The sequence below is a fragment of the Gilliamella sp. B2824 genome (genome assembly GCF_026536245.1).
GTDB lineage: Bacteria > Pseudomonadota > Gammaproteobacteria > Enterobacterales > Orbaceae > Gilliamella.
This window is the reverse complement of record NZ_JAFNON010000002.1, coordinates 173015-230685: the sequence shown is the minus strand read 5'-3', so window position 1 is coordinate 230685 and position 57671 is coordinate 173015. Positions and strand designations below refer to the sequence as shown.

The window sequence follows — 57671 nt, the reverse complement described above, 5'->3', positions numbered from 1 at the left end:
CAATGTTCACGAAATTGAACAACTCTATCAGGCTATTTATTAATGATAAGTTGCCGATTTGAAATTATGAAATAGGTTAGTCAATATTATATCGACCTATTTCATATGTAATGCTTAATAAGAAGGAATGACTATGTTAAGAAAAGCTTCAATCATGCAGGTTAATCCTGATAAACATGCGGAATATAAAAAACGGCACGATGAAATTTTTCCGGAATTAGTGAAAGAGTTAAAAGCACATGGCGCACATAATTATTCGATTTTTCTCGATGCAAAGCGCAATCTTTTATTTGCTTACGTTGAAATTGAATCAGAAGAGCGTTGGGATGCTATTGCCAATACGGCTGCTTGCAAAAAATGGTGGGCATTTATGCAAGATATCATGCCAAGTAATGCTGATAACAGCCCAATAAGTGAAGCACTTTTACCTGTGTTTTATCTTGAATAAAAATAGACTCTCTTTTATAAAATTAAAAGAGAGTATTTACCTTCATTAACGTTTATTGGTTTTATTTCTAAATTTTGCTCGATATTGTGACGGTGTCTGCTTGGTTTCTTTTTTAAATACGACTGAAAAATAGTTACTATCATCATAACCACATTCAGCCGAAATCATACTAATTGAGTATGGCGTGTTACGCAGTAATGACATCGCTGTACACAAGCGCCGCTTTTGTAGATATTCATAAATTGTCATGCCTGTTTGACTTTTAAATAAACGGCTAAGTGATCTTGCGGCAATATGATTTTGCTTACAAAATATGTCTAAATTAAATGGCGTAGCTATGCTATTGTGCAGTACGGTAAATAATAAATCCAATTGATGAGTTGCGGTTGGTGATTGAGTATTAGGCATTTGCTTAATACGATCTAATAAAATGACTAACTGTAAAAATAGTGCTTCGGCCAGATGCACGGAAGCTAAATTATTTTTTTTTGATTCAATCGCGAGCTGTTCAATTAAAGGGGAGACCATTTTAATTAAAGAAGGTTTAATACGCCAGCCTCGCTCGGTATGCTTGGCATTTTGTTTTGGCAAATATTGTTCAATGATTGATGATAAAAATAAGGCATCTCGTAAATATAAAATATTGTCGAGTTTTAGATTATTTACCGACTCATAACCATGAACATCTTTAGGGTTTATATATAAAATATCACCACTAGTGATTGGGTAAATATAATCATTCCAGTGATGTAATCCATTACCCGAACAGACAATGACAATTTCGTGAAAGTCATGGTCATGCAACGGAAAGGGGTGTTGATGATCTCTTTTTTCGACAGTCACAGTATTGATATCTGCAATAAAATAATCTTGTCTAAATAAATGCAAATAGTGATTCATAAGCTGTTCCTGCCGTATAGATTTACCAATCAATGATAACGTTTCTCTGGATAATTACGTAATATTTGTGGTCCAAAAGTAAACTCCTGTTTAAAACAAGTCGAAAAATAAGCACTATCATTAAATCCACATTCTTGCGCAATGTCTGTGATGGTTTTGTCGGTCTGAATTAATTGTGTATAGGCATCAGCCAAACGTAATTTTATAAGGTATTTTTGCGGAGTTATGCCTAATTGATTTTTCACATGGCGGTGGAAAGAGCGTAATGATAATGAAAATTGCTCGGTTACCTTATGCCAATCAATCGGTTCTTTGAAATGGATTTGTAAATAGCGTAATAGCTGTTTGACTCGGTTATCACTGCTGCCCGTGCCTTGATTTACATATTGATTTTGTTTGAATAATAGTAATAATTGTAAAAAAAGGCTTTCTTGCAAAGCATCGCTTTGCACTGATACTTGATTCAATTGCGCTAAAATGGTTTGTATATTTTTGTCACAATTTTTATCAAAAAAGAAGTGAGATTGGCACAAATCTTGATTCGGAATCAATTCATTAATGCCATTGATGAAATGAAAATTGTCCGGATCTCTAAATAAAATATTCGTTAAATGTAAATTATTTACGTTTTCGTATAAATGGCAATCACTAGCGTGAATATAAAACATCATACCCGGATAAAGATCGAATAATCGACCGTTTAAAATATGCTTGCCATTACCTTTTGTGACAATGACTATTTCATTAAAATTATGTGTATGTTCAGGGTACACAGGTTGGGGCTCTCGAGGCTCTATAGTGATATTTTGCTGACTAGAAGCAAAAAAATCTTTATCGAGTAACTTTTGTATCATGCGCGATCCTCACTTTATTGCAAATCACTCAAGCCTCATTCTAAAAAGGAAAAGTGTATCTGACCTTCAAAATTCGGACATGGTAAATCTTTTTTTGGCTGTAATTTATAGTAACTTAAGACTTTTTATTAAAATTGTGCGAAGACTCACATTTTTACTCGGCGAATGTGACAAATTCAATGGGCAAAGTTTACTAACTGTATAACCGTTTTTTGTTACTGAGTATTAGGTGAAGCTAGCTTGTTATTTTTCATTTTTACGTTCACCTGATGGCTTAATACTAAAACTTTTTTATAAAACTTTTGAAATGTATATTGTTGGCAAATCTACATAACAATAAAATTTCGTTAATAGCCATCTCACTGACTTGTATTTTTAGCTTTGTAGATAATAATTTTAAACGCTTAATATACTGTTTGGATGTTAAGGTTGAGGCCTGTTTGATATGGCGACAACTTATGTGAAGTGGCAGCTCTGTTTAGTCAAAATCAAACTTGATTAAGTAAACATTGATTACAATAGCAATAAAAAGCATTTGGAATAATATTGGCATTGGTTATATTTACGCCAATAACGATATCCCCAAACTTTTTACAGCAAATTATAACGAAGAAAGTAAAAGTTATGCTAAAGGCAAATAAAAATGACATCCCACTAATGCATCTTATTTGATTCCTAATATGGGTGTTATGTACAATTTTACCTTTATTTAGACGGTTATTGCTTGCCGTTAAAACGCGATGAAAAACACGGTAACAGTAACAATAACCGTTATAGATCAAGATGATACTTTGACTAGTTTTCTAAACTTGAGTGATGAATTACACCAGATAATTTTTATTATCTGGTGTTGACTCTGTCAATGACAACCTAATGTTATTACGCTAGTTATTGTTATAACCCAGTATACATAATCTATCATTCCTTCATTTTATAATTTGCTATGTTTAGCAAAATAGCAGCATTAGCGATATTTTGTGTCATGTTAGAGAAAAAATATCAAATTATTGATGATAAACACTGGAATCAATATGCTAATTGACCATTTCATATAACCAAAAAAGCTTGGCATATTAATTTGCTGTTGTGTTGCTATACTTTTGACCATAAAGTTAGGTGCGTTACCTATGTAGCTAAGCGCTCCCATAAACACCGATCCCATTGATATGGCTAATAGTGTTTTTGCCATGGTGGTCATTAACGTCATGGCATCGCCTGATGCTAGATTGAAAAACACCAAATAAGTCGGTGCATTGTCTAAAAAGCCCGAGAGTAATCCCGCAAACCAAAAATACAAACTATTAATTGGCTGTAGATGGTCGTTGTTAACGAGCGTTACAATTGCCGCCAATGCGCCATTACTGCCCGCGCGTAGAATAGTTAACATCGGTACAATCGTAATAAAGATACCAATAAACAATTTACCCACTTCAATAATGGGATCCCAATTAAATTCATTACCCGCACGAACTTGCTTGGGTGTGATCATGACAGAAGTAACTGTAATGATTAACAGTAACAGATCCCGCACCAAATCAGGTAGGGCAATTGAGGTCGCTAAAATAGTAAAAGTGATTGAAGACTGCCAAATCCCCGACATCAATACACAAATAATTATGGCTACCAATAAAAAAATGTTTGTTATACCGTAGAGTTTAAACGGTTGAGTAGGTTTAGTCTTTATGTTTGACGATTGACCATATTGCTGGCGAAAGTAATAACTGTCGATAATATAGAAAATTATCAATAATAAAATCGTCGTCAATAATACCGGACAAAACATATGCTTAACAGTCCAAAAAAAATCAACCCCTTTTAAAAAACCAATAAATAACGGTGGATCACCTAATGGCGTTAATCCTCCGCCAATGTTAGCAACAAGAAAGATGAAAAAGATAATAATATGAACAGATTGATTACGATAACGATTAGCTCTAATTAAAGGACGAATCATTAACATTGCCGCACCTGTAGTGCCCATAATTGAGGCTAATATCGTGCCGATTGCTAACAATACAACATTCAATTTAGGCGTACTAATCATATCACTTTTAATCAACACCCCACCCGATACAGTAAACAGGGCAAGTAGTAAAACGATAAAAGGAATATACTCTTCTAATATTGCATGAGCAGTTAGATTGAGGGTAGTTTGCATACCGAATGAATAAATGGCAGCAACTATAAACAGTGTCGTCCAAAAAATAATAATTTTGCCGTAGTGATAGTGCCATAATCGCGCTAAAAATAGTGGACATAAAGCAATCGAAAGCAAAATACCAACAAAAGGTACAGCCCAAACCAAGCTTAACTGTTCACCGTTAAATTCGGAAGCATAGAGATCAAAAGAGCTAACTAACAATAAGCTAAAAGGTACACAGAATAATTTGAATGGGATTCTCATGGCATGTCCGTTTGGATTAAAAGTTGAAAATTATAACAAATATCAATGCGTTTTCGAATGGAATGTATTATCTATCAATATTTTGATAAGAACTTTAAGTGAATGTATGTGTTTTAGTAAAAAATAACTACATAGATTCAGCTACTAAGTACGAATCCAGTTTAAAAAAGCTTCATAAAGTCTTTTATACTTGTGCTTTTTGGGGACGATGATTAATCCAATTTTAACGGCTTTAATCTCTTCATCGCTGATACTATCAAATGCTAGTTTCTAGTTTCTAGTTTCTAGTTTCTAGTTTCTAGTTTCTTTAAAAAGTATTGCCTGATTAATCCGCTTAAATTTTCTTTACTTCCTCGTTCCCATGAATAATAAGGACGAGAAAAATAGTTTTAGTAATCTAATAATCTTGTTATTATTATTTTTCCGCAAATTTTAAACCATTATGTGAGGTGATTATCTTACCCCAATGTTTATCGGCTTTAATGGCTCAATGATGGCACCCTTTACTGCATCGGCTTTTTTTAATAAAAGCCAGCCCTCTCTTAGGTTCAATAATCGGTATCAATGTTTGTTTTCGGTTGCCATCATTAATCGAATATATCTCAAAATTACAGACCCAGACGCTTTTATTCACGATTTTAGGGGGATTTTCAATACTCACTGTCTCCACTATATGACCTCTTTTTGGTAACGACTTAATCGTTTATTCTTCCTGTGACTCCTTTTTTGATCAAGATTTAGATACAAATCTCCGCTTCGTAGTTTGTTCTGGTGAACATATTGATAGATATGTTCATGACTAACGCAACCAAAATGGCTTATTTGCTCAGGATTTCATAGCTCCAAAAACTTATGTTCAATATAGCCTCAAACCGTTTCACTTATGCAAATTGCTCGCTTACTGCTCTCTTTTCGTCTATCTACCGAAAATCCATGTACCTTAAGGGCGTAGTAATAACCTCGATGGTCTTTGTTGCGTTTAAGTTCTAGCTAAATCGTAGATACATGCCTTTCTAATATTTGGGCAATGACTTTTTTCTTAAGACCCATAAAGAAATCTAGTATCTTTCTTTATGGGTAAGTTGTTTATATTTTATGATGCTATCTCAACGTTGATTGGTGAAAAATAACTTATTGTAAACAAATTATCTTTTTTATTGTCACCTTCATGTTAGTTAATGATTAGCACTTATTAGTATATTTCAAGACTGTGTCATTTTTGCAGTAACGAAATTTTATATAATAAACCATTGCAAACTAAATTTATTATTTTATTATACTATATCACTTTAGCGTTAATCGATGCTAAAGTGGTTTAATAAGCAGGATTTTTGTATAGTATTAAAAGTTATCCGATAGAAATATTTGAAAAAAATCAAGCAAATATCTACATGGAGAGGCGAAAATATGTTAAAATATGGTCTTAATCGGGCATCGGGCATCGGGCATCGGGCATCGGGCATCGGGCATCGGGCATCGGGCATCGGGCATCGGGCATCGGGCATCGGGCAATTAATTTATTGCTTATTTAATTATCAAGCTCACTATTGTTATTTTTCTTTAAGTTCTTCATCCCCACAAAATGGTTTTATCGGTGATGTAGTTGATAAAACTTATCTTAAATTCATACTGTTATTTTTTCTTGTTAATCTATTACTGTTATCAAAAGTAAATGCTTTAAATGTTCAAACTGTAAATATTATTCATGGTAATGCTCCACAAGTAATTAAAGAACAAGTTGCCGCCGATAGATTAGGCTTCACGGTAGCAGATCAGTTTTATAGTGAATCTTCTGGCAATATAAATGGTAATGTTGTGAAGGGGTTTGATGGCAATTTAAAGATTAGTGATTTTAAAGTAGATGTTAATAATCCTTCAGTGGTTGATACCGTTACAAACTACAACGATGAAGATGGCGATCATGCCGATTCACAAGATCCTTTCATTGTTGAAACAACTAATTATTGGTGGTATGACGCTAATAATGTTGAGTTAGCTAGCAATGGTCATTTAACTGCTGGTACACAAGATAAACCTATAGGTTGTGGTAGTGGATATCCAATGCCTTTAACACTGGTTTTTGCAAAAAAAGTTAAGGCACGCTCACAATATGGTATACCAAGGGAAAGTGATTATGTTACGTTTTCTAAAAAATATCTTATAACCGCTACTGGATTATGTTATGCCAGACCTAATTCGACCGAAATCTTTCCAGATAAACAATGGTTAAGCTTTGATGATAGCAATAAATTTATAGGTTGGAATGATAAAAATAATACCACACGAAGAGTTTTAGTTGGTGGAGGTTATACTAGTGATTATGTGCCTGATTGGGGATTTAAAGTCAATCCTACCCAATCAAATAATAAAAAGTTTCCTACAACAGGTTTTCCTGGCGCAAAATTTCAGTTAATTGTTGCTGGTGCACAAAGTGATTACTTATTTAGTGTACCTGTAAATCCTAATGGTCAGGTTTCAGTAGATAGTAAAGGATATGTGACAATACATGATAGGCCATCAGGAGCGGTGACAGTTCGCGCAACATTAAAAAGAGATCAAAAAGTAATGTTTGATTATACGTTTAATCCGACCATTGTTTGGGCAAAACCTGTAAAGGGTTTTTTGGGTTTTTGGTCTGATGCTATAAAAATTTGTCAAGGCGATCATTTATTGTTGCATACTCAACTGTCAAATGCGCCAATAACTAATGGTGTTAATAAATATTTTGAAATTAATAACGGATTCACTCGCGCAATCGATAGTACGTTATTTAGTGAATGGGGACATACGCTTAAACATGCTTATCCAGATTCAGATTGGGAAGATCGAGATGATGAGCGATATTGGAGCCGTCAAAGCAATCATAGTTTTGATGTTGATCCAATGTACAATCATTTAGATGTGAATGCAGGTTCCGGTAACATTGGAACTGATTGCGAGTCAGATTCTATGTGTCCAGACTTTTTAGTTTGTCAGTAGTGATGTAAATTTTTATTGATGCTTACATTGAACATGTTTGTTCTTTGGTGATATTGATTTTATGATTTTTAATTTCATTTGGCCAAATAATTGGCAGTGCAAGTAGCTATACGATGCCGTTGAATTTACAAATTAGATTGTAGGTAAAGCCTTATACACAATATGGAATATAAAGTTAAGGTATGGTATCGAATTTTACTAAGAATTATCAGATAGTAGCTGAGCTGCAATTAGGTTATGTAAGACCAGATGCAACAGTTAATAATCCTCATAATCATTGGAGTACTTACAATCCAGATGTTAGAAAAAAGTTTGGTACAATTATGTAGTATGTAAAGGTTAATTATATTATGGAAAACCTAATATCGATTACTCTTAGATTTAAACAACTTTATCTAAAAAATCATCTTCAAGAAAAATATAGCTTTATTAATTTTAAAAGCATCAAATTTATTATTGAGGATTAATATGAATATTAATGATAAAGTGTTACTACAACAAGAGTTTAAAGGGATCTTGTTATTTAAAGAAGGAATGTTTTTTCGTACATATAATCAAGGCGTTTATATATTAACTGAACATCTTGGGCATAATCTTCAAACACATATTAAACAGATTAAGAAATATCATAATAAGCAAGTCATTATTTGTGGTTTTCCTGTTAACACAATAAACGAACGATTGCCTAACGCAAAGTTGTTTGATTTTGGCGTAAAGTTAGCGTTCAATTACTCAATTGATGAATATAGTCACTGGTATGAACGACGTTGCCCTGAAAAGAGCGAAGCGAGATAAGGGCAAAAGCCGCCCACGAGCGTTGTAAACGTACGAGACGGCGGCGTCGGAGTTCTGGCGAATCGAGCAAAAAATAGCCGTAGTGTAGATCAAAAATCCAACATAAAAACAAATTACTTATGTTCCAATATAAAACGATAGCCTATATTGACTTAAGAATCATTTCTATAAAAGTTGTCAAAGCAATTTTTTTTACCAATAATTCACGGATTAAATTGAAATCGATGAATAGTGATATTGACTTAATAGAAGACGGAGATGATCTGATATCAAAGAAAGATGGATGATTGTTTATTTACTTTTTCACATATTGCATGCAAAACCTTTATAATAGACAGCCTTTTTATTGTTGGATAGAACATGCAAAAACAGTCGAACTTAGCAAACAAAACTGCTTTACATCAACGAAATAAACATCGCCATGGCTATGACTTTTTAGCGCTATGCCAAACGTTACCTGATTTCACACCGTACGTTAAACCCAATCAATACAATAATTTATCGATCGATTTTGCTGATCCAATGGCAGTCAAATTGCTAAATAAAGCACTGTTATTACATTATTATCAACTGAGCAATTGGGATATTCCCAATGATTATCTTTGCCCACCCATTCCAGGGCGAGCAGATTATATTCATTATCTAGCCGACTTACTTGCTCATGATAACGACGATAAAATCCCTTTAGGTAAACAGATCCGTGTTCTTGATATTGGTGTAGGGGCAAATGTAATTTATCCCATTATTGGTCGGGCTGAATATAATTGGTCATTTGTGGGGAGTGATATCAACCCAATGTCAATCAAGGTTGCAAAGCTTATCATTCAATCTAACCCATTATTAAATGGTTTAATTGATTGTCGATTACAACGTGATACCTCAGCAATTTTTAGGCAAATTATAAAGCCGAAAGAATTTTTTATGTTAACTATGTGTAATCCACCTTTTCATGATTCGGCACAAGCCGCACTGGCGAGTAACCAAACTAAGCTCAAAAAGTTAGGTAAATGGCAATATTCAAAATCTAATCCTGCGCTTAATTTTGGTGGTCAGCAGACTGAATTATGGTGCAAAGGAGGTGAAAGTGCTTTTATTACCAATATGATCAAAGAAAGTACACAATATAAACAGCAATGTTTATGGTTTACGTCGTTAGTTTCTAAAAAAGAGTCACTCAAGGTGCTTAATAAGCAATTAATGACAGTTAAACCTGCTGAAGTCAAAATTATTCCAATGGCGCAAGGACAAAAGAGTAGTCGTTTTATTGCATGGAGTTTTTTCCAGCAAGATAAAAGGCAAGCGATTATCCAAAACCATTATGAAAATAGTGAAGGTATAAAATAAAAAGCTTTTTCTTAACTACCTATTTTTAATGATGATTTTTATTATTTATTTGTTGTTATTTGCCATTTTCAATGTTCCCTTTAAAAGGCAACAACTTTTTTCAATAAAATAGAGGTTTTTATTCATTTAGCGTGTAACAAAATGCCAGACACGTTTACTGTAATTTTTATGTAAAAAATTTCATCTAATTGATTAATAATACTATTTTTACGTTTGATTATTCTGTAATCTATTTTTTTTTGATGAATAGTCATTTATACTTGTTACGCTTTTATATTTTGTATCGAAATTGAGTTTTTTGTTGTTTAGATAGTCACTATCACGAATAAATTAAGCGGTTTCAAAGGAGATACAATATGTCTGAAGTAGTCTTCTGTAAAAATTATCTGTCTTTTGCTAACACCAAACATTATTTAATTTTTTTTTTAATTCGCATTAATCAATTTTATTGTTCTTCTATTACTATTAAATCAGTTTCTGCAATTGTTGTTTATTGGTTATTTGTGCATAGTAGTCCTGTCAATGCATTATCGGCTTCGACTGAAAATGCTATTCATGGTCATGCGCCTTATTTAACGTTTGACAATGGAAAAACTAAAGCGGTAAGTGTTGAAGGGTTACTGGGTTTACAGCTATCTGACGGTCGTAGTTTTATTGCTGCTGGTGGGCAAAGTGATTTGTATCCCAATGCTATTATCGATGATTCAAGCCAAGAATCACCCATTGATTTGTTGAGTGATGATGATACATTTTTGAGCATTAAAACCTTGGTACCGTTAGTCAATAATAGTAGTTATCCAAGTATTTCATTGAGTAATCTTATTACATCGTCTGATAATTATTGGGGAGATGAAGATGGTGATGCATCACCAAATGCAACCGGTAATTTGATGGTTAAATGGTTAGATGCCAATAACAACGATATTACTACGCAAGTCAAAAATAACCCCAATGCTCAATTAACCGGATGCGATTCCCCTTATAAGTTAACGATTACGTCTAATGGTGGTCAATTATTTACCCAATATGGTATACCTAATGTGACAGATTTTAGTGGTGCTAAGCATACCTATTATTTTAATCGTAAAATTGATACGCCGTATGTATGTTATGTTCAACCCAATGTTTGGTATGATGGACGTCATTATCCTGATGCAGATGGTCCTGATTGGATCAGAAGCCGAGGATTTAAAGTGCAAGATATCAGTAATCCGGATTTAAATTTTCCCACGACAGGTTTAAATGGTCTAAATTTTTATTTGATATTAGGCGGGGTTACACCTGAACAAGTCATCACTGCAAATACTCAAGATGGTCAAACTGTTTATCCTGTCAACGGTGGGAATAAAGTCACCATTTCATTAAAATCCGAACAAACACCAGGTTGGGATAATTCACCCAAAGTGTTAGCATTAAAAGTGGTTTTAAATGGTCCGAATGAAAATTCCACTGATACTTCATTTAGCCCTGTTCTGTTTAAGATTTATGCAGACAGTGAACGAAAGCAATTATTATACAGTTTTAATATTGATAGATGGTATATCGCCAGTTCAAATGATGCAACATCTAATGATGATGTTCAGCGCTTTTGTGACAATTTGGGTAATGGTTATCGATTTCCGAAAGTCAATGATTTAACTAACGCTAATGGCAAAGGTTGGCATGGCGGAATTAATGGTCGCAATATTAATAATTATCGTCGGCAAATAAGCTTTAAAGATGCAAGTGGTAAATGGATTGGTGGCATTTTTAATGAATGGGGATCTTCTTATCAACTTTATTATCCAACAAGTGATTGGCATACTTCAACGCAATCCTACTATTGGGCATTATCCGATGATGCCAGCATACAATATGCGGTTGGTTCTGATGTGGGTGATATCGATTCAGATTCTACAGCAGGTAAAATGGTTTGTGTTAATCCTTAATTTAAAAAATAATTATAAAAATAATTTTAATATTCATAGCGCTAAACATATAGCTTAAAGGCGCTGATTAAATAGCACATTATGTATCTTTTCTACACGATTTAGTAATTATAAAATAATCGCGATTAATTTAAAGTTAAATTAAATATAGGTAGGGAAGATAAAATGAACGGAAATGAAAAAACAGCATTGATTGAACAACTGCAAACTATTGTTGGCAAAAAATATACGTTAACAAACCCTAATCGGACGTTGCCTTATCGTCAAGGTATTCGTTTTGGTGAAGGTGATGCATTAGCAGTTGTATTACCTGGCACATTAGTTGAGCAATGGCAAATATTAAAAGCATGTGTTGCCGCTGATGTGATTGTTATTACGCAATCGGCCAATACTGGCTTAACAGGGGGGTCAACCCCAGATGGCAATGATTATGATAGACCGGTTGTAATTGTGAGTACTCGCCGTTTAGAAGGTATTCAAGTTATTGAAAATGGTGAGCAGGTTGTTTGTTTACCGGGAAGTACATTATTCCGTTTGGAAAAAGAGTTAAAAAAATATAATCGAGGACCGCATTCAGTTATTGGTTCATCATGTATTGGTGCATCTGTCATGGGTGGGGTATGTAATAACTCTGGTGGTTCCCTGATTCAACGTGGTCCTGCTTATACCCAAATGGCTGTGTTTGCACAATTGGATGCGCAAGGACAATTACATCTTGTTAACCACTTGGGCATTGAACTGGGTGATGAGCCAGAAACCATTTTACGGAATCTAGAAAATCATACCTATACTGAAAAAGATATTAATCGTGATGCGGGCTTAGGTCATGATCATCATTATTGCGATCATGTTCGTGAAGTTGATGCCGATACACCTGCACGTTTTAATGCTGATCCAGCTCGCCATTATGAAGCTTCGGGCAGTGCAGGTCGCTTAATGGTTTTTGCCGTGCGTCTTGATACATTTCCATTAGAGAAGAAATCAGAAGTATTTTATATTGGTACTAATGACATTAATGAGTTAAATGATATCCGTCGTCATATTTTAAGTCAGTTTAAAACATTACCGGTATCAGGCGAATATATGCATCGAGTCGCATTTGATATTGCTGCGGTTTATGGCAAACCGACTTTTTTAGCTATTCAAAAATTAGGTACTGATACCATACCTCGCCTTTTTGCTTTTAAAAACTTTGTTGATCGTGTTACAGGTAAAATTCCATTCTTTCCGAAAAACTTTTCAGATCGTTTTTCAATTTTTGTTGCTAAATTTTTACCTAATCACTTACCGAAAACCATTCGAGACTACCGTGATCGCTATGAACATCATTTGATTTTAAAAATGGCAGATGACGGGATAGCCGAAGCTGAAGCATTTTTGAAATCGTATTTCCAAAATAAAAACGGAAGTTATTTTTTGTGTAATGCTAAAGAGGCTCAAGCAGCAATGTTACATCGTTTTGCAGCGGCAGGTGCAGCGACATCTTATCGAAATGTCCATAGTAAAACAGTGGAAAACATTGTAGCGTTAGATATTGCTTTGCGTCGTAATGATACAGATTGGTTTGAAACTTTGCCAAAAGACATTGATCAAAACTTTATCTATAAAATGTATTATGGGCATTTTTTCTGTTATGTCTTTCATCAAGACTATATTGCTAAAAAAGGCACAGATTGTGATAAAGTGAAGGAACAAATTTTAGCTTTACTTGATCAGCGAGGGGCACAATACCCAGCAGAGCACAATGTTGGTCACCTGTATCATGCTAATGCCGATTTGAAAAAATTCTATCAAGAGCTTGATCCGACTAATAGCCTCAATCCTGGTATTGGTAAAACTTCTAAGAAAAAATATTGGAAGTAACCCAATCTAAGCAATTGCCAGCTGATATAAGCTGGCAAAGCTCAGATGAAGATAATTTAATGCAAAATGATCAACTTTAGTCGCTTTAACTTAATCGGTTGGCAAGGTGAGATTATCAATATTAGGGGTGATCAAACAGATAATAATTATTTTATATTCTGTGATGAGTGAAGCTATATAAACAACTAGATAGATAATAAAAAGGGCAAGTTAGCCCTTTTTAATTTAAGAGCGCCAGTGTTAAAGCATTTTCTTTAATTGATACAACATCTCTAATGCTTGTTTTGGTGATAAGGCATCAGGATCGATGTGTTTCAGCGCTTGTTCAATTTCAGAAGGTTCACTTTCCGTCACAAAGCTAAGCTGCGATTGGTCAACATGGCTCTTTGCCGCTTGCTTCGAAATGACTTCGAGCTCTTTTAGCTTTTGTTTGGCGCGTTTTAATACTTGTTTTGGTACGCCAGCTAATCCGGCCACCGCAATACCAAAACTTTTACTGGCAGCACCTTCAGATACTTCGTGGATAAAGGCAACCGTGTTGTCATGTTCAATGGCATCAAAATGAATGTTATAAACGCCTTGCATATGCTCAGGCAACTGCGTTAACTCAAAGTAATGGGTAGCAAAGAGTGTCATCGCTTTGATTTGGTTTGCTAAGTTTTCAGCACATGCCCAAGCTAAGGACAATCCGTCATAAGTTGAGGTGCCACGTCCAATCTCGTCCATTAGTACAAGGCTTTGTTCAGTGGCATTGTGCATTATGTTAGCGGTTTCAGTCATTTCGACCATAAATGTTGAACGCCCCGACGCTAGATCATCCGATGCACCAATTCGGGTAAAGATGCGATCAACCGGTCCAATAATGGTTTTTGATGCTGGCACAAAACTACCTATGTAGCTCAGTAAAACAATTAATGCAGCTTGGCGCATATACGTGCTTTTACCACCCATATTTGGACCGGTGATAATGAGCAATCTTCTATCAGGGGAAAGCCGTAATGAATTAGCAATAAATGGCGTTTGCAATACTTGTTCTATAACGATATGGCGACCATTGATAATTTCAATACCTGCTTTTTCAGAAAATGTAGGGCATTGATAATTAAGCGTTAAAGCTCGTTCAGCTAAATTCGTTAAGACATCAAGTTCAGCGATAGCATCGGCACTAAGTTGCATTTCGGCAAGCTGTGGCATAAGTAAATCAAACAATTGATCATATAACTGTTTTTCAAGGGCTAGTGCACGACCTTTTGAGGTGAGGACTTTATCCTCATACTCTTTAAGCTCAGGAATAATGTACCGTTCAACATTTTTGAGCGTTTGGCGTCGGGTATAGTGAATTGGTGCTAAATGGCTTTGTCCTCGACTAATTTGAATATAGTAGCCATGTACAGCATTAAATCCGACTTTCAGTGTGTCGATACCTAAAGTTTCACGCTCGCGAATTTCCAGTTGTTCCAGATAATTTGTTGCACCATCTGCAAGATTGCGTAGTTCGTCAAGTTCGGCATTGTAACCGCTGGCAATGACCCCTCCATCACGAATAATGACAGGTGGCGTTTGGACAATTGCTCGCGTTAAAATAGATGCAATGTGATCAAATTGATTGATTTTAGCTCGCAAAGCAATTAAAGCTGGCGTATTCATTTGGCTTAATAACTGTTGCATTTGCGGCAGTAAGTTATAAGCATCACGCAAACGGGCAAAATCACGTGGGCGAGCTGTTCGTAGTGCAAGCCGCGCTAAAATACGCTCAAGGTCGCCAATGAGTTTTAATAATGGCTGAATATCATCAATATGATTTTGTAATTCACTGATTGCTTGTTGACGGTGTTGTAATACGTTTACGTCACGAATTGGGGCATGCAACCAGCGTTTTAACATGCGGCTACCCATTGGGGTTTGGGTTTTATCTAAAATTTCAGCCACTGTATTTTGTGTGCCACCCGATAAATTTTCAGTGATTTCTAGGTTGCGCCGCGTTGCCGCGTCGAGTACCACAAAGTCGAAAGCTGATTGTTTGATGATTGAACGAATATGTGGTAGCGCGGTGCGCTGCGTATCTTTCACATATTGCAGTAAACAGCCAGCTGCGCTAAGTGCATAAAGGCAATCTTCCACGCCAAATCCAACTAAATCATTGGTACCAAATTGCAAGTTAAGCTGCTGTTTAGCGGTTTCAAGATCAAAATCCCACAATGGGCGACGTCTTAACCCATGACGATGTTCAATTAATGACATGGATTGAAACTCTTCCGGATAAAGAAGTTCAACTGGATTGGTGCGTTGTAATTCAGCTTGTATTGATTCGTAACTATCAGTTTCAAAGATAAAAAACCGCCCAGAACTTATATCGAGCGTGGCATAACCATAGTGGTTTTTTGATTGCCATATTGATGCTAATAAATTATCTTTACGATCTTCTAATAATAATTCATCGCTGACCGTACCCGGCGTTATAATACGAACAATTTTGCGCTCGACAGGACCTTTACTCGTTGCAGGATCCCCGATTTGTTCACAAATCGCAACCGATTCACCAAGCGAAATTAACTTTGCTAAATAACTCTCAACTGCATGATAAGGTACTCCGGCCATCGGAATCGGCTCGCCATTAGACGAACCACGTTTAGTTAACGATATATCAAGTAATTGCGAAGCTCGTTTAGCATCATCATAAAACATCTCATAAAAATCACCCATACGATAAAATAGCAAAATATCCGGATTTTCCGCTTTTAGTCTGAGGTACTGCCGCATCATTGGGGTGTGTTCAGTAAAGTTTTCTTGTTCGGTCATTGTATTAATTCTTACTAAATTAGCTCATTATTTATTCAACATTAATTTATTATAGCGAAATATTAGGATTTGTCGGAGTATTTATTTTAAGAGGTTGAAATAAATGTAAGTTTTATTTTTTATCTATCTACTTTGATAATCAAGTTGGGTATGACTGTTTGTTACACGCTTTTGATTTTATTTATGATTAGTTATAGCTATTAATTGCGTAATAAACAATTTAATTAAATCGTGCCTTATTGTGTTTAATGATCTTGAATAACCTATTAAAATTTGATAGTTTACTTGCAGTTATTTTTATCGTTTAACACAAAAGAAGGTAATTGTTATGACAATCAAAGTAGGTATTAATGGTTTTGGCCGTATTGGTCGTATTGTTTTCCGTGCTGCTCAAAAACGTTCTGACATCGAAATCGTTGCAATCAATGATTTATTAGATGTTGAATATATGGCTTATATGCTTAAATATGATTCAACTCATGGACGTTTTGATGGTAAAGTTGAAGTTAAAGACGGAAAACTAATCGTTAATGGTAAAACAATCCGTGTTACTGCTGAAAAAGATCCAGCAAACTTAAAATGGAATGAAGTGGGTGTTGATGTTGTTGCTGAAGCAACTGGTTTATTCTTAACTGACGAAACTGCGCGTAAACATATCCAAGCAGGAGCAAAAAAAGTCGTATTAACTGGTCCATCTAAAGATAGTACGCCTATGTTTGTAATGGGTGTTAATGATAAAGATTATGCAGGTCAAGATATCGTATCTAATGCTTCATGTACAACTAACTGTTTAGCACCTTTAGCGAAAGTTGTTAATGATAACTTCGGTATTGTTGAAGCATTAATGACAACTGTTCACGCAACAACAGCAACTCAAAAAACTGTTGATGGTCCATCTCACAAAGATTGGCGTGGTGGTCGTGGTGCTGCACAAAACATCATCCCATCTTCAACTGGTGCTGCTAAAGCTGTAGGTAAAGTTATTCCTGAATTAAATGGTAAATTAACAGGTATGGCTTTCCGTGTTCCAACTCCAGATGTTTCTGTTGTTGATTTAACTGCGCGTTTAGCAAAACCTGCTAAATACGAAGATATCTGTAAAGCAATCAAAGCTGCTGCTGAAGGCCCAATGAAGGGTGTGCTTGGCTATACAGAAGATGATGTAGTTTCAACTGACTTCTTAGGTGAAGTTTGTACTTCAGTATTCGATGCTAAAGCAGGTATTCAATTAAGTGATACTTTTGTTAAACTTGTTTCTTGGTATGATAATGAAGTTGGTTATTCAAACAAAGTATTAGACTTAATTGCTGTTGTTTCTAAAAAATAAGTCATTTTTGTGTCATATTAGAAAGGCAACCATATGGTTGCCTTTTTTTGTAATTAAAATAGTCAATGATGATTACGCGATAAATAAAAAAGCCCATTTTCGCAAATGGGCTTTTTACTTAGACTAATTAACGAATTAATTAGCTATTAAATAACGACAACATCAGCTGCAGCTGGTCCGCGAGGGCTATCTTGGATTGCAAATTCAACTTGTTGTCCTTCAGCTAAAGTTTTGAATCCGTCACCGGAAATAGCTGAGAAATGGACAAAGACGTCTTTGCTTCCATCGGTAGGGGTAATAAAACCAAAACCTTTACTCTCGTTAAACCATTTGACTTGGCCTGTTTTCTTATTCATTTACTAGACATCCTAACAATAATTAATAATTTGCCTTTACGGCTCGCATAGACTTAAACTTAGTATAGATTATGTAATTCATAACTAAAAAATATAAATAAATTTACATTAAAAAGTTAATCGTTTTCATAATGAATAGCTTTGTTATAAGTCTGTTACTATTACCGCACAAATTATAATCGAAAGCAAGATATTAATGACAATTTTTTCATGTTAGAGTGCAGTTTTTTATAAATTTTTAGTTAAATAAATGTAATTTGATCTAAAACAAATTATTAAATCTTAAAAATTTTATAATTATTTCGAAAGTGAAATTTACAAAAAAAACCAGAGTATCAGAAAAAGATTTCATCACTCTGGTTTAACGGTTACTTTTTTACATCAAATTGTGAAATTAACAGTAATTTTATTTCTTTTTTGCTCTTTCAAAAGATTCTAAAATCTCTTTACGCGCAGAATCGACATTTTCCCAACCGTCAACTTTAACCCATTTACCTTTTTCTAACGCTTTGTATTGTTCAAAAAAGTGTTTAATTTGTGACTTGAGTAGTTCCGGTAAATCGTCAACATCTTTTATATGATCATACTCTTTTGTCAGTTTGGTATGAGGCACCGCAACTAATTTTGCATCAACACCTGACTCATCTGTCATTTTTAGAACGCCAACTGGGCGACAACGAATAACGGCACCGGGTTGTAAAGGGTAAGGCGTTGGGACTAACACATCAACAGGATCACCATCTAAAGATAGTGTATGGTTGATATAACCATAATTACATGGGTAAAACATTGCTGTCGCCATAAAGCGATCGACAAATACAGCACCCGTATCTTTATCAACTTCGTATTTTATTGGTGAAGCATTCGCTGGAATTTCAATTACTACATAAATATCATCTGGTAATTCTTTACCTGCTGGTACATTCAAAAGTCCCATTTTTGTATCCTCTATTATTTATTTGTTAATAATATTGTTTAGTGATAAGTCATAAGCACACATTATAAAAGTTATTCCGTGTCGCTCAATTCTTTTAGATATTGAAAAATCTGTCTGGCTGTTTTCGGAGGCTTGTTCGACGCTAACTCTTTTTTAGCTATACGAGCAAAAGTACGTAGCTGCTGCCTGTCAGCATTTGGATATAAATCCATAATCATTTCAGCATCACCGGTTTCAATCAGTTCATCGCGTAACATTTCAAGTTTATGAAACATCGCGACTTGTTGATTATGGCGGTTTTTGAGTTTATCCAAGGCAAGTGTAATTGGTTCGATATCCCGATTTCTGAGTAATTTACCAATATATTGAATTTGCCTTCTGTAACCCTCTTTTTTGATTTTTTGAGCTAATTCGATGGCATAGAGTAAATCTTCATCAAGGGGGATTTTAGCAAGTTCATTTTTACTTAAATTAACGAGTTCAATACCGAGTTTTTTAAGTTCTTCAGCATCTCTTTTTATTTCACTTTTACTAACGTAGATAATTTCATCTTCGATATCATCGACATTAAAGTTTGCTTCTTCGGTTGTCTTTTGATTTTGATTCATATAATTTCTTTTGTTAACTAAAATGCATTTCTGGCTTATTATAACGTATCACTAGCAGAATTGTAGAAAATAATAAAATGAGTATTGAACAAATTAAAAAAGAGGCAAAAGATCAACAAGCAAACTTGTCGGCTATAGTGGCTGATACTATTGCTAAAGCAAAATCGCGTGTTGATTCAGTTGCAGTGTCAATTAATCAGTCAACCGGTATTAATGTTAGTACCCGTTTAGGTGAACCTGAAACGGTCGAATTTAATAGTGATGGTGCGTTAGCTATTACTGTCTATCAAAATCAGAAAAAGGGGAGCGCTTCTACTAATGATTTATCCCCTAAGGCTATTGCTCAAACTATTGATATGGCGGTTAATATTATGCAATACACTTCACCCGATCCCTACTCAGGATTAGGTGATCGTTCTTTAATGGCATTTAATGCGCCTGATTTGGATCTTTTTTACCCAAGTGATTTGAATGTGGATCGAGCTATTGAGCAAGCAAAGCAAGCGGAACAAGTGGCACTTGCTAATCCAAAAATAAAAAGTAGTGATGGTGGCTATTTTAGTAGTCGTTATGGCATTTACATGTATGGCAATAGTTTAGGAATGTTACAAGGCTATTGTGCGAGTTCGCATTCTCTATCTTGTTCGGTAATTGCAGAACAAAATGGTCAAATGGAGCGTAATTACGCTTATACTTCGTCACGTGATATTAGTGAGCTGAGATCCCCTTCATGGGTAGGCGAACAATCAGCACAACGAACTATTTCACATTTAGGCGCCCAGCAGATAGCCACAATGCAAGCACCTGTCCTATTTTGTCCAGAGGTGGCGGTTGGCTTAATTGGTCATTTAGTTGGTGCAATTAGTGGGGGAGCAATTTATCGTAAGTCCTCATTTTTGTTAGATAGTATTGGCAAATCTGTGTTTCCTTCATGGTTAACTATTTTTGAAGATCCTCACATTCTAAAAGGTGTCGGATCTTCTCCTTTTGACAGTGAGGGAACCCAAACGGTCAAACGTAATATTATTGAGCAAGGCGTATTGCAAACGTATTTACTCGGGAATTATTCAGCCCGAAAATTAGGTTTAAAATCAACGGGGCACGCAGGGGGAATTCATAACTGGTTAATCTCTTCTAGCCAGCCTCGCAGTGATTTCAATGCTATGTTGGCTAAATTAGATAAAGGTGTTGTTGTAACATCATTGATGGGACAAGGTGTCAACAATATTACCGGCGATTATTCTCGAGGCGCAACTGGATTTTGGGTTGAAAATGGTCAAATACAGTATCCAATTAATGAATTTACCATTGCCGGAAATCTTAAAGATATGTATCAAAATATTGTAGCCATTGGTGATGATATTGAAACAAGAACCAATATCCAATGTGGATCGATATTGATTGATAATATGAGTATAGCAGGGAAATAAAAGACATATATGGGAAGAGTCACAAACAGCGCACTAATGCAAAAAATTGCTTTATGGATGCCAGGTTTAAAAAATTTATTACACTATAGGCGTGATTACTTTAGTTTTGATCTTAAAGCGGGTTTGTCAGTTGCAGCTGTTTCTTTACCCGTCTCTATTGCTTATGCTGAACTCACTGGTGTTGGTGCAATTGCTGGATTATATTCAACAATATTACCGTTGATTGTTTATGCACTTTTTGGTTCTTCCAGACAACTTATTGTTGGTCCTGATACTGCAACATGTGCAGTAGTTGCAGCAGTAGTTTTACCACTAGCATCAAATGATCCTATTTTGCGTTGGCAGTTGGTTGTTATATTAACAATTATGATTGGAATATGGTGTATCATTGCCGGCAAATTGCACTTAGGTGCACTGGCTGATTTACTGAGTCAACCGATATTGATTGGTTTACTTAATGGCATTTCAATCACCATAATGGTAGATCAACTCGCCAAGACATTAGGGTTTTCTTATGATTACTCTTACTTAATTGAACGTGTTGTCTATTTACCGTTTAAAATTCCACAAATTCATCTCTTCACAGCATTAATCTCACTGTTTACTTTGGTGATATTGATCGGTTTAAAAAAAATAAAACCGCGTTATCCCGCACCGCTTTTTGCCGTGGTTGTGATGACTTTTTTCTCTTGGTTATTTAATTTTGAATCTCACAATATTCGAATTATTGGCGCAGTGACTGGTGATTTTATCCCCGTTGAATCATGGCTTGATTTTGATAAAGGCTTGATGCGTGATTTAGTTGTGCCATCACTGAATATCGCGATTATTTGTTTTGTCAGTATGATGATAACAGTACGGAGTTTTGCCTCAAAAAATAACTATGAAACTAACGCTGATGTTGAATTTAAAGCCTTAGGTATGGCAAATATTGTGGCAGGATTATCGCAAGGATTTGTGGTTAGTGGTACGTCATCGCGTACGGCGGTTAATGATGCTAATGGTGGCAAAACTCAGTTAGTTTCGATTATTGCAGCTATCATTATTGGTTTTGTTGTCTTGTTTTTATTATCCCCATTAAAATATATTCCAACCTGTGTGTTAGGGGTAATTTTAATTTATTCTTCTATTTCGCTAATTAACTTTCAGACTATTATTCGCTTTTTTAAATTTGATCGTGATGCGTTTTATTTAAGTTTAACCACGCTAGTTTCGGTGTTAGTCATTGGTATTATTCCCGGTATGGCGCTAGCGGTGTTATTAGGTTTATTCTTATTTTTAAGGCGAGTATTTAGGCCTAAAGATCAATTACTTGGGGTTGATGAAAGTGGTCGTATTCATTCTTTAGGAAAAGACGTTAAACCTCTAGATAATACCATTATTTATCGATTTAACTCTCCACTTACTTACTTTAACATCGCTTATTTTAAGCGCAGAATTATCAGTTATATTGACGAAGCACCGCAACCGATAAGTTATGTCATTGTCGATGCTATTCCTTGTTTTACGTATAAAGATGTTAGTGTTTTGTCGGGTATTGAAGAGCTGGTGAAATCGTTGAAAGTCAGAAATGTGATTTTGATACTATCAGGTCGACGAAAAACATTAAAAAACTGGTTTAAACAGATGAATATTAAGTTAGATGAACAGTATATTGAATTTGCTTATGATCTCTATTTTTCAGTTCGGTTAGTACAAAGTAAAGAGCACATGGAAAATAATGAAGATGCTTTAAATCAGTAATAATAAAACCATCTTATAATCATTAATTAGCATGTTAAGGAATATTATGAATCAAATTAGCAAAATGCCTAAAATTGAGATGATTAGCACCGGTGACGAAGTGTTATATGGTCAAATAATTGATACTAATGCTACATGGTTGTCGCAGTTGCTATTTGAAGAAGGTATTACGATCACATCAAGGTATACCGTTGGTGATAATTTAGAACAATTGATTCATACATTCAAGCAGCGTAGCTTAGTTAATGACATTATTATTATTAATGGTGGTTTAGGACCAACAAGCGATGATTTAACCGCCGAAGCTGCTGCTAAAGCTAACAATGAATCACTGACATTAAACCATGATTGGCTACTTAAAATTGAACATTATTTTACTAGTCGTGGCAAAACCATGCCTTCAAGTAATATTAAGCAAGCAATGTTGCCTGAAAGTGCCTCTTTAATTGATAACCCAATCGGCACGGCTTGTGGATTTAAAATGGAAATCAACAACTGTTTGCTATTTTTTACACCCGGTGTACCATCAGAATTTAAAGAAATGGTACAAAACTCAATATTACTCGAGATTACGCAGCGCTTGCCACCCTTTGATAAAAAATTGTGTTATCGATTAACAACAATGGGACGAACTGAAAGTGATCTCGCCACAGAAATTGAAGCTAAAATTGATATTCCAGACGATATTATAATTGGCTATCGTGCCGCAATGCCAATTATTGAATTAAAACTAACAGGACCAGAGTCTCAAAAAGATAAAATAGATGAATTATGGTCTAAAATCAAAGTTATTGTTTCTAGCAATTTTTTATTTGAAGGTGTGTTAAGCCAACAAGATACGTTTGGTTTAGCCCAACTGGTTTCTAGATTATTGCTTGATAAAAATTTGACTATCGCTGTTATTGAACAGCAATCGGCTGGGATTGTTGGCTCACAATTGTTTGAATCAGCTGCACCTTTAGTCAAATCAGAAATTCTACCCTTGTTACTTGAAGATCCAAAATCGTATTGTTTACAGGTCTTAAAACATAATCATGCAAATATTGTGCTTGGACTGGTTAATTTTCGTGAAAAAAATAGCGAATTTACGTTATTAATCGCAACGTCAAAACAGGTTTGGCAATGTAATTTAAAATATACTGGTCGTTTGCAAAATCGACAAACTGAGCGCAAAATTTTTTGTGCGATTGCTTTAGATGCTTTACGGCGTTACTTACTAAACATGCCAATAATTGGGCCAAATGTCTGGTTAGAAGTTATCGCCTAATATTATTAGGCATTGACTATAAGAGTGTTTATTTTACATTGTGAAATAATATAAATATGGACAATTCCCCTTAAAATTAAGTACAATAAGCGATCTTTCACATTAGGTAATTTAGTAAAACAAATTAGAGGTAAAAATGGCTCGTGTAACTGTTCAAGATGCAGTAGAAAAAATTGGTAATCGCTTTGATCTAGTTTTAGTTGCAGCAAGACGTGCTCGCCAATTACAAGTTGAAAATAAGTCGCCATTAGTTCCGGAAGAAAACGACAAGGAAACCGTTGTAGCATTACGTGAAATAGAAGATGGTCTTGTCAATAAACAAATTCTTGATAGTGCTGATTTCCAATCTTTACAAGATGAAGAAGCGGAAGTTCGTTCTGCACTTCATGAATCGATTCTGCTCGAAAATACTCCCTCGTACGAATAAGTTTTTTTGAGAATTGCCTATGCAATATTTTGATAGCTTAAAAGAGATTGTTGCATCTTATCTTCCAGCTAAACAAGTTGAAGTGATTCAAAAAGCTTATTTTTTTGCTCAAAAAGCGCATGAAGGGCAATTCCGATGTAGTGGTGAACCGTACATTACTCACCCAGTTGCTGTCGCAACGATTTTAGCGGATATGCGGCTTGATTATGAAACTATCATTGCCGCACTTTTACATGATACCATCGAAGATACCCCCGTCACTTTTCAAGATATAACAAAAGAATTTGGCAAGCATGTCGCTATTTTAGTTGAAGGTGTTTCCAAACTTGATAAGCTAAAATTTCGTAACAGGCAAGAAGCGCAAGCCGAAAATTTTCGCAAAATGGTGTTAGCCATGACCGAAGATGTGCGAGTTATATTGATTAAACTTGCCGATCGTACTCATAACATGCGCACATTAGGTGCATTAAGACCTGACAAACGCAGACGAATTGCGAAAGAAACATTAGAAATTTATGCACCCTTAGCGCATCGATTGGGAATCCATCATATTAAGACCGAGTTGGAAATCCTAGGCTTTACTGCTATGCACCCCAATAGAGCGAAAGTGTTAGAAAAAGTTGTGAAAGCAGCGCGAGGTACTCGAAAAGAATTAATCCAACAAATCTTATCAGAGATTAGAGGCCGTTTGGCTGAAGCCAATATTGAAGCTGAAGTTGAAGGACTTGAAAAAAATATCTATGTCATTTATCAAAAAATGCAAATGCGTGAACAACACTTTCACTCTATCATGGATATTTATATCTTTCGGATTGTGGTTAAAGATGTCGATGCTTGCTACCGTGCACTCGGTTTGGTACACAATTTATATAAACCAAGACTTAACCGCTTCAAAGACTATATCGCTATTCCAAAAGCAAATGGCTATCAATCTTTACATTCATCATTAATTGGTCCACATGGTACTCCCGTTGAAGTGCAAATACGCACAGAGGATATGGATCAAATGGCCGAAATGGGGGTCGCTGCGCACTGGGTATATAACGAAAATGATGAGCTCAATCACACCACTACTCAAATTAAAGCTCAACGTTGGATGCAAAGTTTATTAGAATTACAACAAAGCGTGGGTAACTCTTTTGAATTCATAGAAAACGTTAAATCCGATCTTTTTCCTAAAGAAATCTATGTCTTTACGCCTAAAGGTCGTATTGTTCAATTACCAGAGGGTTCAACAGCAGTTGATTTAGCCTATGCTGTTCATTCCGATATAGGTTATCAATGCATTGGTGCGATTGTTGACCGTAAGCCATTCCCGCTTTCTCAGCCATTAAGTAATGGGCAAACAGTTGAGATTATTACTTCTCCTGAAGGTCGTCCTAATGCGAATTGGTTAAATTTTGTTGTCAGTGCGAAAGCACGATCTCGTATTCGCCAAGCTTTAAAAACATTAAAGCGTGAAGATGCTATCGAATTAGGTCGGCGTTTGCTCAATCTCTCTTTGATTAAAACCGGTGGCATTGATGAGCTTTCGCAAAAACAGATTGCAAGAATTGTTGAATTAACAAAATTACCGACTTTTGATGATGTACTGGCTGAAATTGGTTTAGGTAATGTGATGAGTCACTTTATTGTTAAAGGCTTAGAACATAAGGCATTACTGAATAATCACTCAGAGGCGAATAAGACATTAGTCATCACAGGTAGTGAAGGTGTACTTGTAACATTTTCGAAATGTTGCCATCCCATTCCAAATGATCCTATTATTGGGCATGTTAGTGCCGAAAAAGGATTAACTGTACATCATGAATCTTGTCGTAATATTACTGGCTATCAAAATAATCCTGAAAAATATATTCCCTTAAGGTGGGCGCCAAATATTGAACAGCTCTTTGTTGCTGAAATTTGGGTTGATATTCTCAATAATCAAGGCTCATTAGGTCATGTTTTGTCTATCATTAATGATGAACAAGCTCATCTTCAATGGTTGAATACTGAAGAAAAAGATCGACAAATTTATACGATTATTCTACAAATTGAAGTAAAAAATGTTCAACAACTTAATGAACTGATGCGTAAGTTATCGCTACAGCAAGATGTGGTAAGTGTGACTCGCAATGTCAATTAGTTATTATGGCTAACCGTTTTTTAAACCATATTCCGTTAATTAAATTAGCCGGTATTGGCGAAAGTTTAGAAAAAAAATTTCATACACTCGGTATTCAAACCATTCAGGATTTATTATTACACTTTCCGATGCGATACGAAGATCGCACCTCTTGTTGTGCAATTGGCAGCAGTAGCATTGGTGAATACACCACTATCGAAGGTTGTATCATTAAAACGGAAGTGATTTTTCGGCGTAAACAAATGCTAGTTTGTCATATTCAAGATGAGTCAGGAATCGCTATATTGCGATTTATGCATTTTAATGCAGGTATGAAAGCCAGTTTAGCTATCGGCAAATGGGTGAGTGCTTATGGCGAAATCAAAAATGGAAAAACTTATCGTGAAATTATCCACCCACAATATAAAGTCAGAGCGAATCGAGAAGATAATGCATTAATTACCGATCCAACCCAAGAAAGATATACGCCGATTTATCCCACAACTTATGGCTTAACGCAAAATGTGATTCGTAAGTTGATTCAAGCGGCACTGTTATTACTAAAGCGCAACCCACCTGAAGAAATTTTACCTGCGCCACTAGCAAATCAATTTTTGTCAGCTTTTGATTCATTGAATATTATTCATAATCCGCCTATTGATACTGATATTGCTCAGTTATCTAATGGTAATCACCCTGCTATTAAACGATTTATTTTTGAAGAGTTACTTGCTTATCATTTAAGTATGCTCACCTTAAAAACGGATAATCAAAAGCAACAAGCTTATGCTATGCAGGTAAATCAGCACTATATTGAGCCGTTTTTGGCCTCATTACCTTTCAAACCGACCAATGCTCAGCAACGTGTTGTACAAGATATATATCAAGACATGGCAAAATCTATTCCAATGATGCGTTTAATTCAAGGTGATGTCGGTTCTGGAAAGACTTTAGTTGCAGCTTTAGCGGCATTAAATGCGATAGAAAATAATCAACAAGTCGTTTTAATGGCGCCAACCGAAATATTAGCTGAACAACATTATAACAATTTTAAGCAGTGGTTTGAGCCGCTTAATATTAGCGTTGATTGGTTATCTGGTCGTTTAACGGCAAAAAATAAAAAAGATCGGTATGAACGTATCAAAGCCGGCGATATCACCATGCTAATAGGTACACATGCCGTATTTGTTGATAAAGTGGAGTTTGCTAAGTTAGGTCTCGTGATTATTGATGAACAACATCGTTTTGGCGTAAACCAACGGCTAACACTTTGGCAAAAAGGTATTAAAGATCAAATTTACCCACATCAACTGATCATGACCGCTACGCCAATTCCAAGAACGTTAGCCATGACTGTTTATGCCGACTTGGATGTATCAGTGATTGATGAATTACCGCCTGGGCGTACGCCGATTACAACCGTTGTTATTCCTAATTCTCGACGAGAAGAAATTATTGAAAAAGTGAATCAAGCCTGTTTGGATAATCGTCAAGTTTATTGGGTGTGTACGTTAGTGGAAGAATCTGAAACGCTTGATGCACAAGCTGCCGAAATGTTAGTTGAAGAATTACGTGAAAAACTACCACATTTATCAATAGCACTGGTTCATGGCAAAATGAAATCTGATGAAAAGCAATCGGTTATGCAAAACTTTAAAGCCGGTAAAACTCAGCTTTTAGTTGCGACAACCGTTATTGAAGTTGGTGTAGATGTACCCAATGCCAGTTTAATGATTATTGAAAATGCTGAACGGCTTGGGCTTGCACAATTGCATCAATTACGTGGCCGAGTTGGACGTGGGAGTGCAGTGTCTCATTGCGTATTAATGTATCAAGCGCCGTTGAGCAAGGTTGCACAAGCTCGTATGAAGGTGATGCGTGAAAGCAATGATGGTTTTGTGATTGCCCAAAAAGATCTAGAAATTCGAGGAAGTGGCGAGATTTTAGGGACTCGCCAAATGGGTATGGCAAATTTTAAAGTGGTTGATTTAATTCGTGATCAATATTTAATTAGTGAAATACAGAGGGTTTCCTTGCCTTTACTACAAAACTCTCCACAGATGGCTGAGCAACTTATAGCGTGTTGGCTACCTGATCGTCAAAAATATATCAATGCTTAATATTATTACTCTTGTAACTTGTGAAATTAATTGGTTAAAAAGTATTAATCTTGTCATGTTTTTTACTAAGTTAATAAAATTGAGATAAAACTTTTATCAACAAGATCAAGTTGCACATTTTTATTTCAAAAGAGTCATCTCATAAATCGCTTGGTTATATTGATTTATTCTTTTCCTTCTTAATTATAATTTTTGACTACACTTTGTCGTTTGTGCCTTGTTAAGTCGAGATTAATCCCTTAAATAATGTTATGTTTATTTATGCTTTGCACGAATTTGGCTATCGTGTAATATAGTGCTCATTACAAAAATGAAAAAATTGTGAACTTGGTATGAAATCATCGATAAAATTACTCTCATTAGTGCTCGTCATATTAACGTTATTGGGTTGTGGGTTGAAAGGGCCACTTTATATGCCCGCAGAAAAATCAAATGCTTCAATTAACACTCATCTGCTTAATCAAACAGTTTAATGGAATTAATAATGGATTTTTTACATTACGAAAAGGGTCAATTACTAGCCGGTAAGGTCGCAATTTCAGAACTCGCAAAGCAATACGGTACGCCACTTTATGTCTATTCTGCCGAATATATTACACAGCAGTTTTTGGATTACCAAAAGGAGTTGACAGATAGGAAACATTTAATCTGTTATGCGGTAAAAGCCAATAGTTCTCTAGCTGTTTTGCACTTGCTTGTTAAATTAGGCGCAGGGTTTGATATTGTGTCGCAAGGTGAGTTAGAACGCACACTGATAGCGGGAGCGGATCCTAAAAAAATTGTTTTTTCTGGGGTAGCAAAATCCATTAGTGAAATCGAACGTGCGCTTGAAGTTGGCATCAAATGTTTTAATGTTGAATCCGAAGCCGAGCTTTATCGCATTAATGATGTGGCCAAAAAATTAAATAAAATTGCAAACATCTCTTTTAGAATTAATCCCGATGTTGATGCTAAAACCCACCCCTATATCTCAACAGGTTTGCGTGAAAATAAATTTGGTATCAGCCATCAATCCGCATTAGATATTTATCGTAAAGCAACATCGTTAGATCATATTCATATTGTTGGCATTGATTGCCACATTGGTTCACAATTGACTGAAACCTCACCATTTCTTGATGCTGCCGATCGCATATTAGCGATAGTTGATAAACTTAAATCTGAAAATATTCATATTAAACATATTGATTTAGGTGGTGGATTAGGGGTGCGTTATGATCAAGAACAACCGCCTTCAGCATCGTTGATTGTTAGCGAATTGAAGAAAAAATTAGCTAATTATCGTGATCTTGAGCTTTTATTAGAGCCTGGGCGATCAATTGTTGCTAATAGTGGATTATTGATTACGAAAGTTGAATATACCAAACATCAAGATGATAATCATTTTGCTATTGTTGATGCAGGGATGAATGATTTGATTCGCCCCGCGCTTTATCAAGCTTGGATGCGAGTTTTACCTGAAAAAGAACCGAAACCATCCGATCAACGTTTTATCTATAATGTTGTTGGACCGATTTGCGAATCGAGTGATGTATTGGCATATCAGCGAGAGCTTTCAGTGCAACAAGGCGATCTGTTAATTATTTGTAGTGCTGGTGCTTATGGATTTAGTATGGCTTCAAATTATAATAGCCATCCAAGGCCAGCTGAAGTTATGCTGACCGATGAACAACATCACAAACTTATTCGTCAACGTGAATCGTTTGATGATTTATGGCGAGGAGAGACCCTATAATCTTATTTATGGTTAATCAACATCTTAACCAGCGCCTTGTTAATTATCCTAGACTACTTTTTAATGGATAGTGAAAATAAGTAAATAGATAACAATGTTTTTAATAGAAGGTAAGTGACGATGAACTTTTCAAAAATGCATGGACTTGGAAATGATTTTATGGTCATTGATGCGGTAACGCAAAATGTTCATCTTTCAACAGAAATGATAAAACGCCTTGCTGATAGATACACAGGTGTTGGTTTCGATCAGCTTTTACTTGTAGAGCCTCCTTATGCGCCAGATACTGATTTTCATTACCGAATTTTTAATGCAGATGGAAGTGAAGTTCAGCAGTGTGGGAATGGCGCTCGCTGTTTTGCTAGATTTGTTCGCTTAAAAGGTTTAACCAAAAAACGTGTTTTAAAAGTGAGCACGGTAAAAGGGAATATTGTACTAACAGTTAATGATGATGAAACAGTCAGAGTTAATATGGGGCAACCTATTTTTGAACCAAGTAAAGTACCGTTTAAAGCAATAAAAGAAGAAAAAACTTATATTATTCGAGCACAAGAGAACACCGTATTATGTGGCGTGGCTTCAATGGGAAATCCCCATTGTGTGCTACAAGTCGATAATATTCTCACCGCTGAAGTGGCCACACTTGGACCGCTATTAGAACAACATGAACGTTTTCCTGAACGAGCAAATGTCGGATTTATGCATATCATTAATCGCAACAACATTGATTTACGGGTGTTTGAGCGTGGTGTTGGCGAAACACAAGCTTGTGGAACTGGTGCTTGCGCTGCTGTTGCAGTCGGCATTAATCAAGGATTATTGAATAATAAAGTCAATGTAAACTTGCCTGGTGGTAAGCTTTTAATTGAATGGCAGGGAATGAATCAACCACTTTATATGACAGGGCCAGCAACCCATGTCTATGATGGATTTATTGCGATATAACTATAAGATTATTCGTTTTGTAATCATAAATTCGTCATTAAATAAGTTAATAGTTTAAATGGATGCAGTGATTCTCTTTGAGTTTTATTTACACAAATATTATAAATAAGTGATAACAGAGATTAAGCATGGTTGCTAAAATAACACGCGCTCATAAAGCAAAATATACAAGGCGAGTTGCCGACAAGCCTAATTTGAATGATGAAATAGTCAGTCAATATTTGATGGATAATCCCGATTTTTTTATTCGTAATGCTAATCATCTCCAAAGCATGCAGATCCCTCATCCCATTCGTGGTGGTGTTTCATTACCTGAATGGCAAATGGCAAGGCAACGTAATAAAATTGGTCAGTTAGAGTCCGAAATTACCTTATTGATGGAATATGCCAGTAATAATGAATTGCTTTTCAATCAATTTATGGATTTGCAGGGACAATTAATTAAAGCAAACGATCTTAATGATTTAGATAATATATTAAAAAGTTGGGCCAAATCTTTAGGTCTTAGCGGCGCTTATTTATATCTTTTTGATGATAAATGGTTACTCAATGCACCTTCTATTCATCATCACTATGCATTAAATTGCCTACGTTTTGATTTTATAAGAGTTAGGCATTTACAATATAGTCATCAGTATTTGGGCACTTTAAATACTACTGAGCTAGATTTTCTATTGCCAGAACATGGTTATGTCGGTTCAGTTGCTTTATCGTTATTAGGTCAATTTGGCGATTTAGGGTTGCTCATGTTTACCAGTGCCGATCCTCATCATTATCAAGCTGAGCAAGGAACATTGTTATTAGAAAGAATTAGTCTAATATTACCAATATTAATTGAAAAATGGGTCATGCGAAAAAAATAAGGCAGATTATGAATCTTTCATCTCAAAAAAATGTCGATTTATTAACTCAGCCAGTCGAACAGTTTTTAAATTATATCAAATCAGAAAAGCAACTTAGTTTAAATACTCAAATTAATTATAAACGTCAACTCTATGCACTGATTTCATTAGCGCAAGAAATCGAACTGAATAAATGGCAAGATTTAGATTCATCGGCAGTAAGATTATTAATTAGCCGGAGTAAACGCACTGGTTTACAGGCTAGAAGCTTATCTTTAAGATTATCTGCCTTACGAAGTTTTTGTGATTGGATGGTAAAAAATGAACTTATTGTCGCCAATCCTGCACGCGGTGTGTTAAATCCTAAAGTAGGGCAACATTTGCCTAAAAATATTGATATTGATGAGATTAATCAACTCTTGGATATAGAATACAACGATCCGTTGTCAGTACGAGACCGAGCCATGCTTGAGCTTATGTATGGTTCGGGTTTACGACTTTCTGAACTCGTTAATCTTAATTGCCGGCAGTTAAATTTAAATGATGCTGAAATAAAAGTGATGGGAAAGGGCAGCAAAGAGCGTAAATTGCCATTAGGTCGAGAGTCGATAAAATGGATCAAGCATTGGTTATCGATGCGTGATTTTTTAGAACCGCAAGATGATGCTCTGTTCATTTCTAAATTAGGTAAACGCATATCCCCACGCAACGTAGAAAAACGATTTGCACAATGGGGAGTTAAACAAGGTTTAAGCGTTCATGTGCACCCGCATAAATTACGTCACTCATTTGCCACTCATATGTTAGAATCAAGTGGTGATTTAAGAGCTGTACAAGAATTGCTTGGTCACGCTGATTTGTCAACAACACAAGTTTATACGCATTTGGATTTTTCACATTTGGCAGAAGTTTATGATTCTGCACACCCCAGAGCGAAAAGAGGAAGTAAATAATGCATTTTTACCGTTCAATTAATTCTATTAAAGCCATTACTTTCGATCTTGACGATACACTGTATGACAATAGTACAATTGTTGAAAAATCTGAACAAGAAATGATAAAAACGCTGCATATTTGTCCTCAATTACAGAATGTGACTTTAACTGATTTTCATGTCGAAAAAAATGGTGTGTTATCAGCCAATCCAGAAATTTATCACGATGTGATTATTTGGCGAATTGAGACAATTAAATCGCTTTGTATTAAAGCCAAAATTTCAACCGCTAAGATTGCACAGATAGTTGATGATGCAATGACAACGTTTAATTTTTGGCGCCATACAATGAATGTTCCTCAATCTACCCACACTTTATTAGCTTTGTTAGCAACAAAATTTCCTTTAGCTGTGATTACTAATGGAAACGTTGACATTAACAAAATCGGTTTAGGTGACTATTTTCAATTTTCCCTTCGTGGTGGTGCTAATGGTCGTTCTAAGCCTTTTCCTGAAATTTTCAATTTAGCCGCCGATAGGCTAGCGCTACCGGCTGGTAATATTTTACATGTTGGTGATAATTTAATAACTGATGTTAATGGCGCGGTTAATAATGGATTTTTAGGGTGCTGGCTAAATATTTTTGATCAAGATATTTTGCAGCTTACCGATGCAAGATGTTTACCTCATATTGAGATAACACAATTGCCTGAATTAGAGAATCTGATATAATTCTTGCAAAGTCTGTATAAATAGACAGTAAAGCTGACAGTAATTATAAATTACTGTGATTTAAAACCTATCTTTTATCCTATTTGCTTATCGTCTACATACGACATCTAAAAAATAATGAAAGAATGAATAATGTATATAAAATTGATACCGGTTACCGGTTTGTATTATCAAAATGGGTTAATTTATAATGGAAATTAGACAATCATTATTAGACGACCTAAATACCGAACAAAAAAATGCAGTGACTACTGATAACCAATATACCGTTGTGTTAGCAGGTGCGGGAAGTGGGAAAACTCGCGTTTTGGTTCATCGTATTGCTTGGCTCTGCATGGAAAAACAATACCCTTCTAATTCAATTTTTGCCGTTACCTTTACCAATAAAGCTGCCGCAGAAATGCAAGAGCGTATCGAAGCATTAGTTGGAGAAGGGTACTTTAGTGGTATGTGGATTGGTACCTTTCATGGATTAACACACCGATTATTACGTATGTTTGCCCAGCAAGCTAAGTTGCCATCGAATTTTCAATTGATTGACTCTGAAGATCAAATTCGGCTTATCAAACGCATTTTTCGAGAATTGAAAATTGATGAAAAACAGTGGTCGGCAAAAGAGTGCGCTGCGTTTATATCAAACCAAAAAGAAAAAGGTTTTCGTGCTAATGATATCACGCCTGAAGATCCTAAACAAATCATGTGGCAAACCATCTATCGCGATTATCAAGCTATTTGTGATAGAGTAGGATATGTTGATTTTTCAGAATTAATTTTAAGAGTTTACGAATTACTTTGCCAAAATGATGATGTGTTAAATTATTGTCATCACCGTTTTTCCAATATTTTGATTGATGAATTTCAAGACACTAATTTGATTCAATACCGATTAGTGCAAAAACTGGCTGGTCATACTGCCAATGTTATGATTGTTGGTGATGACGATCAATCTATCTATAGCTGGCGAGGCGCGAATGCTGACAATTTACAATTATTTATTCATGATTATCCAGATTCTGACATTATCCGTTTAGAGCAAAATTACCGTTCAACAAGTAATATATTAGATGCAGCCAATATATTAATCGCTAAAAACCAAAATAGACTCGGTAAAAATTTATGGACAGATAGTGGTGATGGCGAAAAAATCTCACTTTATGTTGGTTTTAATGACATTGATGAAGCCCGATTTGTAGTTGGTCAAATAAAAAAACACCATGAAAATGGTGAAAACTACGCGAGTTGTGCCATATTATATCGAAACAACGTGCAATCACGAATTTTTGAAGATACGTTATTGCAATCAGGCGTGCCTTACCAAATTTATGGTTCTATTCGCTTTTATGAGCGGCAAGAAGTCAAATTGGCTTTAGCTTATTTACGATTATTACATGATCATAATAATGACATGGCTTTTGAAACTACGATAAATACCCCTACAAGAGGTATTGGCAATGTCACGCTTGATAAAGTCAGGCTAACAGCTAAGCAACATAGTCTTTCATTATGGGATGCTTGCTTAATGTTAATCCAAAGTAATTCGCTAACTGAACGTCAGCGTTCAGGACTCAGTCGCTTTTTACAATTGATGGATTCAATCTATGATGAAGTCGGTTTGTTACCTTTTTATAAACAGCTTGATGTCATGATTCGTTTATCTGGTTTACAGCAAATGTATGAGCAAGAGCCAGGAATAAAAGGTCAATCAAGATTAGAAAACCTTGAAGAACTGGTTTCGGCAGCAGAACAGTTTTTTAAAATCAATGAAAATACTGTAATTGAAGATAGCCAAACCGGTAAAACATTAACAGTATTAGAGTCATTTTTAGCTTTTACCTCACTTGAAAGCCGTGATGTGATTAAAGAGCAAGATTCTGTTCAACTAATGACACTCCACGCTGCTAAAGGACTGGAGTTTGATAATGTGTTTATCGTTGGCTTAGAAGAAGGCATATTCCCAGCACAACGCTCTATTAAAGATAATGATAAAATGGAAGAAGAGCGCCGTTTGGCATACGTTGGTATTACTCGAGCTCGAAAACATTTAACGTTAACGTTATGTGAATTAAGACGACTTTATGGGCGTGAAGAACGTAACTTACCATCACGTTTTTTGAGTGAATTACCGGTTGAAAACCTTAATGAGGTCAGTTATCGAGGTATGATAACTTCATCAGAATTTAAATCTGATGATTTAAGTCATGATGCACAATTTTATCAAGAACGTAAAAAGTCTTACCTTGAAAAGCAACGTGAAAGTGATGGTTATGTATTAGGTCGCAAGGTTAAACATCAACGATTTGGTGAAGGTACAATCATTAATTTAGATGGTGAAGGCGATCATAGACGAGTGCAGATTGCTTTTATTAATGAAGGAATAAAATGGTTAGTGGTTAAACTGGCAAATCTTACATTACTATAAAAAGTTTAAAAATTCTGATTCAACAAGGACAAAGTGCAATATTTAGCCTTGTTGAATTACACTTTACAACCTTGCTTGTTCTTGTACTGATTCGGTAAAAATTTTATCAAAAGATTGATCTGTACGATTACAAATCCATTGCTTATTGACATAATCAAAATGGTATCCTTGTTTAGCTGTAGCTAACCAAATTTGGAAAAGCGGCTCTTGAGTATTGACAATAATTTTACTGTGATTAGGAAAACTGATCGTAATAACATTGCCATTAGTTTCGTAGTCAATATCTATGTCTTGTTCGTCAGCAAATTTATCTAAAAAAAGCTCGATCTGATTATAAAGTTGATCGGTAATAGTATGAAATTCGGTTATATTCATAGAAAAATAATCTAAATAGACAATGAAAAGATTTTAACATAAACCCTATTAACCTGCCACAATCAAGTGGCAGTCAAATAGTTATCTGTATTTATTCAGTAATAGGTAAAGAGCAGGCAACAATGAGTAATCGGCGTAGTTCATCGTCATTATTTGTCATTGCGACCCAGCGGTTTGGAGTATCATTAGTACCGATTAAATCACCTTCGCCGAAGTAATTTGCAAATAACTGTATATTTCCTTTAGCCATCTCCATTTTGTCACAATTTGCAAATTGTTCAATGACTAATGAGCGATATGAAATTTTATTACCATCACTATTATCTTGTTCGATTGCTGGCGTATAGTTGACAATTTGCGAAAATACTCGAATTCGTTTGTTGTAAGGGTGGAGGGCAATAGATGTTCTATCAATGAATGAATAACCAGTGGATTTGTCGTCTTTAGATTTACTTATCGAAATAAATTGCTGACCAACGCGTTCATTATGTAAAATTTCATTTACCTCTGATGTTGTTTTTTCGTCAACAGTATCATTGATTGGTGCTATTTTAGTATCGACACTATTACCAAACGCAGAAAAAGAAGACAGAATCAATAATAAATATAATTTTTTCATTTAAATCTTATCCCCGCCTTTTGATTTATTTTCTGTTGATGTTTTACTCATGTCTTTCTTTTGTTGAGATTTTAGATTTTCTTCATTCTCTTTTTGTTTTTTTAGCTTATAAGCTTTAATTTTTTCTTGACGTTTAGCTTCAATTTTAGCATCTAAGGGTTTCATGTCTGGGCGAGTTAAATAAAGAATATCTTTTTCTATATCGCCTTGAATTGAACAAGCTATTCGGCTCTGATTATCGGCAATATTTTCTAAATAGAGTGATTTTTCAACCGTCCAAAGTCGTGGAATAACCATATCAATTGAGTATGGGTTATCCTGCCAAAGAAGGGCTTTATTTTTTTGATCATAAATTTTAGGATTAGCGATATAGACTTGATTATTGTAAGGTAACCAGTTGAGGTTTTTTAAATTATTTTTAACTTCATCTAAATTATTATTAAAGATAAATCCCCAATAATAAAATTTGCCAGATAATGTAGTGGGAATATAGATGTTTTGATAACCAACTATTGTTAATCCTTTATATTTAATTGGTTTTTTCAACATTGTTGTATTGCTATTATCATATTCCATTGATTGAACGGGAATATAGGCAATATTTTCAAACGAATCTAAGTCGGCATATTGGCTAAAATATTTCTTATTTTTAGCTAACTGTTCAAAAAATTGACTATCGCATTGAAGAAATGAATCAATTATCTCATCTGTGTTATTCTCTTTTGCTGCATTTTGTGCAATAACCATGCAAGAAAGTAATGAAGAGCAAATAAAAACCGAAAGTTTCTTTATAAGCATGGAGAGGATCCTTTTATAATAATTCTTCTGCCAATGTGTGTAAAGTATTGTAAAGTAATGTAAATAATGTTGTCAATCATCTGTATGTAAATCTTCAATGAAGATAAGTAAACTACCATTTTTAAATGATATTTTTACTAAATCACTGATTGCCTTATTTCGTAAACTCGTTAATTCGCCTAACTTCAACGTTGCATTAGTCAGCGGATATTGAACACCATCAATAGATAATTTGATTACTTTTGGAAAAGGCATCAATGAGATAATTCGATTTTTTATACCGGTGAGAACTTGCTGGTGTTTAGCAAAAAAGAAATGGCAATAATTATCATAAAAAGTGATATCAAATTGTTGATGATATTGTTTTGCAACTGATAAGTTACCTAAAAAATGATCACTAGCATGACCGCAGGCACCATACACAATAAAGCGTTTTATTCCTTTATCGGCTAAAAATAACATCGCTTTTTCAAAGTCAGTTTTATTTTGATCAGGCGTGTGAATCACTTGAGTCGTGTTTGGTGTGTTGCGATCACGGTGAAAACTATCTAAATCACCAATAATATAATTGGGAATGATTGAGGTTGATGATAAATAATTATGATATGCTCCGTCAGTTGCCGCTATACAGCAATAATTATCGCTAGTGTTAGGGTAGTGCTTTGGCGGCTCCCCATTAACAAATAGTAATGCGGTATGGTTTTGCATTCTTATATTCCTCTGTTTTATAAGGCTAATGTCAAAGCCATAATGATTGCATCTTCTTGTTTACCATCTGTAGTTGGATAATAATTTTTTCTAATCGTAATTTGATTAAAACCAAGTGAATGATACAACAAAATAGCGGCCTTATTTGATTGTCGAACTTCTAACCAAAGCGTGGTGATAGGGTTAGATGGGTTGATTGTCGTTAACTTGTCAATAAGGCAGTTGAGCAACGCTTTTGCTAATCCTTGTTTTCTAAACTTAGGATGTATCGCGATATTAAATAAGTTTGCTTCATCGGCCACTAATTGGCATATGCAAAATCCAATTATTTTGTTATTAATCGTGAGCTTCAAATTTAAATAATGATCGCCTTGGTTAGAGAAGAACGTCTGTTTAGACCATGCAATAGGATGGCAAAGTTGTTCTAATGCATAAGCTTCTGATAAATCATGCTTGTTTAGGATGGAAATAGTTTTCATATTGACATAATTGTTGCCAAAGCTGGCGTTTTTGTTGTGGTGCATTGGCTAAGGCATCTAAATTCGTTGTTTGAATCACTAACTGATTTTGCCACGATTCATCTGGTTGAATATCAATAAACCATACCACTTTATTTATTTCATTAGCAGGAATAATGAGTTGCGATGGCGTAAGCACCAATACGTGTTCAGTGCTAAGACTAATGGCATTTAAAATATCCTGATATATTTTTTGTGTTGGCTTTTGTTCTGCAACAACAATTAAGCGGATTTCATCACTAATGTGTGTTGCAAGTTCACCTTTGAACGCCGCTGCATCACGCAAAACATATTGTGTGATATTACATTGCTTTAAATACCAATCTTGTTCAGTCATGATTAAGAAAGTGTTTTTTTGTTAGAGATTAAGGGACGTTAATTGTATAATCAACGGCTAAATTTATAAAGGTTTTTTCATCGAGGTAATATGGCAACATCTGCTTTTACACCAGCAAGTCAAGTAATAGAGCGACACGAGAGTATCTTTAACAATAAAAATGTTATCTTTGCTGGCGATATTCAAGACAGTTATCCGGCAAGTTTTTCGGCGCATAACATCAAAATTCATTGTTCTCAGTTTCATACCTATTTACGACTAAAAAATTACACCCATAAGGTCGAAACGCTTTTTGCTTTGCTACCTGATTCTACCTTTTACACAAACATGGATACGGTCATCTACTATTGGCCAAAAACAAAAAGTGAAGCGCAGTTTCAGTTGTCTTACTTATTACATAACATGGTTAAAGGGAGTGATATTTTTATTGTCGGCGAAAACCGCTCAGGAATTAAAAGTGTTGAAGCTTTGTTAAATGAGTTTGGTTCCATCCAAAAAATAGATAGTGCCAGACGTTGCAGTTTATATCATTTTCAAGCCGATCATCGTTTGGCCTTTGAGTTTGAAAAATGGTGGTTGAGCTATCATTTAACAATCGATAATCACGACATTGAATTGAAAAGTTTACCAGGCGTATTTAGCCAAAAAGGGTTAGATGCGGGTAGTGAATTGCTATTAAATGCATTGATGGAACATGCAGACATTGTTAAAGGACATGTTTTAGATGTCGGATGTGGCTCGGGTATTTTGGCAACAGTGCTTGCTAAATTATATCCTGATATTACGTTAACACTGTCTGACGTTAATAGTGCGGCATTAGAATCAAGCAAAGCAACGTTAGCGAGTAATCATTTATCTGCCAGTGTTGTTGCCAGTGATGTTTTTTCTAATTTGAATGATAAATACCATTTGATTATATCAAATCCGCCTTTTCATGACGGCAAGCAGACCGATTATACTGCGGTTAATGCTTTAATTAGCCAAGCCAAAAAACATTTAAAATTGAATGGTTATTTGTGCATAGTAGCAAACTCATTTTTACCCTATCAAACGATTTTAAATGACACGTTTAAAAGTGTAGAAGTGATAGCACAAACGACAAAATTTAAAGTCTATTTAGCCAGTCATTAATAAGTAATGATAATCGAATATTCATGCGTGAGTAAAGTGAACTAGATCACGCGTGAGAATTGTTGCTGTCTTGCCATACGGCGCATATAACTATCAAAACACATACATATATTACGAATTAATAAATGTCCTTTGGGTTGTACAACAATGGTATCATCACTAATCATGACCAGACCATCTTGTTGTAATGGTTTGAGTAACGATAAGTCTTGCGCAAAATAATCATCGAACTGAATAGTAAATTTTTGCTCTATTTGTTTTTTGTCTAAATAAAAATGACAAATAAGCTGTTTAATCACATCACGCCGAATAATATCATCATTATTTAAATTAAAGCCTTTCCATAAACCATTGCCAGTTTGTTCAACTTGGTTTTGATAAATTTTTAGATCTTTTTGATTTTGCGCATAACTATCACCCAGCATGCTAATTGCCGATACACCAAGTCCCAGTAAATCAGCATCACCTTGCGTGGTATAACCTTGAAAATTGCGGTGCAATTTATTTTGTTGCTGCGCGATTGCCAGTTCATCAGTGGGTTTAGCAAAGTGATCCATACCGATAAATTGATAACCAGCTTGGGTTAATTTTTCGATACAGGTTTGTAAAATCTGCAATTTTTGATTAGCGTTAGGTAAATCCTGATCTTTGATCTTTCGCTGAGCGGCAAAACGACTAGGAAGATGAGCATAATTAAAGACACTCAATCGATCTGGTGAAATATCGATAACCTTATTTAAGGTTTCGGTAAAACTTTCTACTGTTTGTTTAGGTAATCCATAGATAAGATCCAAGCTAATTGAATGGAAATGATTTTTACGTGCTTGCTTAATTAATGAGCGGATTAGATTTTCATCTTGTTCACGATTAATTAGATTTTGAATTTCGTGATTAAAATCTTGAATTCCCATACTCAGTCGATTAAATCCGAGGCTAGCAAGATGATCAATAGTTTGAGGAGTAATTTCCCGTGGGTCAATTTCAATTGACAGTTCAGCATTTTGCGCAAAATTGAAATGCTTTCTTAGCGAAACAATCAGGCGGGTAATTTCATCGTTGGTCAAAAAGGTTGGGGTACCGCCGCCCCAATGCATTTGCGAAACAATACGGTTTTTGAATAGTTGTGATCGCTTTTCAATTTCAATATCGAGTATATTTAAATATTTAGTAACTTTTTGAGTCTGGCGGGTAATCAGTTTGTTACAACCACAAAAATAACAAAGCTTATGGCAAAAAGGGATATGAACATAAAGCGATAATGGTCTATCGGGATAACGATTGGCAGCCGCTAAAAAATCTTGGTCATTAAAATTTTCATTAAATTCGAGCGCTGTTGGGTATGATGTATATCTCGGACCAGAATAATTATATTTTTCAATTAATCTTTGATCCCATAATTGCGTTTGAATTTTATTATTATTTTTATTTAATTCGGCATCTAACATTGCTATTTCCATGATTTTTTTTAATTGGTTTTTGTTTAGTTTTGATTTTGGTTCTATTTTTTATACGATTGGTTTTTTTTAAAAATAGTAGCGTACAAATCAATAATCCAAAATATAAACTAAGCATTATTAGTAATGGCATTATGTTCTCATTATTTATCTAAGCTGATTTGTATTGAACAATACCGATTTTAAGGTCATATCAATTAAAATCGCTGTATTTTAATTGATATGACTTAAATACTTTATAATCACATTCACGTCGAATTATGATCATTTAATCGATTTTTAATGACGTTTTAATAAATTGACGATATCGTCTTTCGCTTCATCTTGTTCATCATCAAAATCATCATCACTATAACCAAGCTGTTGCATCAGCTCTTCTATACGGTTTAGTTTGCTATCAAGGTATGACTGTTGTTCTTTGGTTAATTTACTATCACTTTCGACTAAATCAAGTAGTTGCTCTAATTTTTCATCATTTTCTAATTGTTCTAACTCTTCTTGAGGGGATAAGCGTTTTTTTATTGGTTTTGACTCTTTGACTAAAACAGGTTTGCTTGTTGCATCATCCGCAATTAAGGCAATTGGCTTTTTACTACCAATTCGCGGATCTTTAATGGTATTGGATGGTTTTTTATGTTGATTATTATCTTGACCATTAAAACGTGAACCGCTCGGTAAACCTTTATGTTTACGTTTGCGTTTCAGTTCACGCGACTCTTCATTTATTTCTTGACGGCTTTTTTTGGGTTTTAGCTTCGATTTAGTTTTTAACATATAATCTCAATTTTATATTCAAGTTAAATTTTACGTTTATATTTTATCAGTAACTCACTTAGATAGCTACGATGAAGCATCAATGCTAATTTGTGATTGTAAAAAATAAGAATTATGTATAATCTGAACCGATTATTTTTGCATTAATCATCAAAGAGAAAAGTAAAATATGAAGAATCATTTGAGTCCTTATATGCAATTTAGCCGTAAAGAGTGGGCAAGTTTGCGTAATGCGGTACCAATGACTTTAACTTCCGAAGAATTAACTTCGTTACAAGGAATTAATGAAGATTTATCGATGGATGAGGTAAGTGAAATCTATTTGCCTTTATCTCGACTACTTAATTACTATATTAGTAATAGCCTTTCTAGGCAGGTTGTGTTATCAAAATTTTTAGGTAAAAGTCAGAAAATCCCTTATATTATTGGTATCGCAGGTAGTGTGGCTGTCGGTAAAAGCACCACTGCTCGAGTATTACAGGCGCTTTTGACACGTTGGCCTGAACATCGCAAAGTTGCATTGGTGACAACCGATGGATTTTTGTATCCAAATAAATGTCTTGAACAACGTGGAATAATGAATAAAAAAGGCTTTCCACAATCTTATGATATCAAAAAATTGATTAATTTTGTTGCTGACATTAAGTCAGGGCAAAAACAGGTCAGTGCGCCTGTTTATTCGCATTTAGTTTATGACATTGTCGAAAATGAAGAAATTATTATAGACAGTCCCGACATTTTAATTCTTGAAGGATTAAATGTTTTACAAGGTTTAGTCAATTATACTCAAGCTAACAATCGGGTATTTGTTTCTGATTATGTCGATTTTTCAATATATGTCGATGCACAATTACCGTTATTACATGATTGGTATGTCAATCGATTTTTGAAATTTAGAGCTGGGGCATTTAGTGATCCTAATTCCTATTTTCACCATTATTCACAGTTGCCAGAACAAGAAGCTGTGAATATTGCTAACCGCCTTTGGCGAGAAATTAATGAATTAAATTTGATCGAAAATATTTTGCCAACACGGGAACGAGCAAGTTTGATTCTAACCAAAGGGAAAGATCATAAAGTTGATTGTATACAACTGAGAAAATAAACAATTGGGGAAATGAATATGAAAAAAGTAATAAAGTTAGTCAGTAAATTAAGTATGTTGACTTTGGTCACAACCTGCTCAATGAACAGCTTTGCGCAAAATCATCAATCTGAAGGGCTAACTTGTGAAAGCAAAAAGCAGGCTATTCAAGCCGAAATTGAACAAGCTAAAAGCCATAATAACAGCCATAAAGTTACCGGGCTTGAGAAAGCGCTTGATGAAGTTAATACGCATTGTAGTAATGCCGATTTAGAGTCAAAATATAAGCAAGATATTGCCGAAAAAACGGATAAAGTTGCTGAAAGAAAGAATGAATTAGCTCAAAAAACTGAAAAATACGCTAAAGATAGTAAAAAGTTCGATCAAGAAAAAATTGATAAGTTAAAAGCAAAAGTACAAAAAGCCGAACAAGAATTAGCAGACGCTAAACAAAAACTTGCTGATTATTATCAACAAGTAGCAGTTAAATAAATTGCTAACCTGCTTATTTTTTATCTTCACGCTATCAAGCTTAATATTGATAGCGTTTTTAACATCGCGTTAGACAGCTATTATCCTAGACTTTTGCCATTAAAAATAGTAAGGTGTGCGCCTTACTACGTGGTTCGTGAACCTCCCACGCTAAAAAACTAAGGAAAATTTAATGAGTAAAATTACACTACTTGGCGACCAATCTGTTCGCTATCCAACTGACTATTGTCCAAATATTTTGGAAACCTTTGATAATAAACATCCTGGTAATGATTATTTTGTTAAATTTAACTGCCCGGAATTTACCAGTCTTTGTCCGATAACCGGTCAACCTGATTTTGCTACGATTTATATTTCGTATGTACCAAATATTAAGATGGTTGAGAGTAAATCACTCAAACTGTATCTATTTAGCTTTCGTAATCATGGCGATTATCATGAAGATTGCATTAATATCATCATGAAAGATCTGATTAAGTTAATGGATCCTAAATATATTGAGGTTTGGGGAAAATTTACACCGCGCGGCGGTATCTCAATTGATCCTTATGCCAATTATGGTAAAGCTGGTACCAATTGGGAACAGATAGCGATGAACCGTTTGGCTAATCACGATCTCTATCCTGAAAAAGTTGATAATCGCTAATTTTTTGTCGAAAAAATCAAATCGGAACAGTTAAAAATGCAAAATCGTAAAGCACTAGTGATATTTTCTGGTGGGCAAGATTCTACCACCTGTTTACTGCAAGCCATTGCAGATTATGGACGTGAAAACGTCGAAACCATTAGTTTTCAATATGGACAACGACATGCCATTGAGCTTGAAAAAGCTAAATGGATTGCTGAAGATCTTGGTGTGAAACAAACCGTCATTGATACTTCAGTGATCAAACAAACGACCAATAATGCGTTGATTGATGACGCGCAGGAAATTAAAGCTGCCAAAGACGGGGATTATCCTAATACCTTTGTTGATGGGCGCAATATGTTATTTTTATTGTTAGCGGGCTGTTATGCCAAACAACACGGTATTAAAGATATTATTATTGGTGTATGTGAAACTGATTTTAGTGGTTATCCGGACTGTCGAGATATCTTTATCAAATCGATGAATGTGTCAATGAATTTAGCTATGGATTACGCTTTTAATATTAAAACGCCTTTAATGTATCTTACCAAAGCTCAAACATGGGAAATGGCTGATAAGTTAGGTTATTTGGATTATATCCGAAACCATACCCATACTTGCTATTATGGGGTAGAGGGTGGATGCGGTAAGTGTCCTAGCTGCATTCTTCGCGAGAAAGGTTTAAACCAATACCTTAATCATTCAAATTAATTGACATACTGGGTTCACTCACCCCATTAAAAAAAGGAAAAATTTATGTATCTGAACACGCATTCAGAGCAAACAAGCAAATTTACTCACACACAACAAATGAAAGCCCTTGGCTGGCTTTCGTTTTTTCATATTTTGGTTATTGCTTCAAGTAATTATTTGGTGCAAATCCCGTTTGATATCTTCGGTTTTCATACCACTTGGGGCGCTTTTACCTTTCCATTTATCTTTCTGACTACCGATTTAACCATTCGGGTATTTGGTGCTAGCCTTGCCAGAAAAATTATCTTTGTTGTTATGATACCGGCATTACTGTTCTCTTATTCCATTTCGGTCGTATTTTTTGAAGGACATTGGATGGGATTTTCAGCTTTGTCTGATTTTAACAGTTTTGTTTTCCGTATTGCCTTAGCCAGTTTTGCCGCTTATTTAGTTGGGCAATTGATGGATATCACTGTGTTTAATTATTTACGTAAAAATAGAGCATGGTGGGTAGCACCTTCGGCATCAGCTGTATTAGGTAATGGTATTGATACTATTGTCTTTTTTGCGATCGCATTTTATAAAACGAGCGATGAGTTTATGGCAACGCATTGGGTTGAAATTGCTGCTATCGATTATAGTTTTAAAATTATTATCTGTGGCTTATTCTTTTTACCGCTTTATGGCATTATTTTGAATTTTATCCTAAAAAAATTAATTATAAAAGCATCGTAAATCAGTTATTAATTATCGAATAATATTAGAAAATATAGATACTTAGAGCTTATTGACTTCATGATAAGTTCTAAATCTCATACGCCTCCTTCAATAACCTCATTCCGCTAATTTTTTTACTAATATGAAAAATTTATTTATCTCAAGATAGGCTAAAAATCTTGATAAAGATTCTTTGCTAATTTTTATGCAATAGGACATAATATCGTCAATAAAATAACAAGTATATTTACCTGTAATAGTAAGGATTAGATGAAAAAATGAGATTGATAAAACAGTTGGCTGTGTTAGGTTTGTTTTTGACGTTATGTGCTTGTGACGATCAAAAAGAGAAAACTGTCGATTTAGAAAGTACTAATAAAACGGAATTAATTACAGATAATACTACGCATAATTCGAATGTTAATTCGCAATCTCATAGTTCGTTTAATCCAACACCTGAATTAATTGAAAAATATAAAGGTAAAAGCCTAAAAGTTATCGATAGTTCAGAAGTTATTATTGATGGTACAAGTACTTTAGTTGTGACGTTTTCTGTTCCTATCAATCCAAAATTGCATTTTTCAAATTTATTAAGATTGGTTGACAAAGAGAGTGGTGTGGTTGATGGCGCTTGGGAGTTGTCTGATAATGGCCTTGAATTAAAACTTCGTTATCTTCAACCCAATCGTAAATTAGTTTTAACTATTGATAAAATGTTATCAGCGATTAATGATAGTCATTTATCAGATGTTTATCAAACCGAGATAACCACTCAAGACCGTAAACCAACAGTCGGCTTTGCAAGTACAGGCTTATTATTGCCAAGTAAATCCATGAGTGGATTGCCTATTACCACGCTCAATGTTGACAAAGTTGATATAAACTTTTTCAAAATTAAGCCAGAAAAATTATCCAGTTTGATCGATAATTATGGCTTTATTAATATGTTATCTATTTGGCGTTCGCAAGAAATGAGCGAATTTACTGACTTAGTTTATTCCTCAAGATTTGATCTTAATCCTAAACCGAATGCTCAAGAAACCATTATCGTTAACCTTTCTAACATTACTAAACTCAATCAAGAAGGGGTTTATATTGCGGTAATTAATCAAGCAGGAACTTATAATGAATATAACTCAGCAACAATATTTTCAATAAGTAATATTGGGGTTTCACTTCATCACTATAAAAATGGTAAATTAGCGGTAATGGCTCATGGTTTAGATAACGGTAAACCACTCGCCAATATTAATTTATCACTGCTATGCCAAACCGAAAATAGTAACAAAACATGTAAAAACCTGACAGCAACAACAGATAAAGATGGTTATGCTGAATTTACCAAAACAAAAAGCTCTGCCTATAACATATTGACGGCTACTGATGGCCAGCAAACCTCATTTGTGACGATTGATCGAAACGCACTCAATTTAACGGATTTCAATCTATCTGGTACGCCGTTTTATCAAAAACAATTGTTTGTTTTTGGGCCTCGTGACCTTTATCGTCCAAAAGAAACTGTCTATTTCAATGCACTATTACGCGACGCAGATGGTCAGCCATTACCTGAACAACCCATCATCGCTGAGGTGATATCGACTAATGGTCGAGTTGTTGAAACTTTCCATTTAAAAAGTCGTGCAGATACCAATGGTTTATATCAACAACAGTTTGTTATTCCCGATGATGCCGCAACAGGTAATTGGACAATTCGTTTTAATTTAGGTGATGATAACTTTCGCCAATGGAACTTCAAAGTAGAAGAGTTTTTGCCAGAACGTATGGCAATGGAAATTCACAGTGTATCTGATGAGCCAATTCTAAAGGATGAAGATGTTTCCTTTGATATCAAAGGTTGGTATTTATATGGCGCACCTGCATCCGGTAATCGCTTAGATGCGAATCTTTATTTAAAGAAAGCCGACACTATTGCTGGATTAGCTGATTTTAAAATTGGTCCAGTTACTGATGATAATCTATATGAGGATCTAGATTCTTTAGGGTTGGAGTTAGATAACGATGGCTTAACTCAAATTGATGTGAAGAAAGTTTATTGGTCCGAAACGCAATCGCCTGTCAAAGTTGTTTTACAAGCTAGTTTGCTAGATTCTGGCGGTAGGCCGGTTACACGTTATGCAACGCAAACTATTTGGCCAGCACCTAAAATGCCGGCAATTCGAGCATTATTTGAAGACTCGCCTTATTATGATTGGAATAGCGATAATTATTTACAGCGTCCTACTGTAGACATAAATAGTAATGCTGAATTCGAAATCGCTTACGTTGATACGCATGGTGAAAAATTAGGTACAAATTCATTAAAGGCTAGACTGATTCGTGAGCGTTATAATTATTATTGGGTGTGGTCAGATGTAGATGGCTGGAGCCAAAGTTACAACTCCAAGGAGTTTGTCGTTTCGGAAGATCAGTTATCGATTGAGCCAGGCAGTACCACAAAAATAGCCTATCAACCAACCGATTATGGGTCTTACCGTGTTGAAGTTGTCGATACTAACACTCAAGTCGTAACAAGTTTTCGATTCTGGTCTGGTTATGACTGGGAGGATAATACTCAAGGTACTAAATCGGTACGTCCAGACCAAGTTAAGTTAAGTATTGATAAGCCATCTTACAATCCAGGCGATGTCGCTAAAGTTAATGTCCAAGCACCTGTCGCAGGGTCTGGCTATATTTCTCTTGAAACCAACGATGGCACCATTTGGAAAAAAGCCATTACAGTGGGTGAAGAAGGTTTAGATGTCGACATTCCTATTGAAAAATGGGGACGACATGATATTTACATTAGTGCCATGATTGTTCGCCCGTCGACGGACGCTTCAGTGCAAACTGTCAAACGCGCAATTGGTTTGCTTTATTTACCGATTGATACGGCTAATCGTCAATTAAATTTTTCAATTGATGCACCGGTACAAGTACAACCAGAAAGCGTTGTGCCGATTAAAATTAAAATGGATCCATCATCTATCCAGAAAGATAAAAAAGTGACTGTATTGGTTTCAGCAGTTGATTCTGGCGTGTTAAATATTACTGATTATGTCACCCCCGATCCTTATGCTGGGTTCTTAGGGCGTAAACGTTATAATGTCGATATTTATGATGTCTATGGCAAATTAATTGAAGCTACCGGCCGTAATGTTAACATGAGCTTCGGTGGTGATGCGATGGGCGCTGGCGGGAAAAAACCGTCAAATGACGTTCAAATTGTTGCACAACAACTCAATACCATTGAGTTAAATGACGAAGGTGAAGGTGAGATTAATTTACCTTTACCTAATTTTAATGGTGAACTACGAATAATGGCGCAAGCATGGGATGATAACCGTTTTGGTAAGGCGGATAAAAAAATGAAGGTTGCCGCGCCGGTTGTGGTTGAATTATCTACGCCGCGATTTTTATCTGGTGGTGATCGCGCTGTATTAGCGTTAGATGTGCATAATTTGACTGATAGCACACAAACTATGCAAATTGAAGTATCAACCGCGGGTTTGATTAAGCAAAATGAAGCACAAACGATATCGGTTAAACTTGATAGTAAACAAAAAGAGATTATTCAAATTCCTGTAATTGCGGATTATGGTTATGGTGCAGGTTCAGTGACGATAGCGGTCAAAGGTATTTTACTCGAAGGTAATTCAGAGGTTAACATTGAACGTTCATGGTCAATTGGCGTAAGACCAGCCTATGCTGGTACAACGCGATCTTATGTAGCAGCATTAAATGCCAATGAAAGTTGGCAATTACCAGACCAAGCATTAACGGGATTAATTGATAACACTGTTGCTGGGCAGTTGGTTATCTCTAATCAACCACCCTTGAATATTGCTCAATATATCAAAGCATTATTTGCATATCCTTACGGTTGTTTGGAACAAACAACCAGTGGTTTATTCCCATCGCTATATGCCAATAGTGAACAACTTGCAGAGTTAGGCATTCAAACCGATGCTGATGATAAACGTCGTGAAAAAGTACAATTGGGTATTTCACGTATCTTATCAATGCAACGCAGTAACGGCAGCTTCGGTTTATGGAATAGCCATAACGAAGAAGAGCATTGGTTGACTGTGTATGCAACTGACTTCTTATTGCAAGCTAAAGAACGGGGTTATCAAGTTAGTGATAAAGCGCTTGATTTAGCAATGACGCGCATAGGTCAATATATTTATGATGCATCTGCATTTAATAATCTTAATTATTATGGAGATTCGCGTAATCTTGAGTTTACTAAGTTGTCAATTAAAGCTTATGCATTAATGGTGCTAACTAAACAAAATAAAATTACCTCAGCAATGCGTAACGAGATAAATTATTTATCAGACAAAATTAATAGTGATAAATCATTTATCTATTCACCACTACCTTTAGCGCAATTAGCAGTTGCTGCAAAATTGAATGGTTATCAACCTATCTATGAACAATTAATACCATTAATTTTCAGCACGCCATATCAGTATAATAATAACTGGTTAGGTAATTACGGCAGTGAAATACGTGATAGAGCATTAATACTCTCTTTACTGTTAGATAACAATATGGCTCAAAATAATCAAGCTAGTTATTTATTTAATCTATCGGCGTTATTAAATGATAAACGCTATTTTTCAACACAAGAGCTAAACGCATTGTTTATTGCTGGTTGGTCATTAGAACAACATAGCACTGGTCATAAATTCAACGTGTCGATAAATGGTAAAGTTAATGAAGTGACTTCGGCCTTTTCACACGCTTATGATTATGATGGGTTAGCTCAAGGGTTAACGATTAATAATGTAGAATCGGGTGAACCACTTTATATTAAGTTTTCTGTTACTGGTTATTCCAAAATAGCACCAGCACCAACGTCACCTGATGATTTCTTTAATATCAGTCGACGCTATTACGATTTGCAGGGTAATAACATATCACCAACAACTTTAGAGGTTGGTTCAATGATGGTTGTAGTTCTAGATGTAACGGCTAAAAAACCGGTTAATGATGCATTGATTGTTGATTTTTTACCAGCAGGTTTAGAACTTGAAAATCAAAATCTTTCTAATAGTAGCGTAAATTTATCATCAATTCCTGCTATAGCTGATTTAATGAAAGGTGAGGATATTAGTGATATTAAATATCAAGAATATCGAGATGATAGATATGTTGCCGCCGTTAATCTGCAAACATATGTAGCGCGTGATACCTATCGTAAACGTATCGTTTATTTAGTTAGAGCGGTAACGCCAGGCGATTATATGATTCCTTATCCCTATGTTGAATCTATGTATCGTCCAGATCGTTTTGCGATAGGACAATCACCTGATTTGATGACAATTTCAAATCCGAAAAAGGAACAAAATTAATCAAATATCAATAAACTTAACTGATTATTCCGCCAAAGTATTTGGCGGAATTTTTATTTGTAAGTATATTTAGCAAGGTCACATAACAACGATAATGAAAAAACACTTCTATAAATTATTCAAATTTGTATTGATATTATTGGTTTTATTAGTCGGTAGTTTTTTGATTGCTGATTCTCTTTTTCCATTATCTATTTCCCAAAATAAAACTACGCAGACGGTTGTTGCTGAAGATGAAACACCCTTATGGCGATTTGCAGACCAAAATGGTGTTTGGCGTTATTCGGTCAACCTTGATGAAGTGCCTGACTATTATCTTGACGTTTTATTAAATTATGAAGATCGTTATTTTTACGATCATATCGGTATCAATCCGGTTTCTTTAGTTCGTGCAGCTTGGCAAAATATAGCTAATGATCGAATCATTTCCGGAGGCAGTACTCTCTCTATGCAAGTGGCGAGATTATTATATCCACATGATCGAACACTGCTCGGTAAGCTAAAACAGCTTTTTCGAACCCTGCAACTTGAATTACATTATAGTAAAAAGGAGATTTTAACTTTATATATTAATCATGCTCCTTATGGTGGCACAATAGAGGGTATTGGCGCAGCAAGCTGGTCCTATTTTGGTAAACATCCCAAAGCGTTAACAAGAAGTGAAGCTGTATTATTAGCCGTATTACCTCAAGCGCCAAGTCGATTGAGGCCTGATCGATTTCCTGAAAGAGCGAAGCAAGCTCGCGATAAAGTATTAGATAGATTGGCGCAATATAAGGTGTGGCCTAATGATTTGATCGATCAAGTCCGACGTGACGAAGTTTGGGTCTATCCACGAAAAGCACCGCAGTTGGCGCCTTTATTGGCTTATCGTCTAAAACAGAAATATCCGAATGAGGATATTATTCATTCCACTATTGATGCTTCGCTTCAATATAATTTAGAAGATTTAGCCATCAATCGAGCCTCACAACTACCGCCTAAAACATCATTGGCTATTTTGGTTGTCGATCATACTGATATGACAGTTAAAGCGTATATCGGTTCAGCTGATTTTAATGACAAAGAGCGCTTTGGCCAAGTGGATATGATTAGTGCGTTAAGATCGCCTGGCTCTACACTAAAACCTTTCATTTATGCCTTTGCCATTGATGATGGTATGATTCATTCAGAATCGTTACTCCAAGATGTTCCACGTATTACCACTGATTATCGACCCACTAATTTTGATGAGGGATTCAATGGCCCGGTTAGCGCATCGGATGCATTAAGTAAATCATTAAACTTACCAGCAGTTCAATTAATTGAGTTATATGGGCCAAAACGATTTGCCGGTAAATTGGCTGGCATTGGTTTACCTTTATCGTCCATAGCAAATGAGCCGAATATCTCTTATATATTAGGTGGCGCTTCTGTAAGAATGGATAATCTTGTCAGCGCTTATAGTGCATTTGCAAGGCATGGTGAGGTGAGTCCTTTGCGCTTTACTCAACAAGCGCCATTAATTACTAAACCCCTTATTTCAGATGGTAGCGCTTGGATAACAAGACAAATGCTAATTAATAATAATTTATTAGCTTATAAAACCGGAACCAGTTATGGCTATCGCGATGCTTGGGCAATTGGTATTAATCCACGATATTTAATTGGGGTTTGGGTAGGGCGGCCTGATGGAACGCCTGTTGTGGGGCAATATGGTTCAATCTCTGCAATGCCAATTTTACAACATGTTAATTCTATTTTATTAAACCGAGAAAACCGTTTAAATCGTCCACTTACTGCTTATCCAAAACCAGAATCAGTATCATCTATAAAAATTTGTTGGCCATTAGGGCAACCGCTTCCTGAGTCAGATGCAAACTGTCACCGCCAAAAAACAGCATGGGTATTGAATAATATGGTTCCACCAACATTAAGCACCTATAGTGAGTTAAAAAATAATATTTATCGTTCTGGTTCAATAACGATTTGGGTTAATGAACAAGGTGAGCGTGTCGCGGCGGATTGCCCCGGCGCGCAAAAAAAACAAGTCGCGCTATGGCCAGTATCCTTAGAAAACTTTCTATTAACCAAAGAGAAAAGACGGGCTTTATTGCCACCAATTGATAAACGTTGTCCGGTAATGGGGCAAGATGTTTTTATGTCACTCAATATTGTTGGACTAAATGATAAACAATTGCTTAGGGCATTGCCCGGCAACAATCAAGTCACTGTTGATTTAACGCCAGAGGGGGGATATGGAGAAAAATGGTGGTTTTTAGATGGCAATCTTATTGCACATTCGATGGATAGTGATAAAGTTGCAGTCACTTTATCACAAAAAGGTGAACACTTTTTATTATTGTTAGATGAAAGTGGTCAAATTGCACGTGTCAAATTTAGCTTCAATTAATAAGGATTAACTTATGGCTATAGAACGAACTTTATCAATTATCAAGCCAAATGCAGTTCGTAAACAGATAATTGGTGAGATTGAAACGCGTATATCACAAGCAAAATTGAAGATTATTGCATTAAAAATGTTGAAATTAACACAAGAACAAGCGGCGGGCTTTTATGCTGAACATCAAGGTAAACCGTTTTTTGACAATTTAGTAAAATTTATGACATCTGGTGCAATTGTTGTGCAAGTACTTGAAGGTGAAAATGCAATTCAACGCTATCGTGAATTGATGGGGCCAACTGATTTATCTAAAGCGGCTGCGGGCACGTTGCGAGCAGATTTTGCTGACAGTGTGACTGAAAATGCAGTACATGGTTCGGATTCAGCGGCATCAGCCGAAAGAGAGATTGCTTACTTTTTTGTCGAAAATGAAATAATAGGAAGCTAAAGCAGTTTATAAAATGAAGATGTTATGTGAGTTAGCAACAACATATTGTGCAACCAGACATCTAAAAATATTTTTGATTAATCATCTACACTATACGTCACCTTTCAATTTACATGAAAGATAAGTTTAATAAAATATATATAATTAATGCCGGCGCAAATATAGTAAATAGGGGATAATTTTTTACTGAAGCTAATACTACAAATAAAGTTTTTTCATTGGTGATCTTTTATTAGTGGAATAGACTATTTTGCAATATGTAATTTAAATGTTTGATTTTTAAGAGCTTGTACGGATTCTATATCAAGATGATTATCAGTAATAATGTCAGTAAAGCGGTTTAGTGGTATAGACGTAAATAAAGAGTAAGAATTATATTTACTACTATCTGCAGCAAGAACAACTTTATCTGCTTTTTCAGCAAAGCTGGCTTTAATTAGTGCTTTATCTTCAGTTGGTGCTGTTACACCTTTACTTAGGCTCCAAGAGTTACAACTAACAAAGGATATATCAGGATTAATTTGTAATAACAAGGAGCGACCATGTTCACCGATGCAAGATTGGCTACTGTCATCAATTTTGCCACCAATTATTGTGACTTCAATTTGTTTAAATTCAGACAAAAATAGCGCAATATGTAAGTCAGATGTAATGACCCTAACTGGCATTTGCGTAATTCTTTTTGCTATTTCTAATGTCGTTGTTCCGGCATCAAGAGCGATTGAGTCACCAGGTTTTATTAGCTTTGCAGCTACATCTGCTATAAGTTGTTTTTCGTTAAAATTTTTATGGATTTTTTCAAAAGTAGTTGGTTGACTAGGAATAAAACGGTTTAGTGTTACGCCCCCATGTGTTCGACTAATGACACCTTGTTGATCTAATTTGATTAAATCGCGTCGAATAGTAGCAGGAGAGGCTTCAGTTGCGATAACTAACTCTTCGACTGTCACCAGATTATGAATTTTTAAGTAGTCCATGATTTGCTCAAGTCGATTGTATTTTCCCACTGAAAATTTCTCCTTCTATTTTTTACTTAGATAACAGTTCCGCTAATCGAATCGATTCTATCATACTATCTGGTTTTGCAACACCTTGCCAAGCAATATCATAGGCGGTTCCGTGGTCAGCGGATGTGCGAATGAACGGTAAACCAGCGGCAATATTTACACCATCATAAAATCCTAATAACTTAAGTGGAATATGACCTTGATCGTGATACATGGCAACGACCATATCAAATTTGCCTTGATGTGCTTGTAAAAATACGGTATCTGGAGCACAGGGGCCAATGGCATCAATTCCACATTGACGCATTTTTTCGATAGCGGGCGTAACAATTTTAATCTCTTCATCACCAAATAAACCATGCTCACCAGCATGAGGATTAACGCCTGCAACGGCAATTTTAGGGTGTTTAATCCCAATTTTTGTAAGGAAATCATTAGCAATTTTAATGACTTTTTCAATACGTTCACTACTTAAGGTATCTAAAAATTTACGTAATGAAATATGAGTTGTGACATGGATGACTTTAAGTGAATCGGTGTAAAGCACCATTGCTACATCTTTGCTATCGGTTAATTTTGCTAATAATTCGGTGTGTCCTGGATACATATGCCCAGCAGAATGTAAGGCCTCTTTATTAAGTGGTGCAGTCGCAATACTTGATACTTCACCATTCAAAGCAAGTTCTGTCGCCTTTTTTACGCAACGATAAGCCAAATCACCAGCTTGGGGTTGAATGATTCCAGGTTTTAAAGTATCAATATCGTCCAATTTAATATCAATAACATTAATAATATTAGGTTGAAAAATTGCATTACTAACCTGTTCAATTACATTAATTTTTACATTAGTAAATAATCCCATTTTTAATTGTTTTTTTAGGACATCCGCAGAACCGACTACAACAGAATGTATATTTTTAATTACTTCTGATTGTAAAGCTTTTACAATAATTTCTGGTCCAATACCAGCTGGATCGCCCATTGTTATCGCTACGATCTTTGACATCGTATTTCTCCTTTAAATAAATTCTAATGTTCTTAAAAATATATCGTTCGAACCAAAGCCTCCAGCTTTGGTAAATACTCGATATGACAAAAGCTTGTTACTGATTAATTGACCATAAGGTACACCTAGGCTTACTTGCCCTTCAATTCTAAAGCCTATTGCCCCTAAAGACTTGGCTACAGCTATAGCCACATCGCCGCCAGTCAAAAATAGATTTTCAAACTGTAGTTGCTTGACTAATAGACCTAAAGATTGACAAATTTGTTCACCAAGTTGTTCTCGAGTTAAGTTATATTCTTGACAATAATCTTCAACTTTATAACGTTCAGCGATATTAGAACTGGTTCTGACTATGCAATGTTTTTGACAATCTAGTTGTGATTGAATCTCTTTGGCCAATTGGGATAATTTAGATAGTGATATATTGGATAATAAATCTGCAACATTAATATCAAAAATTATCAGATTATCTTTATGTTTAGCTGTATAGTTTATTTGTTGTTGTGTTTTTTCACTCATTGACCCCGCTATGACTAACAATGGATGAGTGCTGCTTTTTAGTTTAGTTGACCTTTTTTCATGATGATGTATAGGCAAAAAATCAATCAGCCCAGCCGATCCAACTAATAAAAGCTTATCTTGTAATGGTAAAATTTGTTCAACAATATGTTGTAAATCATCATTTGTTTCAGCATCAATAACGATTATTTTTTTTTCGTTATTGATCGCATTTTCAATATGTTGTTTTAAAACACCACTTCTTACTTTGTCTAAATAGATCTCGTCACATGAGTGATTGGTTTGTTGTTCAATACAAGCTTTTATGTTTGATGAGTAAATAGGCGTTTTAGGATCACTTGCAAATTCGGTTTTAACTAACTCGATTCCATTTATGTAAC

48 protein-coding genes and 1 riboswitch (2 of these 49 running past the window's edge) are annotated in these 57671 nt (G+C 35.2%); of the genes, 30 read left to right on the top strand and 18 right to left on the bottom strand.

Annotation, left to right across the window (positions count from 1 at the left end; genetic code table 11):
• Together fucO and rhaM are read left to right on the top strand one after the other, a co-directional pair.
• Positions 1-43, top strand: the 3' portion of a protein-coding gene (fucO, locus tag J3U56_RS03010; protein WP_267366656.1) for a lactaldehyde reductase. It extends 1109 nt beyond the left edge of the window; the window shows 43 of its 1152 coding nt (coding positions 1110-1152); its start codon lies beyond the left edge, outside the window; its stop codon occupies positions 41-43.
• A 90-nt stretch (positions 44-133) separates the two neighbouring features.
• Positions 134-448, top strand: a complete 315-nt coding sequence (gene rhaM / locus J3U56_RS03005; protein ID WP_267333130.1) for an L-rhamnose mutarotase — start codon at positions 134-136, stop codon at positions 446-448.
• Positions 449-493: 45 nt separating this feature from the next.
• Here the strand turns inward: rhaM and J3U56_RS03000 are convergent, their stop codons facing one another.
• The 3 genes from J3U56_RS03000 to J3U56_RS02990 all read right to left on the bottom strand — a co-directional run bounded on the left by J3U56_RS03000 (position 494) and on the right by J3U56_RS02990 (position 4606).
• Positions 494-1348, bottom strand: coding sequence for a helix-turn-helix domain-containing protein (locus J3U56_RS03000; RefSeq protein ID WP_267333129.1), 855 nt, complete (start codon positions 1346-1348; stop codon positions 494-496).
• 29 nt (positions 1349-1377) lie between these two features.
• Positions 1378-2202, bottom strand: coding sequence for an HTH-type transcriptional activator RhaS (rhaS, locus tag J3U56_RS02995; protein WP_267333128.1), 825 nt, complete (start codon positions 2200-2202; stop codon positions 1378-1380).
• Between the two features lie 985 nt (positions 2203-3187).
• A complete protein-coding gene (locus J3U56_RS02990; protein ID WP_267366654.1) occupies positions 3188-4606 on the bottom strand; it encodes a sodium:proton antiporter in 1419 nt (472 codons plus the stop codon).
• A 1407-nt stretch (positions 4607-6013) separates the two neighbouring features.
• On the opposite strand from J3U56_RS02990, the gene J3U56_RS02985 reads away from it, so the two are divergent.
• The 5 genes from J3U56_RS02985 to dld all read left to right on the top strand — a co-directional run bounded on the left by J3U56_RS02985 (position 6014) and on the right by dld (position 13515).
• A complete protein-coding gene (locus tag J3U56_RS02985) occupies positions 6014-7585 on the top strand; it encodes a hypothetical protein (RefSeq protein WP_267366652.1) in 1572 nt (523 codons plus the stop codon).
• 468 nt (positions 7586-8053) lie between these two features.
• Complete coding sequence (locus J3U56_RS02980; RefSeq protein WP_267366650.1) at positions 8054-8380, top strand: hypothetical protein; 327 nt, start codon at positions 8054-8056, stop codon at positions 8378-8380.
• A 360-nt stretch (positions 8381-8740) separates the two neighbouring features.
• Complete coding sequence (gene rlmF / locus J3U56_RS02975) at positions 8741-9724, top strand: 23S rRNA (adenine(1618)-N(6))-methyltransferase RlmF (RefSeq protein ID WP_267347983.1); 984 nt, start codon at positions 8741-8743, stop codon at positions 9722-9724.
• A gap of 356 nt (positions 9725-10080) precedes the next feature.
• Entirely contained in the window at positions 10081-11652 is a 1572-nt protein-coding gene (locus J3U56_RS02970; RefSeq protein WP_267366648.1) for a hypothetical protein, read from the top strand.
• A gap of 165 nt (positions 11653-11817) precedes the next feature.
• Positions 11818-13515 carry a D-lactate dehydrogenase gene (gene dld, locus J3U56_RS02965; protein ID WP_267333124.1) on the top strand — a complete coding sequence of 566 codons (1698 nt, stop codon included), beginning with the start codon at positions 11818-11820 and terminating at the stop codon, positions 13513-13515.
• Between the two features lie 240 nt (positions 13516-13755).
• On the opposite strand, the gene mutS is transcribed toward dld, so the two are convergent.
• Positions 13756-16314, bottom strand: a complete 2559-nt coding sequence (gene mutS, locus J3U56_RS02960; protein ID WP_267366646.1) for a DNA mismatch repair protein MutS — start codon at positions 16312-16314, stop codon at positions 13756-13758.
• A 328-nt stretch (positions 16315-16642) separates the two neighbouring features.
• Between mutS and gapA the strand changes: the two genes are divergently transcribed.
• Positions 16643-17641 (top strand): glyceraldehyde-3-phosphate dehydrogenase, encoded by a 999-nt coding sequence (gene gapA, locus J3U56_RS02955; protein WP_065633524.1) that lies wholly within the window; start codon positions 16643-16645, stop codon positions 17639-17641.
• A gap of 146 nt (positions 17642-17787) precedes the next feature.
• Here gapA and J3U56_RS02950 read toward each other — a convergent pair whose 3' ends face one another.
• The 3 genes from J3U56_RS02950 to yjgA all read right to left on the bottom strand — a co-directional run bounded on the left by J3U56_RS02950 (position 17788) and on the right by yjgA (position 19542).
• The gene (locus J3U56_RS02950; protein WP_065633525.1) at positions 17788-17997 is read right to left on the bottom strand and encodes a cold shock domain-containing protein; all 210 of its coding nucleotides are present in this window, start codon (positions 17995-17997) and stop codon (positions 17788-17790) included.
• A 406-nt stretch (positions 17998-18403) separates the two neighbouring features.
• Positions 18404-18934: an inorganic diphosphatase gene (gene ppa, locus J3U56_RS02945; RefSeq protein ID WP_065633526.1), complete on the bottom strand. Its 531-nt coding sequence runs from the start codon at positions 18932-18934 to the stop codon at positions 18404-18406.
• Positions 18935-19005: 71 nt separating this feature from the next.
• On the bottom strand, positions 19006-19542 hold the full coding sequence (gene yjgA / locus J3U56_RS02940) for a ribosome biogenesis factor YjgA (protein ID WP_267333122.1): 537 nt from the start codon (positions 19540-19542) through the stop codon (positions 19006-19008).
• Positions 19543-19619: 77 nt separating this feature from the next.
• Between yjgA and pmbA the strand changes: the two genes are divergently transcribed.
• The 13 genes from pmbA (at position 19620) to uvrD (ending at position 36243) form a co-directional block, all read left to right on the top strand.
• On the top strand, positions 19620-20972 hold the full coding sequence (gene pmbA / locus J3U56_RS02935; RefSeq protein ID WP_267366644.1) for a metalloprotease PmbA: 1353 nt from the start codon (positions 19620-19622) through the stop codon (positions 20970-20972).
• Positions 20973-20981: 9 nt separating this feature from the next.
• Positions 20982-22715 (top strand): SulP family inorganic anion transporter, encoded by a 1734-nt coding sequence (locus J3U56_RS02930; RefSeq protein WP_267347978.1) that lies wholly within the window; start codon positions 20982-20984, stop codon positions 22713-22715.
• A 46-nt stretch (positions 22716-22761) separates the two neighbouring features.
• A complete protein-coding gene (locus J3U56_RS02925; RefSeq protein ID WP_267366642.1) occupies positions 22762-23982 on the top strand; it encodes a CinA family nicotinamide mononucleotide deamidase-related protein in 1221 nt (406 codons plus the stop codon).
• Between the two features lie 136 nt (positions 23983-24118).
• Positions 24119-24409 (top strand): DNA-directed RNA polymerase subunit omega, encoded by a 291-nt coding sequence (gene rpoZ, locus J3U56_RS02920; RefSeq protein ID WP_267366640.1) that lies wholly within the window; start codon positions 24119-24121, stop codon positions 24407-24409.
• Between the two features lie 19 nt (positions 24410-24428).
• Positions 24429-26537 (top strand): bifunctional GTP diphosphokinase/guanosine-3',5'-bis pyrophosphate 3'-pyrophosphohydrolase, encoded by a 2109-nt coding sequence (gene spoT, locus J3U56_RS02915; RefSeq protein ID WP_267333118.1) that lies wholly within the window; start codon positions 24429-24431, stop codon positions 26535-26537.
• 5 nt (positions 26538-26542) lie between these two features.
• Positions 26543-28636, top strand: coding sequence for an ATP-dependent DNA helicase RecG (gene recG, locus J3U56_RS02910; protein WP_267366638.1), 2094 nt, complete (start codon positions 26543-26545; stop codon positions 28634-28636).
• Positions 28637-28968: 332 nt separating this feature from the next.
• Positions 28969-29109: an LPS translocon maturation chaperone LptM gene (gene lptM / locus J3U56_RS02905; protein WP_267366636.1), complete on the top strand. Its 141-nt coding sequence runs from the start codon at positions 28969-28971 to the stop codon at positions 29107-29109.
• A gap of 11 nt (positions 29110-29120) precedes the next feature.
• On the top strand, positions 29121-30371 hold the full coding sequence (lysA, locus tag J3U56_RS02900) for a diaminopimelate decarboxylase (protein ID WP_267366634.1): 1251 nt from the start codon (positions 29121-29123) through the stop codon (positions 30369-30371).
• Between the two features lie 120 nt (positions 30372-30491).
• Complete coding sequence (dapF, locus tag J3U56_RS02895; RefSeq protein ID WP_267333115.1) at positions 30492-31316, top strand: diaminopimelate epimerase; 825 nt, start codon at positions 30492-30494, stop codon at positions 31314-31316.
• Positions 31317-31444: 128 nt separating this feature from the next.
• Positions 31445-32179, top strand: coding sequence for a DUF484 family protein (locus J3U56_RS02890; RefSeq protein ID WP_081297465.1), 735 nt, complete (start codon positions 31445-31447; stop codon positions 32177-32179).
• An 8-nt stretch (positions 32180-32187) separates the two neighbouring features.
• Positions 32188-33111, top strand: a complete 924-nt coding sequence (gene xerC, locus J3U56_RS02885) for a tyrosine recombinase XerC (protein WP_267343822.1) — start codon at positions 32188-32190, stop codon at positions 33109-33111.
• Positions 33111-33824 carry a 5-amino-6-(5-phospho-D-ribitylamino)uracil phosphatase YigB gene (gene yigB / locus J3U56_RS02880; protein ID WP_267347976.1) on the top strand — a complete coding sequence of 238 codons (714 nt, stop codon included), beginning with the start codon at positions 33111-33113 and terminating at the stop codon, positions 33822-33824. Before xerC ends, yigB begins: the two co-directional genes overlap by 1 nt.
• Before the next feature lie 190 nt (positions 33825-34014).
• Positions 34015-36243: a DNA helicase II gene (uvrD, locus tag J3U56_RS02875; RefSeq protein WP_267347975.1), complete on the top strand. Its 2229-nt coding sequence runs from the start codon at positions 34015-34017 to the stop codon at positions 36241-36243.
• Between the two features lie 63 nt (positions 36244-36306).
• On the opposite strand, the gene cyaY is transcribed toward uvrD, so the two are convergent.
• The 6 genes from cyaY to J3U56_RS02845 all read right to left on the bottom strand — a co-directional run bounded on the left by cyaY (position 36307) and on the right by J3U56_RS02845 (position 39598).
• Positions 36307-36618: an iron donor protein CyaY gene (gene cyaY, locus J3U56_RS02870; protein WP_267333111.1), complete on the bottom strand. Its 312-nt coding sequence runs from the start codon at positions 36616-36618 to the stop codon at positions 36307-36309.
• A gap of 91 nt (positions 36619-36709) precedes the next feature.
• Positions 36710-37237, bottom strand: a complete 528-nt coding sequence (locus tag J3U56_RS02865; protein WP_267366632.1) for a surface-adhesin E family protein — start codon at positions 37235-37237, stop codon at positions 36710-36712.
• A complete protein-coding gene (locus J3U56_RS02860; protein ID WP_267343825.1) occupies positions 37238-38035 on the bottom strand; it encodes a hypothetical protein in 798 nt (265 codons plus the stop codon).
• Between the two features lie 72 nt (positions 38036-38107).
• Positions 38108-38743 carry a thiamine diphosphokinase gene (locus J3U56_RS02855; RefSeq protein ID WP_267343826.1) on the bottom strand — a complete coding sequence of 212 codons (636 nt, stop codon included), beginning with the start codon at positions 38741-38743 and terminating at the stop codon, positions 38108-38110.
• Between the two features lie 17 nt (positions 38744-38760).
• The gene (gene rimI, locus J3U56_RS02850; protein ID WP_267333107.1) at positions 38761-39222 is read right to left on the bottom strand and encodes a ribosomal protein S18-alanine N-acetyltransferase; all 462 of its coding nucleotides are present in this window, start codon (positions 39220-39222) and stop codon (positions 38761-38763) included.
• On the bottom strand, positions 39191-39598 hold the full coding sequence (locus J3U56_RS02845; RefSeq protein ID WP_267333106.1) for a DNA polymerase III subunit psi: 408 nt from the start codon (positions 39596-39598) through the stop codon (positions 39191-39193). Before J3U56_RS02845 ends, rimI begins: the two co-directional genes overlap by 32 nt.
• 90 nt (positions 39599-39688) lie before the next feature.
• On the opposite strand from J3U56_RS02845, the gene rsmC reads away from it, so the two are divergent.
• On the top strand, positions 39689-40729 hold the full coding sequence (gene rsmC / locus J3U56_RS02840; RefSeq protein ID WP_267366630.1) for a 16S rRNA (guanine(1207)-N(2))-methyltransferase RsmC: 1041 nt from the start codon (positions 39689-39691) through the stop codon (positions 40727-40729).
• 41 nt (positions 40730-40770) lie between these two features.
• On the opposite strand, the gene hemN is transcribed toward rsmC, so the two are convergent.
• Together hemN and yihI are read right to left on the bottom strand one after the other, a co-directional pair.
• A complete protein-coding gene (hemN, locus tag J3U56_RS02835; RefSeq protein WP_267366628.1) occupies positions 40771-42174 on the bottom strand; it encodes an oxygen-independent coproporphyrinogen III oxidase in 1404 nt (467 codons plus the stop codon).
• Positions 42175-42462: 288 nt separating this feature from the next.
• Positions 42463-42957: a Der GTPase-activating protein YihI gene (yihI, locus tag J3U56_RS02830; protein WP_267366626.1), complete on the bottom strand. Its 495-nt coding sequence runs from the start codon at positions 42955-42957 to the stop codon at positions 42463-42465.
• A 169-nt stretch (positions 42958-43126) separates the two neighbouring features.
• Between yihI and coaA the strand changes: the two genes are divergently transcribed.
• From coaA to ndk, 8 genes are all read left to right on the top strand, one after another.
• Positions 43127-44062 (top strand): type I pantothenate kinase, encoded by a 936-nt coding sequence (gene coaA / locus J3U56_RS02825; protein WP_267333102.1) that lies wholly within the window; start codon positions 43127-43129, stop codon positions 44060-44062.
• 18 nt (positions 44063-44080) lie between these two features.
• Complete coding sequence (locus tag J3U56_RS02820) at positions 44081-44533, top strand: DUF1090 domain-containing protein (RefSeq protein WP_267366624.1); 453 nt, start codon at positions 44081-44083, stop codon at positions 44531-44533.
• A 123-nt stretch (positions 44534-44656) separates the two neighbouring features.
• Positions 44657-44701: riboswitch (PreQ1 riboswitch) on the top strand.
• A 4-nt stretch (positions 44702-44705) separates the two neighbouring features.
• Positions 44706-45179 (top strand): preQ(1) synthase, encoded by a 474-nt coding sequence (gene queF / locus J3U56_RS02815; RefSeq protein ID WP_065633549.1) that lies wholly within the window; start codon positions 44706-44708, stop codon positions 45177-45179.
• A 15-nt stretch (positions 45180-45194) separates the two neighbouring features.
• Positions 45195-45872, top strand: a complete 678-nt coding sequence (queC, locus tag J3U56_RS02810) for a 7-cyano-7-deazaguanine synthase QueC (RefSeq protein ID WP_255307649.1) — start codon at positions 45195-45197, stop codon at positions 45870-45872.
• A 45-nt stretch (positions 45873-45917) separates the two neighbouring features.
• On the top strand, positions 45918-46589 hold the full coding sequence (locus tag J3U56_RS02805; protein ID WP_065633551.1) for a 7-cyano-7-deazaguanine/7-aminomethyl-7-deazaguanine transporter: 672 nt from the start codon (positions 45918-45920) through the stop codon (positions 46587-46589).
• Positions 46590-46849: 260 nt separating this feature from the next.
• On the top strand, positions 46850-51928 hold the full coding sequence (locus tag J3U56_RS02800; protein WP_267366621.1) for an alpha-2-macroglobulin family protein: 5079 nt from the start codon (positions 46850-46852) through the stop codon (positions 51926-51928).
• A gap of 94 nt (positions 51929-52022) precedes the next feature.
• Positions 52023-54320 carry a penicillin-binding protein 1C gene (gene pbpC / locus J3U56_RS02795; RefSeq protein WP_267333098.1) on the top strand — a complete coding sequence of 766 codons (2298 nt, stop codon included), beginning with the start codon at positions 52023-52025 and terminating at the stop codon, positions 54318-54320.
• Between the two features lie 13 nt (positions 54321-54333).
• Positions 54334-54759 carry a nucleoside-diphosphate kinase gene (gene ndk, locus J3U56_RS02790; protein ID WP_267366619.1) on the top strand — a complete coding sequence of 142 codons (426 nt, stop codon included), beginning with the start codon at positions 54334-54336 and terminating at the stop codon, positions 54757-54759.
• Positions 54760-55004: 245 nt separating this feature from the next.
• On the opposite strand, the gene J3U56_RS02785 is transcribed toward ndk, so the two are convergent.
• The 3 genes in view from J3U56_RS02785 to dtnK are tightly spaced (at most 22 nt apart) and all read right to left on the bottom strand, a layout consistent with a single transcriptional unit that may run on beyond the window.
• Positions 55005-55766, bottom strand: coding sequence for a DeoR/GlpR family DNA-binding transcription regulator (locus J3U56_RS02785; RefSeq protein ID WP_267343832.1), 762 nt, complete (start codon positions 55764-55766; stop codon positions 55005-55007).
• A 22-nt stretch (positions 55767-55788) separates the two neighbouring features.
• Positions 55789-56772 carry a 4-hydroxythreonine-4-phosphate dehydrogenase PdxA gene (pdxA, locus tag J3U56_RS02780; protein ID WP_267366617.1) on the bottom strand — a complete coding sequence of 328 codons (984 nt, stop codon included), beginning with the start codon at positions 56770-56772 and terminating at the stop codon, positions 55789-55791.
• 12 nt (positions 56773-56784) lie between these two features.
• Positions 56785-57671 carry the 3' portion of a D-threonate kinase gene (gene dtnK, locus J3U56_RS02775; RefSeq protein ID WP_267343834.1) on the bottom strand. Its footprint extends 394 nt past the window's final position, so only the last 887 of its 1281 coding nucleotides appear in the window; its start codon lies off the right edge, out of view; its stop codon occupies positions 56785-56787.

Bases quoted from the DNA above. Each gene is read 5' to 3' on its own strand.
- rhaM (WP_267333130.1), top strand. From the start codon at position 134: ATGTTAAGAAAAGCTTCAATCATGCAGGTTAATCCTGATAAACATGCG.
- J3U56_RS03000 (WP_267333129.1), bottom strand. From the start codon at position 1,348: ATGAATCACTATTTGCATTTATTTAGACAAGATTATTTTATTGCAGAT.
- rhaS (WP_267333128.1), bottom strand. From the start codon at position 2,202: ATGATACAAAAGTTACTCGATAAAGATTTTTTTGCTTCTAGTCAGCAA.
- J3U56_RS02990 (WP_267366654.1), bottom strand. From the start codon at position 4,606: ATGAGAATCCCATTCAAATTATTCTGTGTACCTTTTAGCTTATTGTTA.
- J3U56_RS02985 (WP_267366652.1), top strand. From the start codon at position 6,014: ATGTTAAAATATGGTCTTAATCGGGCATCGGGCATCGGGCATCGGGCA.
- J3U56_RS02980 (WP_267366650.1), top strand. From the start codon at position 8,054: ATGAATATTAATGATAAAGTGTTACTACAACAAGAGTTTAAAGGGATC.
- rlmF (WP_267347983.1), top strand. From the start codon at position 8,741: ATGCAAAAACAGTCGAACTTAGCAAACAAAACTGCTTTACATCAACGA.
- J3U56_RS02970 (WP_267366648.1), top strand. From the start codon at position 10,081: ATGTCTGAAGTAGTCTTCTGTAAAAATTATCTGTCTTTTGCTAACACC.
- dld (WP_267333124.1), top strand. From the start codon at position 11,818: ATGAACGGAAATGAAAAAACAGCATTGATTGAACAACTGCAAACTATT.
- mutS (WP_267366646.1), bottom strand. From the start codon at position 16,314: ATGACCGAACAAGAAAACTTTACTGAACACACCCCAATGATGCGGCAG.
- gapA (WP_065633524.1), top strand. From the start codon at position 16,643: ATGACAATCAAAGTAGGTATTAATGGTTTTGGCCGTATTGGTCGTATT.
- J3U56_RS02950 (WP_065633525.1), bottom strand. From the start codon at position 17,997: ATGAATAAGAAAACAGGCCAAGTCAAATGGTTTAACGAGAGTAAAGGT.
- ppa (WP_065633526.1), bottom strand. From the start codon at position 18,934: ATGGGACTTTTGAATGTACCAGCAGGTAAAGAATTACCAGATGATATT.
- yjgA (WP_267333122.1), bottom strand. From the start codon at position 19,542: ATGAATCAAAATCAAAAGACAACCGAAGAAGCAAACTTTAATGTCGAT.
- pmbA (WP_267366644.1), top strand. From the start codon at position 19,620: ATGAGTATTGAACAAATTAAAAAAGAGGCAAAAGATCAACAAGCAAAC.
- J3U56_RS02930 (WP_267347978.1), top strand. From the start codon at position 20,982: ATGGGAAGAGTCACAAACAGCGCACTAATGCAAAAAATTGCTTTATGG.
- J3U56_RS02925 (WP_267366642.1), top strand. From the start codon at position 22,762: ATGAATCAAATTAGCAAAATGCCTAAAATTGAGATGATTAGCACCGGT.
- rpoZ (WP_267366640.1), top strand. From the start codon at position 24,119: ATGGCTCGTGTAACTGTTCAAGATGCAGTAGAAAAAATTGGTAATCGC.
- spoT (WP_267333118.1), top strand. From the start codon at position 24,429: ATGCAATATTTTGATAGCTTAAAAGAGATTGTTGCATCTTATCTTCCA.
- recG (WP_267366638.1), top strand. From the start codon at position 26,543: ATGGCTAACCGTTTTTTAAACCATATTCCGTTAATTAAATTAGCCGGT.
- lptM (WP_267366636.1), top strand. From the start codon at position 28,969: ATGAAATCATCGATAAAATTACTCTCATTAGTGCTCGTCATATTAACG.
- lysA (WP_267366634.1), top strand. From the start codon at position 29,121: ATGGATTTTTTACATTACGAAAAGGGTCAATTACTAGCCGGTAAGGTC.
- dapF (WP_267333115.1), top strand. From the start codon at position 30,492: ATGAACTTTTCAAAAATGCATGGACTTGGAAATGATTTTATGGTCATT.
- J3U56_RS02890 (WP_081297465.1), top strand. From the start codon at position 31,445: ATGGTTGCTAAAATAACACGCGCTCATAAAGCAAAATATACAAGGCGA.
- xerC (WP_267343822.1), top strand. From the start codon at position 32,188: ATGAATCTTTCATCTCAAAAAAATGTCGATTTATTAACTCAGCCAGTC.
- yigB (WP_267347976.1), top strand. From the start codon at position 33,111: ATGCATTTTTACCGTTCAATTAATTCTATTAAAGCCATTACTTTCGAT.
- uvrD (WP_267347975.1), top strand. From the start codon at position 34,015: ATGGAAATTAGACAATCATTATTAGACGACCTAAATACCGAACAAAAA.
- cyaY (WP_267333111.1), bottom strand. From the start codon at position 36,618: ATGAATATAACCGAATTTCATACTATTACCGATCAACTTTATAATCAG.
- J3U56_RS02865 (WP_267366632.1), bottom strand. From the start codon at position 37,237: ATGAAAAAATTATATTTATTATTGATTCTGTCTTCTTTTTCTGCGTTT.
- J3U56_RS02860 (WP_267343825.1), bottom strand. From the start codon at position 38,035: ATGCTTATAAAGAAACTTTCGGTTTTTATTTGCTCTTCATTACTTTCT.
- J3U56_RS02855 (WP_267343826.1), bottom strand. From the start codon at position 38,743: ATGCAAAACCATACCGCATTACTATTTGTTAATGGGGAGCCGCCAAAG.
- rimI (WP_267333107.1), bottom strand. From the start codon at position 39,222: ATGAAAACTATTTCCATCCTAAACAAGCATGATTTATCAGAAGCTTAT.
- J3U56_RS02845 (WP_267333106.1), bottom strand. From the start codon at position 39,598: ATGACTGAACAAGATTGGTATTTAAAGCAATGTAATATCACACAATAT.
- rsmC (WP_267366630.1), top strand. From the start codon at position 39,689: ATGGCAACATCTGCTTTTACACCAGCAAGTCAAGTAATAGAGCGACAC.
- hemN (WP_267366628.1), bottom strand. From the start codon at position 42,174: ATGTTAGATGCCGAATTAAATAAAAATAATAATAAAATTCAAACGCAA.
- yihI (WP_267366626.1), bottom strand. From the start codon at position 42,957: ATGTTAAAAACTAAATCGAAGCTAAAACCCAAAAAAAGCCGTCAAGAA.
- coaA (WP_267333102.1), top strand. From the start codon at position 43,127: ATGAAGAATCATTTGAGTCCTTATATGCAATTTAGCCGTAAAGAGTGG.
- J3U56_RS02820 (WP_267366624.1), top strand. From the start codon at position 44,081: ATGAAAAAAGTAATAAAGTTAGTCAGTAAATTAAGTATGTTGACTTTG.
- queF (WP_065633549.1), top strand. From the start codon at position 44,706: ATGAGTAAAATTACACTACTTGGCGACCAATCTGTTCGCTATCCAACT.
- J3U56_RS02805 (WP_065633551.1), top strand. From the start codon at position 45,918: ATGTATCTGAACACGCATTCAGAGCAAACAAGCAAATTTACTCACACA.
- J3U56_RS02800 (WP_267366621.1), top strand. From the start codon at position 46,850: ATGAGATTGATAAAACAGTTGGCTGTGTTAGGTTTGTTTTTGACGTTA.
- pbpC (WP_267333098.1), top strand. From the start codon at position 52,023: ATGAAAAAACACTTCTATAAATTATTCAAATTTGTATTGATATTATTG.
- ndk (WP_267366619.1), top strand. From the start codon at position 54,334: ATGGCTATAGAACGAACTTTATCAATTATCAAGCCAAATGCAGTTCGT.
- pdxA (WP_267366617.1), bottom strand. From the start codon at position 56,772: ATGTCAAAGATCGTAGCGATAACAATGGGCGATCCAGCTGGTATTGGA.